Below are 55,922 nucleotides of genomic sequence, written 5' to 3' on the forward strand. Positions count from 1 at the left end.
GAGCGGACTTTGAAGACATGAAAATTACGTACAGAATCATCAGTGTTCCCATTGAAAGAAGAAGTACCTAAACCAGGCGCGCCATGCTACCTCACGAAATTCCGGGACTCCTGTCGCCGTAATTCGTTCACCTACGCTGAAAATCCTGGAAACGGAGCTTTAGCGAAGTGAAGATTTTTAGTCCGCGATAGCCGTAGGGCCGTTGTTTTGTCGGAGTCTGAGCGTTAGCGAAGGTGGAGACAAAATAAAAGGCCATCCGACACGGCGTCAAGTCATTTGGAGCCTATGTTCCGACCCCTTGTTGGGTCGGGACAAGGTGACGAGGACGAATCGGGGCCGCCGGAGGCATAAGTGGTCGCGTTAAGTTTTTGCTGCTTGCTTGGGCTGGGATGCCCAAAACAAGCTTTCGCAAAAATAGCGACTCCCCGACGCAGCGAATAGGAGATGCCCCAGCCGCCCTGCGTCCGCCACAGACTTGAGCACAAAGCAGCTCAGTCATGGCTACCACAAATGGCTCTACGGCTATTCGGGATAAAATTTTAGCCCTCCCTCGCGCGCTATCGCGCACTTCGGATTGGCAAATTTCCCTGCGCCTTCTGGAGACTATCAGCCCGTCCGGGGCTGACAGCGAAAGCAGCCTATAACCTACCTGAAGGTAGCACCACTCGAATATTTCCATCTTTTTGATTTTAATCACTTATAACAGCAAATAGACACTCTGTAGGCACCGTAAAAAAACAACAAATAATTTCAAACGCTGAAAATCATGGAAACGGAGCTTAGCGAAGTGGTGATTTTTAGTCCCTGATAGGCGACAGGGCAATTCGCTGATTCGACGTGTGCTAGCAGCACGCGAGAGGAGCAAGAATTGCATTCCGAATAGCCGTCCAGCCAGTGAGGTAGTAATGACGAAGCGGCTTTTGTGCGTACGCTGTCAGCCCCGGACGGGCTGATAGTCTCCAGAAGGCGCAGGGAAATTTGCCAATCCGAAGTGCGCGATAGCGCGCGAGGGAGGCTAAAATTTTATCCCGAATAGCCGTAGAGCCATTTGTGGTAGCCATGACTGAGCTGCTTTGTGCTCAGTCTGTGGCGGACGCAGGGCGGCTGGAGCATCTCCTATTCGCTGCGTAGGTGAACGAATTACGGCGACAGGAGTCCCGGAATTTCGTGAGGTAGCATGGCGCGCCTGTTTAGGCTTATCGGGTGGTGGGCATTCGATCTCCGCTTTGCCAAGTAATTCTCTGTATTGTACCTTCCATTTTTCTGCTTCTTTATGTAGTAGCATGCCACCTGCTTCATTGACGGCATCATTCATTTTTTCAAGTAGTCGTTTCATTTCAAGCGCCCACTCCTGTTTATCCTGCTCCCAGGCGCGCGTTAATTCCCTCAAATGATGTGCATTACAAAGCGAATGAGTACAATCATATTTATAGTAGGGCTTCCAATGATCATGACATAAAATCCCATGAAAATGGGGTAAAATACCAATGTCATTCATTGCCTCTGTGCCACGTTTGGCATGGGGAAAGAAGTGTGTCCACTGAACATTGGAGGCCCCATGTAGCCAATGGCGCTTACCATTAATATTAATGCCTGTTTCATCCGCATGAATGCACGCTGATTCGACTAAGTGTTCTTTACTGATAGTTTCAAACCCAGCCAACTTCTCATAGGCCAGTTCATTGAAATTATAGATAGAGCCTTCACTAATCGGCATACCTAATTGATCAGCGAAATACTCCTGTATTCGGTTGTAGGGCAATAACTGATATTGCGAAAGATAAACCACATGGGCTTTTATCCCATTACCATATTGCGCAGCCTTAGTAACCTCATCTGGAAAAGGAGCGATAAAACACTGACCCTTTTCCATTTATCAACCGTTGCGCCTGGTATTCTGTCACTACCCTTGAGATATCAATATCGAATACCTGGCGTGTTTCAAAGCCATCTGCCGTGTATCGCCCTTTTGGCAAGGTACGGCGATCAATGGTAATGATCTCGATTTCATCCGAGTCATCTATTTTTTGAAGTGTCGTGCCGACATGCGATTTTTGTCCGCCAGAAGGCTTATCTGATTTTTTTCGATTCCCTTTTTTACGGTTGGGATCACTTGCAGGTGGTTTACTGCTATTTTTGCTGTTCAGTGTCACTCGATTGAGTAATACCGTGACTAATAATAGAATCACTTCCAGTGCTGATTTTAGCGCAGGCGATATATCACGCTCAGTTTCAAGTAACTGTTTGGCATGACTGATTGCGGAATCAACATCGATGAAGTCTATTTTCAAAGGGTAACCTGTATTGCTTTAAGGACAGGCTTATTATCTCATGGGTTTTAAATCCCGAATTTTCCTTGTTTTAAGCGATTGTAAGGCGAATAAAAAAGTTCTTCGAGGTCGTAGATGTTTAAGGGGACATTTTGTGATGACTATAGCGATAGAAGCAATAAAGCGTGGATTAATCGACTGTTGGGCAGTTTACTAAAAATCACAAAAACCAGACTAAAACCCTGTCACTCGATGTTCAAGTTTTCAGCTATAACTGGGCTAAGAAAAGTAAATTTTTCCGGCTTTGTTTTATAGGTGATTGATTTACAATGATGTTGATGCTTTCTTTGTCAGTAAAATTATCAATAAAATCAATCAGTTAAAAAACTTGAACATCGAGTGTCAAGAACTTTTTTAATTATTCAGGCGCGCCATGCTACCTCACAACATTCTGGGACTCCTGTCACCAACATTCATTCGCCTACGCAGCGAATGGGAGATGCCCTGGTCGCCCTGCGTCCGTCTCAACTACTCAACTACGCACAAAACCCTGCTCAGTTAAGTCTACCTCAAATGGCTGGACGGCTATTCGGAATGCAATTCTTGCCTCCCTCGCGCGCTACTAGCGCACTTCGGATCAGCGAATTGCCCTGTCGCCTACCAGAGACTAAAAATCATCACTCCGCTTAGGCTCCGTTTCCCTGATTTTAAGCGTACGCTGAGTAGTTACTTTTAAATCACTGAAGTCGCATAGACGAACAAGTATGCTTGAGGCATTTGAACAGCAGAGCTATCATCTTCACTCTGAAACACTGCTGTCGCAAGGCATTGATTATCTTAAAGCATTCCCTGAACTTGACGAATACACCATCGCTGAAAATCAGGGAAACGGAGCCTAAGCGAAGTGATGATTTTTAGTCCGCGATAGCCGTAGGGCCGTTATTTTGTCGGAGTCTGAGCGTTAGCGAAGGTGGAGACAAAATAAAAAGCCATCCGACACGGCGTCAAGTCATTTGGAGCCTATGTTCCGACCCCTTGTTGGGTCGGGACGAGGTGACGAGGACGAATCGGGGCCGCCGGAAGCATAAGTGGTCGCGTTAAGTTTTTGCTGCTTGCTTGGGCTGGGATGCCCAAAACAAGCTTTCGCAAAAATAGCGACTCCCCAAAGAAGCAGCGGATGGACATTTTATTGATCATGCCTGCCATACTGAAAAAAACAGCAAGGGGAAAGTTTATGCGGCCGGGGGGGATTTACGCGTTGAATCTCAGAAGTGGGTTGCTCAGATTTCTTTGTCTGGTGACAAACGGAACTCAGAGGCATCAAGAAATACCTGTGTTACGAGATCATATTGAAAAGCAAAACAAGGGAAATAACAGCTCTCAGAAACATCTCTATGTCTACGATAAAGCCGTCACCGACTTTGTCTGGTGGGATCGGCAGAAACGACATGCTAATTACATGATTTCAATGCTAAAAGAAAATTCAATTGCGACTCTGGTTGAGTCTATCCCTTTTGACTCCCGCCATGAGATCAATACAGGGGTTGAAGCATACAGTGTGTACGAAAACAAGGGCATCAAATTTAACGTGGTGGATTACCGTGATCCAGAAACCGGAAAACTTCACCGGTTTGTGACAACCTTGCCAATGACTATTAACCCTGGAACCATTGCCATGCTGTATTTCAAGCGATGGACGATTGAAAAGACATTCAATAACACTAAAAGTAATTTCAAGGAAACTAAAGCTTGGTCTTCCAATACCCGCTCACTTGAAAATCAAATGCGCCTGACTGCAATGAGCTATAATTTAATGCGCGTGTTTGAAGAGATTTCAAAAATACAACAGCCAGAATTGATTCATCCATCGGATAAAAAATATAGCGAGGCTCTGGAGATTAGGCAGCAACAGGCCCAAAAACGAGATCGTTTTGTGAATCCATTATTTTTCCAGGCAAGAATATCTCGTATCAGCCCGTATACCATTCGGGCAGTTCAAAACGCAATAATAACAGGAATGTCTTTACAGTGCTTTATGAGCTCTCTTGTGGCGAGGTTAGTTTCACGGCCTCAATTGATAGGGGAACACTGATGATTACTTTAGGGCTTTAAAGCCGATATCGGTGCGGTAATAGACTTTATTCCAGCAGATTTTGGACGTTAACTGGTAGGCTTTTTCCTGTGCCTGCTGGATATTATCACCAAGTGCACAGGCACATAAAACGCGGCCACCTGCAGTAACAACATTGCCGTCGACTAAGCGGGTACCAGCATGAAAGACCTTGCTGTCACTGGTTTGTATTTTGGGTAAGCCGCTGATTATATCTCCTTTAGGGTATTTGTCTGGATAGCCTCCGGCGGCTAATACGACACCCAGGGCACTGCGTTCGTCCCATTCGGTACTGATATTGGCCAGGTGCTGAGCCAGCGCTGCTTCACATAGTTCCACCAGATCACTTTTCAGGCGCATCATAATCGGTTGTGTTTCCGGGTCGCCAAAGCGGCAGTTGTATTCCAGAACTTTTAGCTCACCATTCGGCTTAATCATTAAGCCGGCGTATAAAAAGCCGGTATAGGGCATACCATCATCGGCCATGCCTTTTAAGGTTGGGTTAATCACTTCATCCATCACCCGCTGATGAATTTCAGCAGTGACAATTGGGGCAGGGGAGTAGGCACCCATACCACCTGTGTTAGGCCCTTTATCGCCATTGTCGCGCGCTTTATGATCTTGCGAACTGGCCATGGGCAGAGCCTGCTTGCCATCGGCTATTACGATAAAGCTGGCTTCTTCTCCGCTGAGAAATTCTTCAATAACCACGCGGCTACCCGCTTCCCCAAAGCTATTGCCAGACAGCATATCTTCCACTGCCACAATCGCTTCAGCTTCGCTTTGGGCAACGATAACGCCTTTGCCTGCGGCTAAGCCATCGGCTTTAACCACGATGGGGGCGCCTTTGCTGCGGATATAGTCTATGGCTGCTTTGGTCTCTGTAAATGTCTGGTATTCTGCTGTAGGAATATTATGCCGTGCCATAAAGTCTTTGCAGAATTTTTTCGAGCCTTCAAGTTGTGCCGCTTTTGCACTAGGGCCAAAGCACTTTAATCCAGCTGCCTGAAAGGCATCGACTATGCCTGCAACCAGTGGTACTTCAGGGCCAATAATAGTTAAGCCGATTTTTTCCTGTTGCGCAAAGTTCAGTAAGCCAGTGATATCTTCAACTTGTAGGTCTATATTTGTAAGCCTGGATTCTAACGCTGTTCCAGCATTACCAGGGGCAACATATACCCTCGCGACTTTAGGAGATTGACTGGCTTTCCAGGCTAGGGCATGCTCACGACCGCCACCACCGACTATAAGAATTTTCATAAAGATACGAGAGGTTTTTAGATAAGAATTTCAACCTGTAGTGCGTGGCTTTAGCTCGCCATTCTTTAGTGATTAGCGGGCTAAAGCCACGCACTACAGGGTAATGATATGGCGTTATTTAATGTTTAAAATGGCGCATGCCGGTAAATACCATGGCGATATTATGCTCATTCGCGGCATCTATCACTTCATTATCGCGCATCGAACCACCTGGCTGAATCACTGCGGTAATACCCGCTTCGGCAGCAGCATCCAGGCCATCTCTAAAGGGGAAAAAAGCATCTGAAGCCATCACTGAGCCAGGTACTGTTAAGCCTTCATCAGCTGCTTTTATGCCTGCAATTCTAGCAGAATAAACTCGGCTCATTTGTCCGGCACCCACTCCGATCGTACGTCCACCTTTACAGTAGACGATAGCATTGGATTTAACAAATTTGGCGACTTTCCAGGCAAATAGTAAGTCGCTTAATTCCTGTTCGGTCGGCGCGCGCTTGCTGACGACTTTAACTTCAGCGGCGCTGATCATGCCGTGGTCCTTGTCCTGTACAAGCAAGCCGCCTGATACACGTTTATAGTCGAGGCCAGGTTCGTTGCCGCTATTCCATAAACCACATTCCAGCACCCGCACATTTTGTTTTGCAGAGAGCACTTGCAGTGCAGCAGGACTGATCGTCGGCGCAATAATGACTTCAACAAACTGACGCTTAATAATCTCGGTGGCAGTGGCTTCATCTAGCTCACGGTTAAAGGCAATGATGCCGCCAAAAGATGAAGTAGGGTCTGTAGCATAGGCCAGGTCATAAGCATCCAGAATGGAGTCTGCCTGTGCGACACCACAGGGATTTGCGTGTTTGACAATTACGCAAGTGGGCTTGTCTTCAAATGACTTAACGCACTCTAGTGCGGCATCGGTATCAGCGATATTATTATAGGACAGCTCTTTACCTTGCAGTTGCTTTGCCGCTGCAATCGTGCCTGATATGGGTGATTTTTCCTTGTAGAATGCTGCATTCTGATGCGGGTTTTCACCATAACGCATGCTTTGAATTTTGTTAAATTGTAGGTTCAGCGTTGCGGGAAATTCCTGCTGGTTTACTTTCGCTAAATAAAGTGAGATAGCTGTGTCGTAGTTTGCCGTGTGCTCAAAGCTTTTTAACGCAAGATTAAAACGGGTCTGCCGTGCTAACTGCCGGTCATTATCGCGTAGCTCATTTAAGATTGCTGCATAATCGGCTGGATCAACGACAATCGTGACATCCTTATGATTCTTAGCTGCACCACGTATCATGCTAGGTCCGCCTATATCGATATTTTCAATAGCGGTTGCTAAATCACAGTCAGGCCGGGCAACGGTTTCTTCAAAAGGGTAGAGATTGACAACTACCATATCAATGGGTTTGATACCGCTGTCTGCCATCACCTGATCGTCGACACCACGACGCCCCAGGATGCCTCCATGTATTTTTGGGTGCAAGGTTTTGACACGGCCACCCATCATCTCTGGAAAGCCAGTGTAGTCAGAGACTTCGGTAACATTAATGTTATTTTCGGCTAATAATCTGGCCGTGCCGCCGGTGGATAATAATTCAATACCGAGTTGGTCGAGTTCGCGGCAAAAATCAAGTACACCGGTTTTGTTAGAAACGCTGATTAACGCGCGATTAACTTTTTTTTTCATGAAAATCTCTAAAGATAAAGGGAGGTTAGGATAGGCCGTATAAGGCAAGCTTTTTGCGTAAAGTGCTACGGCTAATACCAAGAATTTGTGCGGTTTTAGTCTGGTTATAGCCTGAATACTGCAGCGTCGCTTCGAGTAGTGGCTTTTCAACTTCAGTGAGTACCAGTGCATGCAGGTTAGTCGTCTGATGACCATCCAGTGAAGCCAGGTATTGATTAACCGCTGTTTTTACCTGAGCAGACAAGGTGATGGGCGTTTGATTATTAGCAATGGTCATTGGTATCAATACTTTATTTCGATGCTTGCAGGTCTCAATGGCAGCGTATTATTGAACAGATCAAATGCTGAACTAACAAGTGATAGCTGATTCTCAGGGGAATTTGTCTGGTAAATCGGTTGTTTTATCGCGGCTGGTAGTGAGCCTAGATGATCGAAATACCAGCCGATATGTTTGCGACCTATTCTAACACCATTCAGTGCGCCATAAAACAGATATAGTTCTTGCAGATGATGCATTAATATATCTTTTATTTTAGCTATATCAGTTTGAACCATCTGTTCACCGGTTTGCAGATAATGCTGGATTTCCTGAAAAAACCAGGGTCGTCCCTGTGCAGCACGGCCAATCATAATGGCATCGGCCGAAGTATAATCCAGCACGTATTTCGCTTTTTCTACCGAGTCTATATCGCCGTTAGCGATGACCGGAATGGCAACAGCGCTTTTTACTGCTTTAATGGTGTCATACTCTGCAGCCCCCTTAAAAGCGCAAGCGCGGGTACGGCCATGAACGGTTAAAGCAGCTATGCCGGATTGCTCTGCTACCCGGGCTATGTTGACCGCATTTCGATTGTCTTTATCCCAGCCGGTACGAATTTTCAGGGTTACCGGGATATTAACTGCCTGAACGACCTGCTGCAGAATATCGCTGACTAGGTTTTCATCGCGTAATAATGCCGATCCTGCGGCTACCGAACAGACTTTTTTAGCTGGACAGCCCATATTTATATCGATAATTTGTGCGCCACGCTGCGCATTAAACTGTGCCGCTGCTGCCATTTGCTTGGGGTTGGTGCCTAGAATTTGTACTGAACGCAGGCCAGTTTCGCCAGTATGATCGGCTTTTAACAAGGTGCGCTTATGTTTACGTAGCGCAGGGTTTGACGCGACCATTTCCGACACAGCAAGCCCCGCACCATAGCGCTTACATAAATTTCTGAACGGGCGATCGGTAATACCTGCCATAGGAGCCAAAATAAGATTATTTTGTAATTGGTAGGGACCTATCTTCATCTTAGGGTAGGGGTATTTTTTACGCGGCTGATAATGATACTACAAAAGCAGTATGAAATACTGAGTTTTGTGTGCTTACGTAGGTTTTTTTATTGTTATGCTAGGTTAAAAGAACAGTCTAGTCTTGCTGTGCAAGGTACTTTTGATAATTTAATTCTACTATTTCTGGCGTGTAGTTGCGCTCCAGTCTGCGCAATGAGAAGTGAGCATGAGCCAGGTCCTGAAAATAGCTAATAAACAATAGATTAATCGTGGCACCTCCTATAGCGCCAATCACCGGAATAGACTGGGCAGCTAATTTCTCGGAAACCGGAATACTAAAGCGTGCTGCTATTTGATTGATGGCTTTGCTGACGATCGGCGCGCTTTCCTTGCTGATGACTGGCGTGCCTAGTTGTGCTGACGCATCGGCGAGTCCCTTGGCGAGGATTGAACGAATAGCATAGTATCCAGTTTCTGAGCCGTGCTTGGTCGTATCGCTTAAGGCAAACACCTCCAGGCAGGCCATTTTAGTATTGCCATGACTCAGGTTTTCACCATAGAAACGGGCAATATCGGCAATGGAGCGCAGCATTATGGTGGTTGAGATAGGCAGCTCTACAGTGATAGCACTGAGTCCAAAAGCGCCACCCAACGCACCACTTAAGCCGGCGAAAAATTTGTGGGTCTTAGTAAAGGGGATGCTGCTTTTACGGGAATTCAAGGTAAAAATAGCGCCTTCCAGGGATTTTTCCAAAGCGGTGCGGGTAATGTCATTTAATGACAGTGCAACCTGTGCGGGAAGAATCGCAATGGTTTTTTCTACGGCACCGCCTACCGTTTTAGTGATTTTTGAGCTAAAGCTGGGGTTTTCTAATACATCGGCTGCCTGATGTAAAACTATTAGATCTTTAGGCGTGAGTTTCATTGCAAATATTAAGGCATATTATGCAGAGAATGATCCATTTCCGTGCCTGTCTCTGGTTGTGGCTGATTTTCTATGCTCATTAATTCCATAGACTGCATATGGTGCATCATTTCTGTAAAGCCGGTGTCTGAAGCAAGAAATCTTAAGCCGTTATACATGGTATTTGCGCCCATAACGATCATTAGCACAGCTGCAACTTTAAGCATTAGGCCGCGCGCTCCGGTTCCCAGTTTACCAAAGGCGAAAGTTACCACAAGCATGGTAGGCAAAGTACCAACGCCTAAAGCCAGCATCATTAATCCGCCTTCGACAGGGCTGGGTGCGGAGGTCGCATTGATTGCCATGGCAAAGGTAAGCGGGCAGGGCATCAGTCCATTTAGCATGCCGCCCATGCTTGCTCCTAGTACAGAGCCGCGCCGGGCTGTAGACATAAAGATTTTATTGAGTACTTTGGTAGGCATATATTTCATCGAAAACTGCCACGGTGAAAGTCCCACGATACCCAGAGCCAGCACAATTACGAAGAAACCGATCAGCACTTGCAGAATACCCTGAATATGGCCCAGGATACCGGTCGAAACCAGTGCAACACCGAGCAGAGCCGCGCTAATGCCGACGATAAAATACATGCTAATGCGCGCAAAGTGGTAGGCGATATAGGGCCAGACACTTTTTTTCTCGGTTTTCATAAAGAAACCAGCAACTAGTGCGCCACACATTCCTGCACAATGGCCACTGCCAAAAAAACCGGTTAATAAAGCCAGCGTGTAAACCGTGTAATCCAGGTTAGCAAAAAATTCGCTCACATTATTTCCCGTTGATGCGTAGAGAGTTGACGATCACCGAGACTGAGCTTAATGCCATCGCAGCGGAAGCTATCATCGGGTTCAGCTTGCCAATTGCTGCAATTGGGATAGCGACAGTATTGTAGCCAAATGCCCAGAATAGGTTTTGTTTGATGATTTTCATGGTATAGGTGCTGAGTTCTACTGTTTCAGCAACCTTGGAAATATCACCATTCACCAGGGTTAGGTCAGCTGACTCAATGGCAATATCGGTTCCATGGCCGATGGCAAAGCCAACATTTGCTGCTGCCAGAGCAGGGGCATCATTAATGCCATCGCCTATCATGCCGACCAGGCCGCCTTCATCTTGCAGGGTGCGTATTTCCAGAAGTTTCTGTTCGGGAGTTGCATGAGCGATAATGTTTTTTATACCCACCAGTTCCGCGATATGTTCTGCTGTTTCAGTGGTGTCCCCGGTGACCATCAGGGTTTCGATATTGAGCTGATTCAGTGCCGCAATGGCTTGTTTGGCGGATTCTCTGGGTTGATCAGCAATACCAAATATTGCTGTGGCTTTACCATTAAATGCGGTAAACACCGGTGTTTTTCCCTTTAGCCCGAGATCATGTGCCAGAGGCAATAACTCAGCAATATCAATATTGTGCTCTTCCAGCCAGGCTTGATTACCAATTAGTACCTGGTAGCGGCCTACTTTTGTTTTTAAGCCACGACCGGCAGTGACCTTGAAATCTTTAACCGGTTTAAAGTCAAAACTATGTTCCGCCTGAGCATAGTTAACAATCGCTTGCGCCAGAAAGTGCTCGGAATTATGTTCGGCAGAGGCAATATGCGTAAGTAGCATTTCGTTATCCAGCTGGCTGATATTAATAAAATCAGTGACCACTGGCTTGCCTTCGGTAATCGTGCCGGTTTTATCAAAGATAATTGCGGTTAAATGGGTTGCTGTTTCCAGGCTTTCACCATTACGGATAAATACACCGCGCTTAGCTGACTGGCCGGTGCCGACCATAATGGCGGTCGGAGTAGCTAGCCCTAATGCACAGGGGCAAGCAATGAGTAATACGGTCACCGCACTGCTAAAAGCAAAGCTAAAAGGTGCGCCGGCAATAGTCCAGGATGCAAAGGTTAGCGCTGAAATCCCCATAACGCTGGGTACAAATACTGCAGAAATTTTATCGACCATTTTTTGTACAGGCAATTTGGATGCCTGAGCATGATCGACCATATGAATTATACCGGCAAGCACGGTATCCATACCTATGGCGGTTGCCTTTATGGTAAGCAGGCCCATGCCATTGACACAGCCGCCTACAACCTTATGTCCGGGTTCCTTAATAACTGGAATACTTTCGCCGGTGACCATGGCTTCATCAACCGTTGATATTCCTTCAATCACCTCGCCATCGGTGGGGATTTTTTCGCCAGGGCGCACTAACAAGGCATCACCTAGTTCTATATCATCAATACCGATGGTGATTTCCCTGCCGTCTTTTAGTAGAGTGGCGGTTTGGGGTTGTAAATCAACCAGTTTTCTAATTGCTTCTCCGGCTTTTCCCTTGGCGTTCTCTTCCATATAGCGCCCCAGCAGAACAAAGGAAATAATACTTGCTGCTGCTTCAAAATACAGATGCCCTCTGCCTCTTAACAGCGAGGGTATGCTATAGCCATAAGCCGAGCCAACACCGATAGCGATCAGACTATCCATATTGGCCTTGCCTATTTTTGCCAGTAGCCAGGCTTTGCTAAAAAATGTTCCACCTGCGGCAAAAACCACGGGTGTTGTGAGTGCAAATTGAATCCAGTGAAAAATACGCCCCGCAGGCATAGCCATGCCGATTGCAACAACCGGTGCGCTAAGGACGCTGGCCCAGATAAATCGTTTTTTAGCGCTGGCCAGGCGCTGGTGCTCCTTTCTTATAAGCTCCTGACGCTGAGATAGCGTGTCCATTAAATTGGCGTTATAACCCACTTTTTGGATAATTTCGGCCATCTCCTGGCGTGATAAGCGCCCATTTGCTGTGGCTATTGCCGAGGCAAAGTTGACGGTGGCGCTATGTACGCGCGGATCTCGTTTTAAGGACATCTCCAGTAATAGTGCGCAAGAAGCACAACTCATGCCTTCAATAGATAAGCTAATATCCTGTATGGGAATGCTGGTGTCTTCAACTATACCCTGGTTAGGCAGGCTGATTTTTTTATTGCCTATATTGCCTAGTACCATGTCTAGTATGGTCAGGAGATTTTCTTTAGGTAAGCTTTGATGATCAAAGTACAGCGTTACCGAGCCAATTTCCGGAATGGATTTAATGGTTTTTATTTCAGGGCGCTTTTTTAAAATAATTTCAAAAATATAAGTTCGTTCCGGATCTTTTTCCAGAATAGGAACTAAAATCCGGATACGGTTTTTTAGTTCATGAACGAGCTTAAAATTTTTGGGCTGAAATGCGGAAGTCATATAAAACGAGTGCGTTATTTACTTTTAGGGGTTTTTGATCGAATAAATAAAAACATCAGGTAAAAAATGGTCAGCCATTGATAACGATACTTCAGTGGCGCCAAGATCCATTTTTTGCTGATTAATTTCCAGTGTACCTTAATTAAAAACAACACGAGAACATCATTAAAAAAGGTAATCAGGGTTTTTTCGGGATTAGTGAGAATTTCGGTTTTTTTTTTCAGCCCTAGTTTTGCCAAAATACTGATCGCTTTCGCTGTTTCTTTGGTTTCAGTGTATTTATCTTTCGCCCAGTCGGTGCCTTTCCAGTTGGGAAATTTAAGTTTGCTTGATAAGCGACTGGTTTTTGCTGTATCAGGTTTAGGCTTGAAGAAACCTTTTTTCTCCAGGCCGGTGAGCAATTGGATAAGTTGCTGTACTAACTCTTGCCGCGTAAGATTTTCTTCGGTGTAACGTATCGAGAGTTTTTGTTTATTTCTGAATAAATTAACCCGATACACACCATCAAAATTATTGATTGCATTTGCAATGAAACTAGCGACTTCATCGCTACATAAACGTTCCGGGATCTGGAATCTTACATGACCGGATGATTTATAGCGTAGGGTAATTTCTTTTTGTATAGACATGGAGGTAGTAATACGAGAAATTGGAGTGATTGTGGAAAAGTTAAAGCAATATGAGACGGATGCTATGCTTCGGCATCGTTTGTATGGTAATCCCTAGTCATAGGGCGTGGCGTAGAAGCACCGCCCTATCTTCAGTTTCTGTAATAATCAGTTTTGCAAGGGAAGATTTATTCTTGATCTTCTTTAGATTCTGCAACCATATCTTCAAGGTTCTCTTTTTGCTGTAAGACAAAGTCCTTACCTTTGTCTCCCACTGAAGTGACTGAAGAAATGATTTCTTTTCTGTACTTGTGGGCATAGTAGCCTGCGACCACACCGATACCGATTAAAAGCAGAGGATGTTTCGTAATTTTACTCATAATAGTTTTTCCTGTTTGTGCGCCTGCTGACATAACAGCACCTTTAATTAATGTATTTGAAACTTCATGCCTGGCTAGTCCGTGGTGAGCAATATGTTGTGCATGCTTCATTGTGGAGACAGCCGCTTTTTTACCATGATTGTGAGCCATATTTTAAGTCCTGTAAAATGTGAATTAATAGTTATTTATCGGCTTCGACAGGGAGCAGATTATCTTCGTTAAGCATTTGATAGATGCCTTGACAGCCTTCACAGCAAAATTCTTTTTTGCCTTCTTTTGTTGGCAGGCTAAAGCCCTGAATTTCTACAGGGAGCCCGCATAAATCGCATGATTTTTTTTGGTCAGCCATAAGTATAAATTGTAATGGTGTTTAAAACTGAAAATCACAAAAAACCTTGCAAACAGCATAAAAATATAACTGTTATTTAGTAAGGTTGAGTTGCGCTTTGAGCGCAGACTATACCAGAATTTAAGCAAAAAAGTAGAGGTTTTTTGGGTAGTTTGCAGCAATTAGCTGCTAAATCGGAGGAGCGATTAATTACAATCGGCACCAGGAAGGCAAGTTTCTGTGCGAGTTAGACCATTTCCTGAGTTGTGGTTATTACAGACTTTAGCTGATGCTTTCATCAATGCAATGCGCATGGCGCCAGTAAGACTGGAGCCTATGCCAAAGCGTGCGGCTACAGCTGGAAGTACGATAAAGGACGCAAGGGCAAGACCTGTTCCAAGCATAATAGCGCCATTTGAAATCTGAGTGTCCTGTTGTAATGATTTTTTATTGCTCATATTTTTGTATGATTAACATCAGTGTTCCCATTGAAAGAAGAAGTACCTAAACAAAGCAGCCTATAACCTACCTGAAGGTAGCACCACTCGAATATTTCCATCTTTTTGATTTTAATCACTTATAACAGCAAATAGACACTCTGTAGGCACCGTAAAAAAACAACAAATAATTTCAAATAAAGCTTGCATTTACCGAAAAAATTTTTCTAAAAATTATAATACTCCCTATTGTCCAGACCAATTTATTAAATAGTTAAGATAGCCCTTCCCTTTTTATATTAATAATTTGTTATTATTGCGCCGCAGGCGTTTTGATACTACTCTTTGTCCACATGGAGTCCGCCTGCAGGGACTCTCACGTATAGACCGTTTTTTTTATAATAAACCTCCGCTGGCGTTCGATAGTCCAAGGACTGATGAATTCGCCTGTGATTGTAAAATTCAAAATAGTCTTTCAGCCCTAAATATGCTTCATTCACTGTCTGAAAGTCATTCAGATAGACCTTTTCATACTTGACTGATCGCCACAATCGTTCAACAAAAATATTATCCAATGCGCGGCATCTGCCATCCATGCTAACACGGATTCCTTTCTCCAATAAGGGCCCTGTAAATCGATTCGTTGTGAATTGACTTCCCTGGCCCGTATTAAAGATTTCACACTGTGATGAACTTAGTGTTTCATTAAGGGCTGCTATGCAAAAGTCTGCGTCCATTGTCGTACTTAACGCCCAATTAAGTACATATCGGCTATGCCAGTCAATAATGGCCATCAGATAGACAAAACCATGCTTCATGCGGATGTAGGTAATATCCGTACTCCAGACCTGATTGCATCGCTCGATCTGCAGGTTTCTCAGTAAATAAGGATAGATCTTATGCTCTGAGTTGCCATGACTTAGTCTTGGCTTTGGATATACCGCTTCCAGCCCCATCTGCCTTAGTAACCGTCTCACTCGCTTCGGATTGACCTGGTGCCCTTGAGATCTCAAATGCTCCGTCATTTTCAAGACACCGTAAAAGGGTGTTTCGGTATATTGTTTATCCAATTCATGCATCAGCATCAGGGTATAGTCATCTATGCCAACGGGTCGGTAATATAAACTTGACCTGTTGATGCTCAACAAGCAACACTGCTTTCTGATACTTAACTCTGAATGACCTGGCTCTATCCACATTTTTCGAGTCGCAAGTGGAAGAGTCATAGATTTTTTTTAGAAAATCATTCTCTACTTTCAGTTGCCCTATCTGCTTGTACAGATCGTCAACTAAAGCCTGCTGGTCATTATCCTGTTGTTTCCTTTTAGTCGAGAATGCTTCAGGAATAACCTCTAATACAGCTTTTTTCCAATTGTTGATTTGTGTTGCATGAATACCATATTTCGCGGTAATTTCAGCCGCTGAAAATCAGGGAAACGGAGCCTAAGCGAAGTGATGATTTTTAGTCCGCGATAGCCGTAGGGCCGTTATTTTGTCGGAGTCTGAGCGTTAGCGAAGGTGGAGACAAAATAAAAGGCCATCCGACACGGCGTCAAGTCATTTGGAGCCTATGTTCCGACCCCTTGTTGGGTCGGGACGAGGTGACGAGGACGAATCGGGGCCGCCGGAGGCATAAGTGGTCGCGTTAAGTTTTTGCTGCTTGCTTGGGCTGGGATGCCCAAAACAAGCTTTCGCAAAAATAGCGACTCCCCAATCTTGTCTTTTCCCCTTTTAGTACGTCTAATAACACTTTTACTTTGGTTTGCGTACTATGCTTCTTACGATTTATGGTCATTTCTTAATCCTCAGTTTTGAGGGCAAGATTCTATCTTAAATGCTGGTCTAGTTTTTGGGGATCATTATAGTTAGCAGAGCGTCATCCTTTGTGGGCTCGTTCATGCCCAGAGTTGAAGGATATCGACTTTATTCGCCTTGGGTTATTACGCTGTATCAGTGTAGTCGATAGTGGTCGCCATTTCCTCCAAACCAATGAACAGATTTATGGCCAGCTGCTTCCCCACTCAACGTATTTTAAATCACTGAAGTCGCATAGACGAACAAGTATGCTTGAGGCATTTGAACAGCAGAGCTACCATCTTCACGCTGAAACACTGCTATCGCAAGGCATTGATTATCTTACGCTGTCAGCCCCGGACGGGCTGATAGTCTCCAGAAGGCGCAGGGAAATTTGCCAATCCGAAGTGCGCGATAGCGCGCGAGGGAGGCTAAAATTTTATCCCGAATAGCCGTAGAGCCATTTGTGGTAGCCATGACTGAGCTGCTTTGTGCTCAGTCTGTGGCGGACGCAGGGCGGCTGGAGCATCTCCTATTCGCTGCGTAGGTGAACGAATTACGGCGACAGGAGTCCCGAATTTGTGAGGTAGCATGGGCGCCTGACCCATCTCGTCACTTTCTCTTTTAAGCCATGATCATCGGTTTAGCGATTTTTTGTCGAAAAATTCTCTTTAAAATCCATGGTGTTTTTTTTGAAAGTTTTGTAGTGCCATTTATATTATTTTTGTCGATAAATTCATTGTGACTTTTGTCAAAAAAATCATCATTATTTGAGTGTAATTTACATGCGACAAAAATACTCTAAAAAATCCAACGTTTTATACAAAAACACAAAATCTGTAGTGCCAACTGGCTACTTTTTAAAATTTCAACCAATTGATTTATAACAACTACATCATCAATAGTGACGAAGATGGGCTAAGCGCCCTAAATCTCTGCCAATCATACGCTGTCAGCCCCGGACGGGCTGATAGTCTCCAGAAGGCGCAGGGAAATTTGCCAATCCGAAGTGCGCGATAGCGCGCGAGGGAGGCTAAAATTTTATCCCGAATAGCCGTAGAGCCATTTGTGGTAGCCATGACTGAGCTGCTTTGTGCTCAGTCTGTGGCGGACGCAGGGCGGCTGGAGCATCTCCTATTCGCTGCGTAGGTGAACGAATTACGGCGACAGGAGTCCCGGAATTTCGTGAGGTAGCATGGCGCGCCTGCTTTATTAATTCACCTAACTCTTTCAGCTTATCACCAGGATCTGGAAACTCTAGCAATGACGTGATGAACTCAAGCAGTACATCCATTTGAGACTTGCGCTCATAAAGCTTCCAGTCCTCAAAGAAAACCTCAACCAGCCATCTCAACGTATAGGCTTGAATAATATCTTGTGTGCGCCAAGTCAGGTCTGTCGCCACTAAATAGCGATAGTCGTTTTCACCGTCATATTTTAAGGCAATGACAAAGCGTTTTTTACTGTGAGAACTCACCTTTAATCGTGCACTGCTGACAGTCACTTTAATCTCTTTTCCGCCACGTACACGTATTATCTGATCAATGCCTTTGTTAATCGAATTAAAGTACCTGAATTCGTATAATAAGTGCATAACCCTCTGCAAGTATTGGCTAGACTAACACCTGTTGAATTAAGACAAGACATAGGTGTAAAGTAAACAGCTACCAAACAATTTACAGAGGCTACAAATGAGCTATACACACCTATGTCCTGAAGAAAGATATTATATAGAAATTGAATTAAAAAAGGGAACTTCACAGAATAAAATAGCAGAAGCCTTAGAACGAAGCCAAAGCAATATTTCACGCGAGATTAAACGCAATACAGGTCAAAGAGGCTACAGGCATAAACAAGCAGAAGATTTTGCCCAAGAACGACACAAAAACAAGCCTAAAGAGGTTAAATTAACGGATGAAATAAAAGGCATTGTTAATGTTCGCATTGAGGATGACTGGAGTCCTGAGCAGATTGCAGGGCGGTTAAAACAAGAGGGTATAATTAGTCTTCATCATGAAACAATCTACCAGCATATTCTGGCGGACAAAAAGGCAGGGGGTGAACTATACAAGCATCTTCGGCATCAGAACAAAACCTATCGCAAGCGGTATGGGTCAGCCCATAATAGGACAGGAATCCCTAATAGAGTCGATATAGATGAGCGTCCTGAAGAGGTCAACAACCGTAAGCGTATAGGTGATTGGGAGGCAGATACAATCATTGGGAAAAATCACAAAGGGGCGATTGTAACGTTGGATGAGCGAGTCTCTAAATTACGGTTGGCCTTCCCTTTAGCGGGGAAAAAGGCTCAATATGTATTAGACGCAACTATTTTAATGCTTGATCCTATAAAAAGCTTTGTTAAAACAATTACTTTTTATAACGGGAAAGAGTTTACCCTGCATGAAAAAATAGCAGAAGCACTAGGTTGTGATACGTATTTTTCGACTCCATACAGCTCTTGGGAAAGAGGGCAAAATGAGAATGCTAATGGCTTATTAAGACAGTATTTCCCTAAAGTAATGGAGTTGATTGATGTTACGATAAAAGAGGTTTTTATAGCCGTTGATAAGCTAAATAGTCGCCCTAATAAAGTGTCTCAATTACAAAACACCTTATGAGGTATTTGAAGAGCTGACTGGGATAGATATGAAAAATTTATTGGGTTATGTACTTATGACTTGAATTCAGGTCTTTTAATAAGCCTAATGCAATCTCTGTTTTGGTCGGGTAGGCACTGTCACGTTCAGGCTTAATAGGCCGATCTTTTTTTGCTATACCGCTCTTTTTCAACCGTTTATCTTCTTTATCCCACTGCTTTAAGGCTGGATCCGGCATATAAAAGAAAAAACCGACAGGCACTGTAATGGATGAGGTAACTAGCAGCAATAATACTATCGTTTGTCCATTAACATACCCGCCGGAGCCTTTGTGTTTCTGCTTGTAAACCTTATACTCGATGTTCAAGTTTTTGATATTGAGAAGGTAAAATCAGGTATTCTGAGGTTGTTGTAATTTTATCGGTGTAATCCCATGTTAATGAATGCCCCAGCCACCTTTATCCAAAGCTATATTGACGATTTAAATGATGCGCTCAATCAGCTAAAACCCGGAGCCGCTTTGACACGGATTCAAGCCGCTTGGTTGGGCACTTGTTTAACGTGCATACTGCTAATGAACTCTGTTTGCTGGGCTAAGTTTGAGCGAGCAAGCCTTGGAGATTGCAAAGTAGCCGCATTATCCTGGGTGTTTCGTAAAGCAAGTATACCCTGGGACTGGTTGCTACGGGTGAGTGTGGTCTTAATTTTAAAACGTTATGGCATTACTGAAGGTGTGTTGGCCTTTGATGAATCAGACCGAGCACGATCTAAGTCTACAAAACGTATTTATAAGGTTTACAAGCAGAAACACAAAGGCTCCGGCGGGTATGTTAATGGACAAACGATAGTATTATTGCTGCTAGTTACCTCATCCATTACAGTGCCTGTCGGTTTTTTCTTTTATATGCCGGATCCAGCCTTAAAGCAGTGGGATAAAGAAGATAAACGGTTGAAAAAGAGCGGTATAGCAAAAAAAGATCGGCCTATTAAGCCTGAACGTGACAGTGCCTACCCGACCAAAACAGAGATTGCATTAGGCTTATTAAAAGAGTTTAAAGTTGCGCATAGCCTGATTAAAATTAAAGGCGTACTGGCTTGATGCGCTGTATGGTGAAAAAGCCTTTATGGACGAAGCCGCTAAAGAATCTGGAGGCTCGCAGGTGATTAGCCAATTACGTAAAAACCAAAATATTGAATATAGAGGTAGAATAAGGTCAGTCGAGAGCTACTTTAATTCGATTAACAAAGGCATTGATCAGATAATACGCGTACGTGGCGGCAAAGAGATTAAAGTGACTGTCAGCAGTGCACGATTAAAGGTGAGTTCTCACAGTAAAAAACGCTTTGTCATTGCCTTAAACTCGATGTTCAAGTTTTCAGCTATAACTGGGCTAAGAAAAGTAAATTTTTCCGGCTTTGTTTTATAAGTGATTGATTTACAATGATGTTGATGCTTTCTTTGTCAGTAAAATTATCAATAAAATCAATCAGTTAAAAAACTTGAACATCGAGTTAAAATATGACGGTGAAAACGACTATCGCTATTTAGTGGCGACAGACCTGACTTGGCGCACACAAGATATTATTCAAGCCTATACGTTGAGATGGCTGATTGAGGTTTTCTTTGAGGACTGGAAGCTTTATGAAGGATGGGGGCGTGAGGCCAAACAATTAGATGAAGAGGGATCAAGCCGTGGCCTGATTCTGAGTCTTTTGTTTGACCATTGCCTTCTCCTTCACCCAGAGCAAATAGCCCGCATTGAAAGCAAACTACCTGCGTATACCGTAGGAAGCTTACAGCGCAAGTCTCAAATGGATGTACTGCTTGAGTTCATCACGTCATTGCTAGAGTTTCCAGATCCTGGTGATAAGCTGAAAGAGTTAGGTGAATTAATAAAGGATGTGTTTCAACTGATGCCATCAGGAAAACATATGATTGGCAGAGATTTAGGGCGCTTAGAGCCAACACCATCATTAAAGTATTGTTCTGCTGGGTGAAGGTAAGAGTTTGATGGCAATGGGATGGAAAAACTTGAACATCGAGTTATAAATACGTTTTGTAGACTTAGATCGTGCTCGGTCTGATTCATCAAAGGCCAACACACCTTCAGTAATGCCATAACGTTTTAAAATTAAGACCACACTCACCCGTAGCAACCAGTCCCAGGGTATACTTGCTTTACGAAACACCCAGGATAATGCGGCTACTTTGCAATCTCCAAGGCTTGCTCGCTCAAACTTAGCCCAGCAAACAGAGTTCATTAGCAGTATGCACGTTAAACAAGTGCCCAACCAAGCGGCTTGAATCCGTGTCAAAGCGGCTCCGGGTTTTAGCTGATTGAGCGCATCATTTAAATCGTCAATATAGCTTTGGATAAAGGTGGCTGGGGCATTCATTAACATGGGCTTACACCGATAAAATTACAACAACCTCAGAATACCTGATTTTACCTTCTCAATATCAAAAACTTGAACATCCGCTTAAAATCAGGGAAACGGAGCCTAAGCGGAGTGATGATTTTTAGTCCCTGGTAGGCGACAGGGCAATTCGCTGATCCGAAGTGCGCTAGTAGCGCGCGAGGGAGGCAAGAATTGCATTCCGAATAGCCGTCCAGCCATTTGAGGTAGTCTTAACGGAGCAGGGTTTTGTGCGTAGTTGAGACGGACGCAGGGCGACCAGGGCATCTCCCGTTCGCTGCGTAGGCGAATGAATGTTGGTGACAGGAGTCCCAGAATTTCGTGAGGTAGCATGGCGCGCCTGGAGTTACAGGCTTTCAGAAACAGCACAAAAATAGCTTGTTAAATATTCTGTTTCCGAGATTGCCGGATGAATTGGGTGATCAGCTGCCTGCCCACCGGTAGCGACTATGGTTAAATTTCGATCTATATGTCGTGCTGAAGAGCGTAATATCTCGTGTAAATTCGCCTTGCTTAAATGGTAGGAGCAGGATGCTGACACTAAAATACCGTCTTTTGCTAATACTTGTAATGCAAGATGGTTAAGCCTGCGGTAGGCTTCATAACCAGTTTTAAAGTCTTTCTTGCGTTTGATTAAAGCCGGAGGATCTAAAATAACGATATCAAAGCGCCGCTTTTCCAGACGGGCTTGCTTTAAATAGTCAAACACATCGCTTTGTATAAATTGCATGTTGTCGCTTACTTGATTCAAATGTGCATTGTGTTCAGCTAATTTAATCGCACCAGCTGAGGCATCAACACAGGTCACCTGTTGAGCGTTGTGTAATGCAGCCGGAATTCCCCAGCCTCCGGTGTACGAAAATAAGTCTAATACAGTTTTATCTTTTGCTAGCGGGGCTAACAGAGCGCGGCTACTGCGATGATCATAAAACCAGCCGGTTTTTTGTCCTGCAACAATGTCAATTTTAAATTGTGCGTTATTTTCTTCAATAATTAGCTGCTCAGGTATTTCTCCATAAATGCAAACAGACTCTGTAGACAGGCCCTCTAACTCCCGTTGTGGGTTGTCATTTTTCAGTAAAATAGCTTGTGGTTGTAATAGCTCAATTAAAACTTTGACCAGTGGCTCTTTTTGCCGCTCTATTCCAGCTGTGGTTATTTGTACTGATAGAACATCCCCAAACCGGTCGATAACCAGACCAGGTAGGCCATCACTTTCACCAAAGATGAGCCGGTAAAATGATTTGTCATAAAAACGCTCACGTAAAGCTAGGGCGCGGCTAATACGAGCAGTGAACATTTTAGCGCCTAGTTTGGCACTTGGCTTTTTTGATAATAGCCGGGCACAGACAAGGGTGCCTGGATTTATATAGGCACTACCCATTATTTGGCCGTTACTTGCGACAATTTTAACCATATCGCCTGGGGCAAATTGATTTAAAGGACTGCGCTGGATATCCACCTCATTACTGAACACCCAAAGGTGCCCTTTGCGTAGGCGTTTATCTTCATTTTTCTTTAGAAATAATTCGGGGTGAGCCATAAGATGTTTTTGTAGTTAAGATCAGGTTGAGTATTATAACCAACCAGGAAATGGGTATGGAATAAATCCATAAATAGTGGAATTTCAAGAAATAAATTAAGTCTTAAACTTAAGGGTCAAGAAAGATTCATTTTCCTATTTTAACTCTATGCTATAGCCAGAAATATCCTGCTCGGGGACAGTAATATAGAAATCAATATCAGTAGTCGTCAAGCTATCAATGAGAGTCGTTGAATTTTTACTTAGCCCATCTTAGTCACTTTCATCTTTCTAAGCCATTGATTCATCGGTTTAAGCGATTTTTTGTCGAAAAATTCTCTTTAAAATCAATGGTGTTTTTTTTGAAAGTTTTGTAGTGCCATTTATATTATTTTTGTCGATAAATTCATTGGCTTTTGTCAAAAAAATCATTATTATTTGAGTGTAATTTACATGCGACAAAAATACTCTAAAAAATCCAACGTTTTATACAAAAACACAAAATCTGTAGTGCCAACTGGCTACTTTTTAAAATTTCAACCAATTGATTTATAACAACTACATCATCAATAGTGACGAAGATGGGTTAGGTATTCCTCGGGAGAGAATGTTCTTTGAGCAAACTGTCCGCCTTGTAAGTTATGCAGAGATATTTGAATATTTGCTAAGCGCTGGGCAAAGTCAGCATGGTTAATAAAGCTGATTTGTACGCGGTAGTTATTTGCGCTGAGCTTGTGTATTGCACTGCCGATAGTGGTATATTCGGCAAGATTACGGTATGTCGGTAGAGGATAGCGGGGAGTCGCTATTTTTGCGAAAGCTTGTTTTGGGCATCCCAGCCCAAGCAAGCGGCAAAAACTTAACGCGACCACTAATGCCTTCGGCGCCCCAGACGTCCTGCGTACGTGCCACTTCGCCATTACCATCGTAAACTCGGGGCTGGCTTCGTAACACTCCCTCAAATGACTGGACGGCGTTTCGGAATGCCTTTTATTTTGTCTACACCTACGCTAGCGCTACGATTCCGACAAAACAACGGCTCTACGCCTTCTGGGGACTACCAGCCCTCGCTTTCGCTCTCCATGGCTGGCAGCGAATGAAGTTTATTGCTGATTGCACTGAGCCAGGGTCTTACGCGTGGATTTTGTGCCAGGGGGTAGCCGGTAAAATAAATAATTTGATAAATAAGCAACACTATTGCTAGTAGGCTCCCAACTACCCAGAGCCTAGAATGAGGAGTTGAAGGTTTTTGCCAAGGGTATGCTTCGAGAATAATAGTCTCATCTTCTGCGGGAGCTTGATCAGATGCAGAGACGAGTGGGTTAAACTTGTATTTGCACTGTGTACAGCTAATCCGCAGGTGTTTTTTTTCAGTTGCCGGTTGCTGATTTTTTGCGGGTGCTTACACTTTGGGCAAAAAGTGTCCATACGCCTATTTTTTAACTCCGTCCAGGCGACACCAGTCATCTTGAATCACTGCATCACTGATTATGAATCTGGCTTGATAGCATTTGCAAACCTCATCCGCCTGTTCTTTGAGAACGCCGGATAACACCAGCTGCCCTTGAGGGCGTACCAGGTTGCTAATATTATCCGATAGCTCGATGAGTGGCTGGGCAAGAATATTAGCTAATACTACATCTGCTGCAAAAGATGTAAATTGCTCGGGTAAATAGGTTTTAATTTTAGCGCTGACCTCATTTTTTTGTGCATTGTCAAGTGTGGCTGTTAGAGCCTGAGGGTCTATATCAATTGCGTGTGCTTCTTTTGCACCCAGTAAAACAGCTGCAACGGCGAGGATGCCAGAGCCACAGCCAAAATCGATGACCGTTTTTCCGCTAACATCGTTTTTCGCCAGCCATTCTAAACACAGAGCCGTGGTTGGGTGGGTGCCAGAGCCAAAGGCCAGGCCAGGGTCGAGAATTAAGCTTACAGTTCCAGGTATGGATTGCTCCTGACCTGAAGGATAGACCCATAAACGTTCGCCAAATTGCATAGGCTGGAAGTGCTCCATCCATGCTCTCTCCCAGGTTTGATCTTGCAGAATTTCAGCATGCCAGTCCTGTAGGGCATGCTCGGCAAATTGCTGGAAAAGCAGAGTCTTGATGATCTCAGGCGTTGCATCAAGTTCATACAAGGCGATGGTTTTGGTTCGCCCCCAGATTTTAGTTTCGCCTATATTCGGCTCATAAACGGGTTCGGCATCAGCGTTCATAAATGTGACTGAGACCGCGCCCAGTTCGCTAAGAAAATCAGAGATATCAGCTGCAGTGTTTGCGTCACTGATCACAGAAATTTGATGCCAGGCCATAATAAAGTGATTAGGGTAGGGCGGACTTCAGTCCGCTAACATGGAAAGAAAATTCATATATTAAGTAGTTGTTAACTGACTATTTTCACCATGAAGCGCATGAAGTTAATGAAGAAGGATGAATAAAGCAATGCAGTAAATGTTGTCTTTCAAGTTCTTCATGCCCTTCATGGTGATAATTAAAGGGTATATAGAATGCTGAACTAAATAGGCGGATTAAAGTCCGCCATACAGTCCATCCAACAGCCTTACTTAGTTCATACCCAGTTTCTTTTCCAGGTAATGGATATTCTGACTGCCAGCTGCAAAAGCACTGTCGGCCATAATGTCCTGTTGTAATGGGATATTGGTTTTAATACCATCGATCACCATTTCGCTTAGTGCCGTACGCATACGCGCTATAGCGCTGGCTCTATCATCACCGTGAGCTATCAGTTTACCAATCATGGAATCATAATAAGGGGGTACTTTATAGCCGTTGTATATATGCGTTTCACAGCGAATTCCAGGGCCCCCAGGCATATGGAATAGATCAATAGTTCCTGGGCACGGCATAAAGGTAACCGGGTCTTCTGCATTTAGGCGACACTCAATCGCATGACCCCGTAAAACCACATCATCCTGAGTAAACGAAAGTGGCTCACCTGCGGCTATACGCAATTGTTCTTTGACGATATCAATTCCGGTAACCATTTCAGTCACAGGATGCTCAACCTGTACGCGGGTATTCATTTCGATAAAGAAAAACTCGCCTTTCTCAAATAAAAATTCAAATGTCCCCGCACCTAAATAACCGATGTCTCTACAGGCTTGCGCACAGCGCTCACCAATAAATTTACGTTGCTCTTCGGTAATGCCTGGTGCCGGGGCTTCTTCGACAACTTTTTGGTGGCGACGCTGCATAGAGCAGTCGCGCTCGCCAAGGTGAACCGCATTACCATGTGAATCAGCAAGAATCTGAATTTCAATATGGCGAGGGTCTTCCAGGAATTTTTCCATATAGACGGTAGAGTTGCCAAAAAATGAACCAGCTTCTGATTTGGTTAAGGCAATCGAGCTGATTAAGGCACCTTCGGTATGTACTGTGCGCATTCCACGCCCACCGCCACCGCCAGCCGCTTTAATGATAATCGGGTAACCGATTTCTTCTGCCATTTTTAGGTTAGTGGCGTTGTCGTCTCCTAACGGCTCGCCATTGCCGGGAACACAAGGTATACCGGATGCGATCATCGCTTTTTTAGCTTCGATCTTATCGCCCATAATGCGAATGGTATCTGCCTCAGGACCAACAAAAACAAAGCCGCTTTGCTTAACTTTTTCTGAAAACTCCGCGCTTTCGGCTAAAAAACCATAGCCTGGATGAATGGCTTCGGCATCGGTAACTTCAGCAGCGCTGATAATTGCAGGGATATTTAAGTAGCTGTCTGCCGAGGCTGCAGGGCCAATGCAAATGGCTTCATCGGCCAGGCGTACATGCTTTAAATCACGGTCGGCGCTGGAATAAACCGCCACCGTTTTAACGCCTAATTCACGACAGGCGCGCAAAATACGTAGCGCAATTTCACCGCGATTGGCAATAACAAGTTTATCGAACATAGTATGACCCCATTATTATTCTATGATGAAAAGTGCTTGATCATACTCAACGGGTTGTGCATTCTCGATTAGGATTTGCTTGATCACGCCAGTTTTATCAGCTTCAATCTGGTTAAGGATTTTCATTGCTTCGATAATGCAAAGCGTATCACCTTCTTTAATCGATTGTCCGACTTCTACAAAGGGAGCCGAGCCAGGTGATGCCGAGCGATAGAATGTACCGACCATAGGCGACTTAACCGCATGCCCTGATGGCTCGCTAGCTGCGGGCTCACTTGCCGCTGCTGCTGGTGCCGCGATCGCAGCAGGTGCGGCAGCAATGGCAACCGGAGCAGCTGGGGCGACTGCTGATGAGTAGCGGTTAATACGTACCGACTCTTCGCCTTCGGTAATTTCGATTTCAGCGATGTCGGATTCTTCAATAATTTCGATTAGTTTTTTTATTTTTCTAATATCCACGATTTATTTTCTCTCGAGTAGTGTCTGATGTGCAGCCTGTAGGGCCAGTTCGTATCCATTTGCTCCAAGCCCACAGATAACCCCTTCTGCAATATCAGAGAAGTAGGAGTGCTTACGAAACGGCTCCCGGGCGTGAACATTGGATAAATGGACTTCTATAAAAGGAATTTTTGTTGCTAATAAAGCATCACGAATCGCGACGCTGGTATGCGTAAATGCAGCAGGATTGATAATAATAAAATCCACCTGATCGGCAAAAGCCTGGTGAATCAATTCAACAATCTCATGCTCGGCATTATCTTGGTGAAAACTTAAGCTATGTCCTGCTTTGCTAGCGAAGGATTCAACGCTCGCTTGAATGTCAGCCAGGGTTTTATTGCCATACTGATCCGGCTCCCGAACACCGAGTAGGTTGAGGTTTGGACCATTGAGAACTGTAATTTTAGCCATTCTGTACGTTGTTTTTTATTATTTTACGTAAAGTTTCACCAATTTTCCCTAATTTGCAGGGTTTTGTCCAGATATATGTTTTTTAGCAACAGTTCACGACAAAACTACGGTTTTTTTACTACTTAATCGTGTGATGATTTAGGGCGTAGCGCTTAATAATGGCTTAATCAGCTCGCGTAAACGCTGTCCGGATAACTCGCCCTGCTGATAATAAATAATTTCGTAACTACTCAGCGTACGCTTAAAATCAGGGAAACGGAGCCTAACCCATCTTCGTCACTTTCATCTTTCTAAGCCATTGATTCATCGGTTTAAGCGATTTTTTGTCGAAAAATTCTCTTTAAAATCAATGGTGTTTTTTTTGAAAGTTTTGTAGTGCCATTTATATTATTTTTGTCGATAAATTCATTGACTTTTGTCAAAAAAATCATCATTATTTGAGTGTAATTTACATGCGACAAAAATACTCTAAAAAATCCAACGTTTTATACAAAAACACAAAATCTGTAGTGCCAACTGGCTACTTTTTAAAATTTCAACCAATTGATTTATAACAACTACATCATCAATAGTGACGAAGATGGGCTAAGCGGAGTGATGATTTTTAGTCTCTGGTAGGCGACAGGGCAATTCGCTGATCCGAAGTGCGCTAGTAGCGCGCGAGGGAGGCAAGAATTGCATTCCGAATAGCCGTCCAGCCATTTGAGGTAGACTTAACTGAGCAGGGTTTTGTGCGTAGTTGAGTAGTTGAGACGGAAGCAGGGCGACTAGGGCATCTCCCATTCGCTGCGTAGGCGAATGAATGTTGGTGACAGGAGTCCCAGAATGTTGTGAGGTAGCATGGCGCGCCTGAATAATTAAAAAAGTTCTTGACAGGGTTTTAGTCTGGTTTTTGTGATTTTTAGTAAACTGCCCAACAGTCGATTAATCCACGCTTTATTGCTTCTATCGCTATAGTCATCACAAAATGTCCCCTTAAACATCTACGACCTCGAAGGACTTTTTTATTCGCCTTACAATCGCTTAAAACAAGGAAAATTCGGGATTTAAAACCCATGAGATAATAAGCCTGTCCTTAAAGCAATACAGGTTACCTTTTGAAAATAGACTTCATCGATGTTGATTCCGCAATCAGTCATGCCAAACAGTTACTTGAAACTGAGCGTGATATATCGCCTGCGCTAAAATCAGCACTGGAAGTGATTCTATTATTAGTCACGGTATTACTCAATCGAGTGACACTGAACAGCAAAAATAGCAGTAAACCACCTGCAAGTGATCCCAACCGTAAAAAAGGGAATCGAAAAAAATCAGATAAGCCTTCTGGCGGACAAAAATCGCATGTCGGCACGACACTTCAAAAAATAGATGACTCGGATGAAATCGAGATCATTACCATTGATCGCCGTACCTTGCCAAAAGGGCGATACACGGCAGATGGCTTTGAAACACGCCAGGTATTCGATATTGATATCTCAAGGGTAGTGACAGAATACCAGGCGCAACGGTTGATAAATGGAAAAGGTCAGTGTTTTATCGCTCCTTTTCCAGATGAGGTTACTAAGGCTGCGCAATATGGTAATGGGATAAAAGCCCATGTGGTTTATCTTTCGCAATATCAGTTATTGCCCTACAACCGAATACAGGAGTATTTCGCTGATCAATTAGGTATGCCGATTAGTGAAGGCTCTATCTATAATTTCAATGAACTGGCCTATGAGAAGTTGGCTGGGTTTGAAACTATCAGTAAAGAACACTTAGTCGAATCAGCGTGCATTCATGCGGATGAAACAGGCATTAATATTAATGGTAAGCGCCATTGGCTACATGGGCCTCCAATGTTCAGTGGACACACTTCTTTCCCCATGCCAAACGTGGCACAGAGGCAATGAATGACATTGGTATTTTACCCCATTTTCATGGGATTTTATGTCATGATCATTGGAAGCCCTACTATAAATATGATTGTACTCATTCGCTTTGTAATGCACATCATTTGAGGGAATTAACGCGCGCCTGGGAGCAGGATAAACAGGAGTGGGCGCTTGAAATGAAACGACTACTTGAAAAAATGAATGATGCCGTCAATGAAGCAGGTGGCATGCTACTACATAAAGAAGCAGAAAAATGGAAGGTACAATACAGAGAATTACTTGGCAAAGCGGAGATCGAATGCCCACCACCCGATAAGCCTAAAGAAGTAAAACGGGAGCGAATAAAACGCAGTAAAGCTAGAAACTTACTGGAAAGGCTGATTAATTATGAAGAGGATGTCTTGCGCTTCATGACAAATACCTGGGTGCCATTTACCAATAATGCCGCAGAAAATTCGATTCGGATGACCAAGGTTCAACAGAAAATATCCGGCTGCTTTCGTAGTACCAAGGGTGCAGAGATATTTTGTCGTGTCAGAGGGTATTTATCAACGTGCCGTAAACAAGGTCTAAGTGCAACTCAGGCAATGACCTTGGTCTTTGAGGGAAAGTTACCTGAATTTTCTTTATAATTTCATTGAACTACTCAGCTTCGCTGAGTAGTTACATAATTTCTTGCTGCTGATTTACGATGGCGGTAAAAGGGATGGCGCTCATTGTGTTACCTAATCTTTGCGATAGTTTACCGCCTTCAGTCGTAGCAATTAGAATAGGGTAATTGATATTGATAAAACTTATATAGTCATTAACTAGCTCGGGCTCATCAATTGCTATGCCGATAAATTGCACATTCTGATCAGCATACTCAGCTTGTATCTGGATAAATTCGGGGATTTCCTGCAGGCAGGGAGGGCACCAGGTCGCCCAGAGATTTATCACTATTATCTTTCCCTGCCACTCTGAAATTGAGTGGACAACACCTGCAGTATCAGGCAGAGAAAATTCGGGTAAGGGAATAGCGTGCTGTGGCTGCTGGTTAAATTGCTGGGCAAACAGTGTGCTAATCAGCAGTAGGGAAAAAAACAGTAATGCAATAAATTGTTTAGGCATAAGCATTATTATGTGCAAATTTTTAGGGCGGACTTAAAACCAGTATTAAAGTTCTGACAAATGCTGCAAAAAGGTTTCTGCATCCTGGTAGCCGATGACGCGTGCAGCAGATTGCTCCTGCTGATCGAGGTTAAAAAACAATATCGCAGGGGGGCCTATTAAGTTAAAGGCTTTCAGTAGCGCTTTATCCTGATCATTATTTGCCGTGACATCAGCCTGTAACAAAACAAAGCGCGATAGCGCCTGTCTTACTTTAGGTTTGCTTAAAGTATAGGCCTCCATTTCTTTGCAGCTAATACACCAGTCGGCATAAAAATCCAGCATCACTAATTTTCCCTGTGAGCTTGCAGCTTGAAGTTGTTGATTGAGTTCTGCCAGAGATGCTACGCGCTTATATACCAAAGGTGGCTGCTGTTGCTGGCTGGATACGCTGTGTGCGAGACCCTTTAAGGGTTGTAAGGGGTTGTTACTGCCGGCGCTAAGGCCAATGAGAATAAGTAAACCATAGGTAAATAAGATAACGCCAAAGCCCTTCCATAACTTATGCCAGCCGCTATCGACTTCAGGCAAGGGGTCTAATACGCGCAGGTAAATAGCCGGAATAATGCACAGCATCGCCCAGAATAACATGGTGATTTCAGCGGCAAGAACGCGTTCGAGCATCCATACTGCGACCGCCAGCATAATAACCCCAAACACAGTTTTACTGGCATTAAGCCAGTGTCCGGCTTTTGGTAATAAACTTCCGGCTGATGCACCAATAATTAATAGTGGAATGCCCATGCCAAAGCCCATAACAAATAAAGCAGAGCCGCCTAAGATTACGTCTCCCGTCTGGCCAATATACATCAGTGCTGCCGCAAGAGGTGCAGCCACGCAAGGGCCGACTATCAGAGAAGAAAAAACCCCCATTAACGCGGCACCAATAAAAGAGCCATCCCGGTGCTTGTCACTGGCATTGTGCAGGCGCGACTGTATAGATTTTGGCAGTTCCAGGTTAAAAAAGCCAAACATGGAAAATGATAAAACAACAAAGATGCCACTAAACAAGTAAATGATCCAGGGAGCTTGAAAAGTTGCCTGCAGATTACTGCCAAATAAAGCGGCAAGTACGCCAAAAACGGTATAGGTAGCTGCAGAAGCCAGCACGAAACTTAGCGATAGAAAAAATGCTTTGCGATGAGTGATGTCTTTGCCCTGACCGACAATAATCCCGGATAAAATGGGGATCATGGGAAATACGCAAGGGGTAAAGGCTAATAATAAGCCAAAACCCAAAAAGCTTAGTAAGGTCAGTAAGAAAGAGTCCTGCTGTAAAGAGGCTACGATAAGGTCTTGTTCAGACGCTGCTTTTTCAATTACATCAGGGGAGCCGGAGATAGCTGCAGCTGAAATAGCAGGTAACAATATATTTACCGTTTTCTGCATCGGGGGGTAACAAACGCCACGCTCCGCACAACCTTGAAACTTGGCTGTCAGGGTTATTTCATGTTCAGCGGTATTGGTACGCGCTAAAGGCACATCAAAGACGAGGTCGCCATATAATAGCTCAACATCACCAAAAGCTTCATCGTATTTTTCCTTGCCGTGAGGAATATTATAAGCAAGGATGTCAGTGTCGGTGGTTGAACCTTTGGGTAACTGCAACTCAAATTTTTCCCGATACAGATAATAGCCATCAGCTATATGCCATTGTAATGTCAGTGTCTGGCCATCTTTTGCTGTGGCAAAGAATTGAAAGGCATCATCGGCGGGTAGTAATTGACTGGAAAATAGTGACAATCCCGAGCCTAGTGCTTTAGTTAACTGGTCTAAGGGGTTAAAAGACCCGCTGAATTTTGCAGAGGTCGTTTGCGCGGGTAAGTCAATATTTAGAACGACTCGCTGTGGAGGGTAGCAAAGCCCTAGGTCTGCACAGCCCTGATATTTGATCGATAGAGAAAATGGCAGAGCGGTTGTCGGGCGCTGAAGTATTAATAGGTTTTCTGTCGTATGCCGATAGATCTGCATATCACCAAAGTTTGGGTCGTGCTTTACTTTTCCGGCAGGTAAATCAGCTTGTTCAATACTGACTGCGTCTGTTTTTGAGCTAAAAGAAATTTTCTTGCGATATAAATAATAGCCATCAGCAATCTGCCAGGATACCTTAACATTGCCACTTTCTGTGGCAGTTGCGGAGACCTTAAATGCCAGCTCTGGCGGTAATAATTGATCTGGGTTTATGGCATAAACCCACTGGCTAACAAGAATAAAAAAGCAGGAAAAAGTAAATTTTAAATAGTGCATGGGGTTATAAATATGTGTAGTCAGTAGCTTATTCGATAGAGGTAATATTTTGATATATCGTTATCGCTACTACGCTGATACATTGCTCGGTATCTATCTGCATAGATGTGGTAGGAGCAAATGTATTTGTTATAAATGCTCGCTGGCCAGGAGAATCGAGCTTGAATTTACGCACGATATTAACACAGCACTTCAGTACAGCGCCTACTAAATGTAATTAACAACTTTCACATTAAGCGGTTAGATTTATCAAAGCTAATAATTAGTTAAATTTAATGGATTGCAGCACCTACACAAGTTTGTTTTCAATGATTTGTGTAGAGGTGTTAAACAAATAGCGTTAGTCGGGTTTAATAGTAGGTCGTAAAGTATAATTTGATTTTTTTAAAAAAGCCCTTATTGTAGATAGATCTGAAGTTTCCCAATAACTGAAGTTTCCCAATAATTATTTATGGTAAAATTGAAACTATGCTACAACTATATGAAAAAGATAGTCTTTTCATTCGTTTCAAATGCTATTGCCTAAGGGGAATTAAGTAGGGGTTTGCTATAACTCGATGTTCAAGTTTTTTAACTGATTGATTTTATTTATAATTTTACTGACAAAGAAAGCATCAACATCATTGTAAATCAATCACTTATAAAACAAAGCCGGAAAAATTTACTTTTCTTAGCCCAGTTATAGCTGAAAACTTGAACATCGAGTATAAACATGGCAAAACCACCTAAAATAAACCTCGATACACCAGCATTGTGTATTTCAGCTACTCAATAATTGGGAAACTTCAGTAGATAGATTATTGCACGATCGTAAGTTAGCTTTTAGTCACTGGACAAACAAGAGGTCACATCATGAACCCAGTACAACTCGTCTTTTTAGTCTTTTTAATTGTCCCGTTTATAGAAATTTATCTGCTCTTGCAAATAGGCGGTATTGTCGGGGTGTTTCCTACCATTTTGCTAGTAGTTAGTACTGCAATCATAGGTGCAAGTCTGTTAAGGCATCAGGGCCTGGCAACCCTGCTGCGGTTTCAGGGAAATTTACAGCGTGGAGAAATCCCCGCTTATGAAATGGTTGAAGGCCCAATATTGCTGGTAGGTGGCGCCTTATTATTAACCCCGGGGTTTTTTACCGATGTGATTGGCTTTGCCTGCTTAATTCCAGCTGCGCGTAGAAAAATTGCACAATACCTTATTGAAAAGCACTTAATACAAGCTGGCGTGGTTCCGGGGCAACAAAGACCTAAAGCCGAACCAGGTGTTATAGAAGGCGAGTATATAAAGAGAGGATGATGTTAAACTGAAGTTTCTTAGAAATTCATCAAGCAACCATTCGCAATAAAACGGCTACCACCGAATTTACAGGGGAGCTGCTGTATTTGGGGCAAACCCTTTCAAAATCCGGATCCAAAGCCGCTTCGGCAATGGTGCGGCGGATATCTGAAAAGGCGAAACTGGCTCGCCCCTTCACTTTGTGCCGACGTTCCGGATTGGTTTTTAAACGAACCGCGTAAATCCACGTCAGCGTTGTTGCCATCATACAGAAGTTCAAATGGTTGGTCACTGCCTGCGCATTTCGACACTGACTTTTATGGCTCCCTATGTCTTGCTTGAGCTCTTTGAGCCCGGATTCGATTTTCCATCGCGCACCATAATACTCAATAATCTGTGTGACGGATAAACTTAGATCGGTCGTAAACAAAGCAATCCACTGTGTGCGACGAAACACCCAGGCAACCTGAACGGGTCGTTTCAATGTTTTCAGCATGACAACGCGACTATAAGCCCTGACTTCACGCTGTTTTCCATAGAGATTCACGGTATACGATCGGGCCTTTTGTTGTACTGTTTTTGCCATGTCTGTGGCTGACCCCAGACGCTGCCCGTACTTTTTATTCCGCCCCCTCTGCTTGGGTTTTCTTTTTTCTGGACGATCGTACAGTACATTATTGCACCTTAACCTAGAGAGAATATTAAACCGGCTTCCGATAGCTTTGTAAACAGGCTTCCATAGGCCATTGTTACCAAACCAGCTATCAGTGACTGTCAATATCGGAGCGGTGGAAAAATGTTCTGCAATTGCAATTGCAATCAGCATTTGAGCCGCCTGAGCCATCTTGGTCTGGAAAGGAACGACATCACCTCTTATCGTGGCGGTTTCTTTTTTTGCCTGAATTGTTTTTAAGGGCAGATAAAATCGGAAATCTAAAAATAAGCACGCCCAGCGACCTTTGACCTGTTTCAGCAACCCTACCGATACAATATTTTATGCCCATGGATATTTGCTTTGATTCGGCCGCGTGGTCAAAAATGGCTTCACAGCCGAAGATATTTTTGCCTACTTTAGTGATAATGGAGTCATCCAGTGCAACCAATATGCGCCCATCTGTTTCAGGAGACGGAATCAGCTCCCAGATAGTTTTCCACAGCCCAGCCCACGGCAAAGTTGAAGAAGCCATGAAAGTGTAAAAGCGCTTATTCTTGATCTCAAACCCAAACAACGTATCAAGGCAACGCCAAAGATTAGAGGTCATTGATGACGTAAAAGGAACGATAATGGACAGGATCGTGTAAACGAACAGAGAGGCTCGTTCGCGGCCTAAAGTGGTTTCGGAAAAATGATCTTGAAGCGGGAGTAAAATATCGCGTAAAATGAACATGAATGAGGTCGTTTTATTTGTATAATCAATGTGTTATAAACTCTCGTTATACAGTAAAACTAGGCCTCATTTACGATTAACCTGTTGTTTTTAAAAGGAATTCAAGGCTTTTAGTCAACGGAATGCCATTAATATTAGTAATATCTAATATTTCAGAAAAATAAGCATTAGCTGATATTCTTATGCTTTAAAAACTAGGAAACTTCAGATATCCCAGTATACCTCCCAGTAATCTTGAGTTTTTACCCAGGGACGGACAATAAAGTCCACCGAGGATTCTCCCAGGGTATGTATCTTGATGACAGGTTCCGGTTTTTTTAGGATCAGATCATGTTGATCCAAAATATCTCGTAAAACCCTTTCTGCTTCGCTGATGCTATCGCCATAACCTATACCAAATACAAAATCTATGCGGCGCACTTTTTCTGCCGTCACATTGGTGATAATATCACCCCAAATTTTACTATTGGGGACAATCAGACGTTGATTATCAATGGTTAAAATAGTGGTCGAAACCAGGTTCATTTGTTTTACCTCCTGAATTCAAGTCATAAGTACATAACCCAATAAATTTTTCATATCTATCCCAGTCAGCTCTTCAAATACCTCATAAGGTGTTTTGTAATTGAGACACTTTTTAGGGCGACTATTTAGCTTATCAACGGCTATAAAAACCTCTTTTATCGTAACATCAATCAACTCCATTACTTTAGGGAAATACTGTCTTAATAAGCCATTAGCATTCTCATTTTGCCCTCTTTCCCAAGAGCTGTATGGAGTCGAAAAATACGTATCACAACCTAGTGCTTCTGCTATTTTTTCATGCAGGGTAAACTCTTTCCCGTTATCAAAAGTAATTGTTTTAACAAAGCTTTTTATAGGATCAAGCATTAAAATAGTTGCGTCTAATACATATTGAGCCTTTTTCCCCGCTAAAGGGAAGGCCAACCGTAATTTAGAGACTCGCTCATCCAACGTTACAATCGCCCCTTTGTGATTTTTCCCAATGATTGTATCTGCCTCCCAACCACCTATACGCTTACGGTTGTTGACCTCTTCAGGACGCTCATCTATATCGACTCTATTAGGGATTCCTGTCCTATTATGGGCTGACCCATACCGCTTGCGATAGGTTTTGTTCTGATGCCGAAGATGCTTGTATAGTTCACCCCCTGCCTTTTTGTCCGCCAGAATATGCTGGTAGATTGTTTCATGATGAAGACTAATTATACCTTCTTGTTTTAACCGCCCTGCAATCTGCTCAGGACTCCAGTCATCCTCAATGCGAACATTAACAATGCCTTTTATTTCATCCGTTAATTTAACCTCTTTAGGCTTGTTTTTGTGTCGTTCTTGGGCAAAATCTTCTGCTTGTTTATGCCTGTAGCCTCTTTGACCTGTATTGCGTTTAATCTCGCGTGAAATATTGCTTTGGCTTCGTTCTAAGGCTTCTGCTATTTTATTCTGTGAAGTTCCCTTTTTTAATTCAATTTCTATATAATATCTTTCGGTAGTGGGTTAAATCTGTGTTTTTGCATGAATATCCCTGCCAAATTCCACCTTATTTATTAACAGACCAATCACAATATCATGCATTTTCTCTAACTTAGAGAAGCAGATTGTTCGACGAGTTAATCGTTTTATCCATGCTCTAAAATTCAAGTTTTTACGTTCAATTTTTTGGGTGTTTTTCTTACCTATTTCATGTTTCTCAGCATCGAGATGACGTTCATAAGCGCCCCAGTCATCGGTGTAATAACGACTGATATTTAAAGGCAAAAGTAACGCTTTTAATTCTTTGAAAACAATGTCCTTACGCTTGCCAAAAACATAAGCGAGTACCGTGTTGGTTTTATGATCAACAGCATGCCATAGCCAGCGTTGATTGCTTTTATTTCCTACAAAAGACCACTGTTCATCCATTTCGGCTTCATCACAGCAGACCTGTTCTAGTCTGACTTCCAATGGTTTCCCTTGATCAAAGGTCTGAAAAAGAGGGTTCACTTGAACAAGACTGTTTTCTTTGTTTTTTAAAGTACGAGTCACCGTATTTTTATTGATTTTAAGAACCCTAGCCGTGTCTCGAGTGCCACTACTATTGATAGCCATTTCGACAACGTGTTCTTTGGTTCCAAATTCACATGCTTTATAACAATATTCCAACATGAAGGTGTTGGTTGAGCAAGCTGTGGTCTGGCAACGATATCGCTGCACACCACGATCGCTACTACCTGATTTCATCAGGTTGGAATTAGTACAGTTAGGGCAGGTGATTTCTTGATAATATTTCATGAGGGAATTATGCAATAAATCACTTTCTTATTCTATTGCTCTCATGCTAAACACAGGTTTAACCCACTACCATATCTTTCTTCAGGACATAGGTGTGTATAGCTCATTTGTAGCCTCTGTAAATTGTTTGGTAGCTGTTTACTTTACACCCGCTGAAAATCATGGAAACGGAGCTTAGCGAAGTGGTGATTTTTAGTCCCTGATAGGCGACAGGGCAATTCGCTGATTCGACGTGTGCTAGCAGCACGCGAGAGGAGCAAGAATTGCATTCCGAATAGCCGTCCAGCCAGTGAGGTAGTAATGACGAAGCGGCTTTTGTGCGTAGTCGTTGCGGACGCAGGGCGTTCAGGGCATCTCCCATCCGCTGCGTAGGTGAACGAATTATGGCGACAGGAGTCCCGGAATTTCGTGAGGTAGCATGGCGCGCCTGTATCAGGTTTTTAAGAATAGTCACTTCTGACTTAATAGTCTGTTCCTGAGCAGTAGTCAGTGGTTGGAGTTGTTTTAGTAAATGTCGGGATTCAGCGCTATTTTTATCTAGCTTTTGCTGAATTTTGACTAAGCGCCCAAGGTCTGCACGGATTTCCTTTTCAATATTGATAATCAGTGTGATAAATAATAGGCGATCAAAAGTAGGAATTTCAGCAGCCAAGTCTTTTAGTTCAGCAGAGCGTAAGGTAAGTGTATTAATATTATTTAAAAGCGCTACACTTTCTGCCTGAGGTGATTGTTGTTTATTTGAATTTGTTGGGTTTGCAGTTTCAGCAAGTGACGAAAGACTAATTATGCCATCAGTGTTCCCATTGAAAGAAGAAGTACCTAAACAAAGCAGCCTATAACCTACCTGAAGGTAGCACCACTCGAATATTTCCATCTTTTTGATTTTAATCACTTATAACAGCAAATAGACACTCTGTAGGCACCGTAAAAAAACAACAAATAATTTCAAATAAAGCTTGCAATTGCCGAAAAAAATTTTCTAAAAATTTCCGTTTTAATCACTTCATAAACGGATATCACCCATGCTTAAAGACCTACCACTCTCTGAACATATTCACCAACACTGCAATGAAAGTATGGAACGTGCCCTGTTAGCAGAGCATCATCCTTTGTGGGCTCGTTCATGCCCAGAGTTGAAGGATATCGACTTTATTCGCCTTGGGTTATTACGCTGTATCAGTGTAGTCGATAGTGGTCGCCATTTCCTCCAAACCAGTGAACAGATTTATGGCCAGCTGCTTCCCCACTCAACGTATTTTAAATCACTGAAGTCGCATAGACGAACAAGTATGCTTGAGGCATTTGAACAGCAGAGCTATCATCTTCACGCTGAAACACTGCTATCGCAAGGCATTGATTATCTTAAAGAATTCCCGGAACTTGACGAGTACACCATAGAAGCAGCGGATGGACATTTTATTGATCATGCCTGCCATACTGAAAAAAACAGCAAGGGGAAAGTTTATGCGGCCGGGGGGATTTACGCGTTGAATCTCAGAAGTGGGTTGCTCAGATTTCTTTGTCTGTTGACAAACGGAACTCAGAGACATCAAGAAATACCTGTGTTACGAGATCATATTGAAAAGCAAAACAAGGGAAATAACAGCTCTCAGAAACATCTCTATGTCTACGATAAAGCCGTCACCGACTTTGTCTGGTGGGATCGGCAGAAACGACATGCTAATTACATGATTTCAATGCTAAAAGAAAATTCAATTGCGACTCTGGTTGAGTCTATCCCTTTTGACTCCCGCCATGAGATCAATACAGGGGTTGAAGCATACAGTGTGTACGAAAACAAGGGCATCAAATTTAACGTGGTGGATTACCGTGATCCAGAAACCGGAAAACTTCACCGGTTTGTGACAACCTTGCCAATGACTATTAACCCTGGAACCATTGCCATGCTGTATTTCAAGCGATGGACGATTGAAAAGACATTCAATAACACTAGAACTCGATGTTCAAGTTTTTCCATCCCATTGCCATCAAACTCTTACCTTCACCCAGCAGAACAATACTTTAATGATGCTGTTGGCCCTAAGCGCCCTAAATCTCTGCCAATCATATGTTTTCCTGATGGCATCAGTTGAAACACATCCTTCGCTGAAAATCATGGAAACGGAGCTTAGCGAAGTGGTGATTTTTAGCCCCTGATAGGCGACAGGGCAATTCGCTGATTCGACGTGTGCTAGCAGCACGCGAGAGGAGCAAGAATTGCATTCCGAATAGCCGTCCAGCCAGTGAGGTAGTAATGACGAAGCGGCTTTTGTGCGTAGTCGTTGCGGACGCAGGGCGTTCAGGGCATCTCCCATCCGCTGCGTAGGTGAACGAATTATGGCGACAGGAGTCCCAGAATTTCGTGAGGTAGCATGGCGCGCCTGTATTAATTCACCTAACTCTTTCAGCTTATCACCAGGATCTGGAAACTCTAGCAATGACGTGATGAACTCAAGCAGTACATCCATTTGAGACTTGCGCTGTAAGCTTCCTACGGTATACGCAGGTAGTTTGCTTTCAATGCGGGCTATTTGCTCTGGGTGAAGGAGAAGGCAATGGTCAAACAAAAGACTCAGAATCAGGCCACGGCTTGACCCCTCTTCATCCGCTGAAAATCAGGGAAACGGAGCCTAAGCGAAGTGATGATTTTTAGTCCGCGATAGCCGTAGGGCCGTTATTTTGTCGGAGTCTGAGCGTTAGCGAAGGTGGAGACAAAATAAAAGGCCATCCGACACGGCGTCAAGTCATTTGGAGCCTATGTTCCGACCCCTTGTTGGGTCGGGACGAGGTGACGAGGACGAATCGGGGCCGCCGGAGGCATAAGTGGTCGCGTTAAGTTTTTGCTGCTTGCTTGGGCTGGGATGCCCAAAACAAGCTTTCGCAAAAATAGCGACTCCCCGATAATTGTTTGGCCTCACGCCCCCATCCTTCATAAAGCTTCCAGTCCTCAAAGAAAACCTCAATCAGCCATCTCAACGTATAGGCTTGAATAATATCTTGTGTGCGCCAAGTCAGGTCTGTCGCCACTAAATAGCGATAGTCGTTTTCACCGTCATATTTTAAGGCAATGACAAAGCGTTTTTTACTGTGAGAACTCACCTTTAATCGTGCACTGCTGACAGTCACTTTAATCTCTTTTCCGCCACGTACACGTATTATCTGATCAATGCCTTTGTTAATCGAATTAAAGTAGCTCTCGACTGACCTTATTCTACCTCTATATTCAATATTTTGGTTTTTACGTAATTGGCTAATCACCTGCGAGCCTCCAGATTCTTTAGCGGCTTCGTCCATAAAGGCTTTTTCACCATACAGCGCATCAGCCAGTAAGCCTTTAATTTTAATCAGGCTATGCGCAACTTTAAACTCTTTTAAATAAGCCTAATGCAATCTCTGTTTTGGTCGGGTAGGCACTGTCACGTTCAGGCTTAATAGGCCGATCTTTTTTTGCTATACCGCTCTTTTTCAACCGTTTATCTTCTTTATCCCACTGCTTTAAGGCTGGATCCGGCATATAAAAGAAAAAACCGACAGGCACTGTAATGGATGAGGTAACTAGCAGCAATAATACTATCGTTTGTCCATTAACATACCCGCCGGAGCCTTTGTGTTTCTGCTTGTAAACCTTATAAATACGTTTTGTAGACTTAGATCGTGCTCGGTCTGATTCATCAAAGGCCAACACACCTTCAGTAATGCCATAACGTTTTAAAATTAAGACCACACTCACCCGTAGCAACCAGTCCCAGGGTATACTTGCTTTACGAAACACCCAGGATAATGCGGCTACTTTGCAATCTCCAAGGCTTGCTCGCTCAAACTTAGCCCAGCAAACAGAGTTCATTAGCAGTATGCCCGTTAAACAAGTGCCCAACCAAGCGGCTTGAATCCGTGTCAAAGCGGCTCCGGGTTTTAGCTGATTGAGCGCATCATTTAAATCGTCAATATAGCTTTGGATAAAGGTGGCAGGGACATTCATTAACATGGGCTTACACCGATAAAATTACAGCAACCTCAGAATACCTGATTCTACCTTCTCAATATCAAAAACTTGAACATCGAGTAAAAGTAATTTCAAGGAAACTAAAGCTTGGTCTTCCAATACCCGCTCACTTGAAAATCAAATGCGCCTGACTGCAATGAGCTATAATTTAATGCGCGTGTTTGAAGAGATTTCAAAAACACAACAGCCAGAATTGATTCATCCATCGGATAAAAAATATAGCGAGGCTCTGGAGATTAGGCAGCAACAGGCTCAAAAACGAGATCGTTTTGTGAATCCATTATTTTTCCAGGCAAGAATATCTCGTATCAGCTCGTATACCATTCGGGCAGTTCAGAACGCAATAATAACAGGAATGTCTTTACAGTGCTTTATGAGCTCTCTTGTGGCGAGGTTAGTTTCACGGCCTCAATTGATAGGGGAACACTGATGAGTTATGCTGAAAGTTAAGGCTAATAGTAGCGACACAAAATTAGTATTAATTAATTTCATAAAAGTATGCAATCAAAAGGAAATGGGGGGTTCATCATAATGGTATCGTAACAATGCAACAAGAAACTTTGTCGGTCAGGCAGTTATCAATATTTAGGTAATGCAATAATCAGCGTTTTTTAACAAATTTGATGGCCGTGCAGACTGAAGTCTGTTTTACAAGGATAGGTTCTGGAAGTTATTTTAGTACGTGTTTACCTCTTCTCCTGAGATAATAAGCAGGAGCGCAATTGCTTTAGCTATTGGTGTTACTAGTGCAGCACTAGAAAAAAGCTAAAGCTTTTATACTCCAGTTTTATCCCACACTTTGAGAATTAGTTAAAATATTTTTCGATGAAATTTAATTTATTGAATAACGACGGTCATGCACGACGAGGGCGTCTAACTTTTGCCCGAGGCGTTGTTGAGACGCCTATCTTTATGCCGGTTGGCACCTATGGTTCGGTAAAGTCGCTGACCCCGCATGAGCTGACGGAGTTAGGCGCACAAATTATCCTCGGCAATACTTTTCATTTAATCCTGAGGCCTACTACCGAAGTGATTAAGGCGCATGGCGATTTGCATGACTTTATGTGTTGGCAAGGGCCTATTCTTACTGATTCAGGAGGATTTCAGGTGTTTAGCCTGGGTGAATTGCGCAAGATCACCGAAGCAGGGGTGACTTTTAAATCCCCTATAGATGGCAGCAAGATTTTTATGGGGCCTGAAGAGTCTATGCAGGCGCAGCGTGATCTGGGGTCGGATATCGTGATGATCTTTGATGAATGTACGCCCTATCCCGCGACAGTGCAGGAGGCGGCTGACTCGATGCGATTATCCTTGCGCTGGGCCGAGCGGAGTAAAAAAGCGCATGGTGATAATGCGTCTGCTTTATTTGGCATAGTTCAGGGGGGTATGTACGAACATTTACGCAATGAATCTATTGCAGGGCTGGTTGATATTGGCTTTGATGGTTATGCAGTTGGTGGGCTTTCTGTGGGTGAGCCCAAGCATGAGATGATGGCGATGCTGGATGTGGTGCATCCGCAACTACCAGTCGATAAGCCGCGATATTTAATGGGCGTGGGCACGCCTGAAGATTTAATTGAGGCGGTCAGGCGAGGCATAGATATGTTTGATTGTGTGATGCCTACACGTAACGCCCGCAATGGGCATATTTTCACGGCGAGCGGGGTGATTAAAATTCGCAATAGCCAATATCAGCTTGATACCCGGCCTATCGATGAGAGCTGTGCCTGTTACACATGTCAGAATTACTCTCGCGCTTATTTACGGCATTTAGATAAGTGTCACGAGATATTGGGAGCACGATTAAATACTATTCATAATCTGCATTATTATTTAAATCTAATGCAGGAGGTGCGTCAGGCTATAGAAAATAAAGTTTTTGATGCATACCTTAAGTCATTTTATCAACTGCGGGGCAAAGTTGTCCCGGGAATGTAAACTGGCGGAAAAATGGCTGAATGAAATCCTTAATGGTGACTGTGCAAAGTATATGTCATAATAGAGGGCTTTTATTTTAACTTATATGATATTGGGGAAGACATGAGTTTTTTTATTTCTGATGCGCTCGCAGAAGCGGCTCCGGCAGCAGCGCAACCTGGTTGGGAAGGGATGATGTTCCCCATAGGGATTCTAGTATTTTTTTACTTTTTATTTTTAAGGCCTCAGCACAAGCGGACTAAAGAGCATAAAAAAATGCTTGAACAGATGCAGGCAGGGGCAGAGGTCGTGACAGGCGGTGGTGTCTTAGGTAAAGTCGTTAGTCTGGATGAAAATTTTGTGCAAGTCGAAGTTGCGACAAATGTTGTTATTCAAGTGCAGCGTCATCAGATTAGCAGCTTAATGCCTAAAGGAACTTATAAGGTTCAAATGAAAAAAACCAAATCTTAAGTCGCAAACAGCGTTTAAGAGCGAACACAATAGGTGAGTGTGTCGCGGGAGTAGGTTGTTTTTAGCTTCCGGGTGCGCTCATTCTTCATTGGTGCAGACAGCGCCAGACATTGATTTATCTTGTTGGACTTATCATGCAAAACCATTTCCCTTTATGGAAAAACCTGTTGATTCTCACCGTTCTGGTTCTGGGAATTGTCTATTCATTGCCAAATCTTTATGGTGATGATCCATCGGTACAAATATCGGCGAGTAATTCTACCGATATTACAGAATTACAGTTAACACGAATTGAAGGTATATTAACCGATGCTGCGATTACAGCGAAAGCGATAGAAGTTGAAGGCAGTAAGGTTTTAGCGCGCTTTAATAATACCGATGAACAAATGCGTGCTGCAGATTTGTGGCGTAATCAGCTAGGTGGGCGATATATCGTTGCCTTAAATTTAGCCCCGGCGACACCTGAATGGCTAAGATCCATAGGTGCGGAGCCTATGTATTTGGGGCTGGATTTACGTGGCGGCGTGCATTTTCTATTAGAAGTCGATATGGTTGCCGCCATAAAACAGGCTGATGAACGTTACAATAACGATATTCGCCAGGCATTGCGTACCGCTAAGATCCGCTATAAGTCGGTAGCCTATGATAACGGTGCAGTGAAAGTTGTGCTACGTAATGAGCAGGACAAATTAGCGGCTATCGAAATGGTTGATGATGAATTTCGCAAGCTGGATATGCGGGTGGATGAAACTCAGCCGATCATCTATTTAAGTATTTCTGAGCATGAAGTAAAAGAAATCAAGAAATTTGCGCTGGCGCAAAATATTACTACCCTGCGTAATCGAGTCAACGAACTGGGTGTGTCTGAGCCGGTGATTCAGCAGCAAGGCGATAACCGCATCGTTGTGCAGTTGCCAGGGGTCCAGGATACCGCACAGGCTAAGGAGATTCTGGGCACAACTGCAACGCTGGAATATCGCAAGGTGGACACCAAACATGATGTGCAGCGTGCTGTTAATGGCCGTGTACCTGTGGGTTCCAGGCTTTATTATGAGCGGGATACTAAAGCGCCGGTGCTATTGAAGCGCCGTGTGATTATAACCGGAGACCAGATCGTTGATGCATCATCTGGCCTGGATCAGAATGGTTCGCCATCGGTGAATATTACGCTGAATGGCATTGGCGCCAAGAAAATGGGTAAGTTTACCAAAGATAATATTGGTCAGCCTATGGCGGTGGTGTTTATTGAACAAAAAACCACCACCAAAATGGTCAATGGTAAAAAGATACGCCATAAAGAAAAAATTGAAGAAGTCATCAGTATCGCAACGGTGCGTGATGCCTTCAGCAAGCGCTTTCAAACCACTGGCTTAGATAGCACGCAGGAAGCACGTAAATTATCGCTATTGTTAAGAGCGGGAGCTTTGGCCGCACCAGTCGATATCGTTGAAGAGCGTACAGTAGGCCCAAGCCTTGGGCAGGATAATATTAATAAAGGTATGTTGTCGGTACTGGTAGGCTTTGTCCTGGTGCTGATTTTTATGGTTGTGTATTATAAGGTTTTTGGCCTTATCGCTAATCTCGCACTGACCTTTAACCTGGTAGTGATCGTTGCCGTGCTATCGATGCTACAGGCAACCTTAACTTTGCCGGGTATTGCCGGAATAGTGCTAACCGTTGGTATGGCGGTTGATGCGAATGTACTGATTTTCGAGCGTATCAAGGAAGAGTTACGCAATAGAAACTCACCGCAGGCCAGTATTTTTCTGGGTTATGAAAAAGCCTTTGCAACAATTTTTGATGCGAATATCACCACGCTTTTAGTCGCGCTGGTGTTATTTGGTTTTGGCACAGGCCCGATTAAAGGCTTCGCGATTACTCTGGCTATCGGTATTTTAACCTCTATGTTTACCGCTATTTTAGGTTCCAGGATGGTCGTTAACTGGATATACGGCTCACGTCAGCATCTTGATAAGCTGTCTATTTAGAAAGGAGATATACGATGATTAAACAAATAGATTTTTTAGGTAAGCGCCGTCTGGCGGCATTTTTTTCCGGTTTTTTATTGCTTGCGGCCATTGTTTCTTTGGCGGCACAGGGCTTACAACTAGGCATTGATTTCACGGGTGGAACGCTGGTCGAAATTGGCTATAGCAAGTCGGTTGATCTTAAAAGCATGCGCGCTGCATTGGATAAGGCAGGCTTTGACGACGCGACAGTGCAGCACTTTGGCTCGACTCAAGAGGTGTTGATTCGCCTAAAGCCGCGCGACGGTTTAAGTAATGCGCAGTTGAGTACCGGAGTAGCAACTGCAGCAAGTGAGGCCATGGCTGAGCAAGGTGATCTACGCCGTGTTGAGTTTGTCGGGCCGCAAGTGGGTGATGAACTAACTGAAGATGGTGGGCTGGCATTACTGTACTCAATGTTTGGTATCCTGATTTATGTTGCCTGGCGCTTTGAGTATAAATTTGCCTTGGGATCGGTTGCAGCTTTGGCACACGATGTCTTGATTACGCTAGGGTTTTTCTCGATATTACAGATGGAATTTGATTTAACTGTTTTAGCGGCTGTTTTGGCGGTGATTGGTTATTCGTTAAACGACACCATTGTTGTGTACGATCGTATTCGGGAGAATTTTAGATTGCTACGTAAAGGTTCGGCTGAAGAGGTGATGAATACCTCGTTGAACCAGACCTTAAGTCGTACCATTATGACCTCGTTGACAACCCTGTTGGTATTAATCGCTTTAGCCGTATTGGGAGGAGAGATCATCCATAATTTTGCAATTGCATTAACTGTGGGTGTAGTAATCGGAACCTATTCATCTATTTTTGTTGCAAGCCCGCTGGTATTGGCGCAGGGAGTCAGCAAAGAAGACTTGATGGAGCCAGAAATTGAAGGCGATGATATCGATGCAATGCCTTAACAGATATTAATGTAGGGCGCGGCTTTAGCCCGCCTGTACATATAAAGGCGGGCTAAAGCCGCGCCCTACAAAGACAAATTTTTTTATTTTAATATTTAATTAACCTTAGGAGTTTTAAAAAAATGGCAGTAGAACGTACTTTTTCTATCGTAAAACCAGATGCAGTTGCTAAAAACCATATTGGTGAGATTTATGGCCGCTTTGAAAGCAATGGTTTACGCATTGTTGCAGCAAAGATGATGCAATTAACGAAAGAAAAAGCTGAAGGCTTTTACGCTGAGCACAGTGAGCGTCCTTTTTTCAATGACCTGGTTGCGTTTATGACATCTGGCCCGGTGATGGTTCAGGTGCTGGAAGGCGAAGGCGCAGTATTAAAAAATCGTGATCTAATGGGCGTAACAAGCCCGGCAGAAGCTGAAGCGGGTACTATCCGTGCAGATTTTGCGACTAGCATAGATGAAAATGCAGTACATGGTTCAGATGCAGTGGAGTCAGCAGCCAGAGAAATTGCATATTTCTTCTCTGATGAGGGACTTTGTGAGCGTATCCGCTAAACAGCAAAAAATAAATCTGCTCAATTTTGACAGAAAAGGCATGCAGGCCTTTTTTGTTGAAATTGGTGAAAAGCCTTTTCGCGCCACGCAGTTGATAAAATGGATTTATCAAGAAGGCGAGTATGATTTTGATCAAATGACGAATTTAAGTAAGCCCTTACGTGCTTACTTAAAAGAGCATTGCTGTATTATTGCGCCAGATATTATCTTTGAGCAGGTTGCCAGCGATGGCACTCGCAAATGGGTAGTGGAAATGGGCGGCGGCAATAAAGTCGAAGCAGTTTATATTCCAGAGGCCAATCGTGCAACGCTATGTGTGTCATCCCAGGTGGGTTGCGCATTAGCCTGCACATTTTGCTCTACAGCACAGCAGGGCTTTAATCGTAACCTTAGTACTGCGGAGATTATTGGCCAGTTGATTGCCGCCAATCAGCGCATGGGCGAGCAGGGACGCGTCACTAATGTCGTAATGATGGGCATGGGTGAGCCCTTATTGAATTTTGATAGTGTGGTGTCGGCGATGAACCTGATGACCGAGGACTTTGCCTTTGGCTTATCCAAGCGTCGGGTAACAATCAGCACTTCGGGCGTAGTTCCGGCTATGCACCGGCTAACAGAAGTGTGCGATGTCAGTATGGCAGTGTCATTACATGCACCTACTGATGCATTGCGCGATATTTTAGTGCCGATTAACCAGAAGTATCAGCTACAGGAACTGATGGCAGCCTGTCAGAAATATATTGCTACATCGCCTAGAGGGTTTATCACCTTTGAATATGTGATGTTAGAGGATGTGAATGATTCCCCGGCAGATGCCCGCGCACTGGTGAAATTGCTGAAAGGTATTCCCTCTAAAATGAACTTAATTCCGTTTAACCCATTTCCTGATACGAAATATACCTGTTCTACGCCGCAGGCAATTGAGCGGTTCAGGGATGTGTTATATAAAGCCGGGATAGTCACTACCGTGCGCAAAACACGGGGTGAAGATATCGATGCCGCTTGTGGGCAGCTAGTCGGTAAAGTTAAAGATAAAAGCAGACGCGCTGAAAAATTACAGCATATGGAGGCGATGCATGAGCATTAATAAGTTTTGGCCATTAATGGTGATCGGCTTATTCACGGCTTGTACGTCTACAGAAGAGCAGGAAAAAATTGTCTATGTTGAGCCTGAGCAAATGGTGCTGAATCGCTCTGCTCAGGATCGTGCGGCAACCTTAACTGAGCTCGGATACGCGTATTATAAATTAGAAAAATATAGCTATGCAGAGGAGTATCTGCTGCGTTCATTAGAACTGGATAAAAATAACGCCACGTCTTATCAGGTTTTTGCCTTGATCGAGCAGCGTGGCAAAAATCCATAAAAAGCACAATATTATTTTGATAAAGCGTTAAAACTGAAGCCTGATGACTTCGATATACTCACCGCCTATGCAGTTTTTTTATATGAAGAGCAGCGCCATAAAGAAGCCGTTATTGAGTTACAGAGAATTGTCAATGCCCCATTCTATAAGCGCAAGTGGGTAGCTTATAGCTATCTGGGTTTATATGATCTGCAAAAAAATCAGCAAAGGGCAGCGGAGATAAAATTTTATAAAGCTTTGCAGATGAACCCCGAATACTCGCTGGCTTTATATGAAACAGCTAAGATCCGCTATGCAAAAGGGGAGATGATGTCTGCCCGGGCTTATATAGAACGCTACTTTAGTGCAGAAGGAAAAACCTTGGCTGGCCTGGAGCTGGCGATTAAAATAGAAACGGCTCTGCAGAGCTATGACCTGGTTGAGGAATACCAGTTGCAGTTAACACGATCCTTTCCTTTTTCTGCAGCGGCAGAAAAAATAAAACATAATTATTAGAGCAGTAAAGATTTATTTATGGCAAAAAATATTCAGGGAATTCGTGGTATGCACGATGTCCTTCCTGAGCAAACCGCACGCTGGCAGTTTGTTGAGCAACATATAAGAGAGGTTTTAGGCGCATACGGGTATCAGGAAATACGCCTGCCGATTGTCGAAAAAACAGAATTGTTCAAGCGCTCGATTGGTGAAGTGACCGATATAGTCGAAAAGGAAATGTACACTTTCGATGATAGAAATGGCGACTCGCTGACTTTACGTCCGGAAGGCACAGCTGGGTGTGTGCGCGCCTGTTTAGAGCATGGCTTATTGCATAATCAGACGCACAGGTTATGGTATTTTGGCCAGATGTTTCGCTATGAACGCCCGCAGAAAGGGCGTTACCGTCAGTTTGTACAACTGGGCGTGGAAACCTACGGCATGGCTGATGCTGATATAGACGCGGAATTAATTTTACTGAGCCGCCGACTATGGCTGCGCCTAGGCATTAATGATAGCGTAGAATTACAGTTGAATTCGCTGGGAACAATTGCCGAGCGAGCAGTTTATCGCGAGCAGTTAGTCGCTTATTTTAATGCGCACCTGGAGCAGCTGGATGAAGATAGCCAGCGTCGCTTACAGAGTAACCCCTTGCGTATTCTGGATACCAAAAACCCGGGTATGCAGGCGCTAGTAGAGGCTGCGCCGAAGCTGATGGAATCTTTAGGCGAGGAGAGCATAGCGCATTTCAAGCGTCTGACAGATACTTTGGATGCACTGGGCATAGCGTATACCATCAACAAGCGTCTGGTTCGAGGCCTTGATTATTATAGTAAAACGGTGTTTGAATGGGTTACGACAGAGCTAGGCGCGCAAGGGACAATATGTGCTGGGGGTCGTTATGATGGGCTTATTGAACAACTGGGTGGCAAGCCAAATTATGCAGTCGGATTCGCTATGGGTATGGAGCGTATACTGGCATTACTGGAAAATCGCGAAGACCTGGATAATAAACAGGCTGTAGATGCGTATATGATCTTAGTGGGTGAGGGTGCGCAAAAAGCAGGCGTGTTGCTGGCTGAGGAAGTTAGGGATTGTTTGCCTGGGCTGAGGCTACAGATGCACTGTGGCAATGCAAGCTTTAAGAGCCAGTTTAAGAAAGCGGATAAAAGTGGCGCTGAGTACGCTTTGATTCTGGCTGAAGATGAAGTGCAAAACTCACAGGTCAGTATTAAATTTTTACGTACTGACCAGCCGCAGTGTACTGTGTCAACGGCTGAGCTGATAGAGATGTTAAAACAATAACCAACTATATTTAGAAAGGTAATAAAGTGGAAATTTACGAAACTGAAGAAGAACAGGTAGCAGCATTAAAAGACTGGTGGAAAGCGAATGGCTCATCCGTCATTACCGGTGTGATTAGTGCAATCATTATAGTGCTGGGCTGGAATTTATGGCAAAGCTATCAGCAGGATAAAATGAATCAGGCGTCTACCTTATATGAGCAAATGCTCAAGGCGGATGCTGCGATGAATCCAGAGTCAGTCGATAAAATTGCCAATAAGCTGAATACCAATTATAACTCGACTGCTTATTCGACTTATGCGCTTTTATTTGCAGCAAAAGCAAAAGTCGAGCAGCAGGATTTAGTCGCTGCGAAAGAGCAGCTACAATTAGCCGTGCTTGACAGCAATGATGCAGAGCTCACCCATGTTGCGCGGGCGCGTTTAATTAGAGTATTGCTGGATTTACAGGAATACGAGCAGGGTCTGGAAATTATTGCGGATATTGATCAATCTACACTAGGCGGCTTTGAGGCAATTTATGAAGAACTTAAAGGCGATTTATATGTTGCGATGGGCCGGATTGGAGAGGCGCGTACAGCATATCAGGCCGCTTTATCTGCAGGTCGTAGCTCACCCTTATTACAATTTAAGCTGGATGATTTAACCAGTTCTGATAATACCAACGAGCTAGCTAATTAGCCGCAGATATTTCATACATCTAGTAAGTGAAAACTGATTTATACATGCGAAGAATTCTAGCTTTAATATTTATTCTGGGCCTAAGCGGCTGTGCAACGCTGACTAATATGAGCGATGCGGTCGGTGATTTGTTTAAGGACTCGGATAATTCAGAACCTCCGGCAGAACTAACCGAATATGAACCAGAAGTAAAACTGGAAATTGTATGGGATGAATCTGATGGTGATGGTACTGATGAGTTAGCGCTTAATCTAGTGCCTGCCGTTGCTGAGGGGCGGGTTATTATTGCTGATCATGACGGCCTGATTCAGGCGAGAAGCCTGCTTGATGGTGAGCTGTTCTGGGAAGTGGAAACTGATTTGCCTATTTCATCGGGCCCAGTTATTGATGGAGATTTGCTGTTTGTCGGTACCAGTAAGGCAGATGTTCTGGCGCTAAGCATCAATAATGGCGAGGCTGTCTGGAAACACCGGGTATCCAGCGAGATTATGGCTTTACCGCTGGTGGTTGATGATCTGCTGATTGTCCGGTCTGCGGATGGTTTTGATATCGCGCTGGATAGGGCAAGAGGTACGCAGATCTGGTCTATAGAACACAGTATTCCTGCCCTGAGCGTAAGAGGGGAAGGGTCGCCAGTAGTTATCGGAGATATGCTAGTTATTGGTTATGCGAATGGAAAACTAATTGCCATGAATGCTCTGGATGGCGCGCATATCTGGGAAACCAGTGTGGCTATTCCTCGCGGGCGCTCAGAAATAGATAGGCTTACGGACCTGAACGGTACGCCTATCGTCAGCGATGATACCATTTTTGTCAGCAGTTATAAGAGTGGCATAAATGCAGTAACACCCGTTGATGGCGAAGTGTTATGGCGTAATGAAAGTATTTCAGCGTTTCAGGGGCTGAGTGCTGATTATAGTTATTTATATTTAAGCGATGCTAGCAGCGACGTGTGGCAGTTAGATCAGCGCAATGGAGCATCTTATTGGAAGCAAACCGATTTACACCAGCGCCGCTTATCTAAGCCTGCCGTCTATGATGAATATGTAGTGGTCGGGGATTTTGAGGGCTATTTGCACTGGCTGTCGAAAACCGATGGCCGCTTGCTGGGGCGTATAGAAATTACTGATGAGCCTATCGTCGCACAGCCTGTTGTGCAAGATGGTAGGGTTTACGTGTATACCACTGATGGAACAATAGCGGCAGTAAGAGTGCTCTTATTTTAGGCACATAGATAATCTACTGAAGTTTCCCAATTATTGAGTAGCTGAAATACACAATGCTGGTGTATCGAGGTTCATTTTAGGTGGTTTTGCCATGTTTATAGCAAACCCCTACTTAATTCCCCTTAGGCAATAGCATTTGAAACGAATGAAAAGACTATTTTTCATATAGTTGTAGCATAGTTTCAATTTTACCATAAATAATTATTGGGAAACTTCAGGTAATCTATTGTTTTGGTTACATTATTTAATTGCAGGCCACTAGGTTCTGTACTTTAATCGGGCTTGTATAGAGTTCGGTGCTTTACTCTACGGAATTTGTATGACATTACCCGTTATCGCCCTGGTTGGCCGACCTAATGTGGGCAAATCAACTTTATTTAATTATCTAACCCGTACTCGCGATGCCCTGGTTGCCGATTACCCCGGCTTAACACGCGACCGCAAATATGGTCGTGTAAGGCGCGGGGAAACGCCCTATCTACTAGTGGATACCGGGGGAATAACCGATAATGTCGATGGCATTGACTTGGTTGCCAAAAGACAGGTTGAACTGGCTTTGGAAGAAGCTGATGTAGTGTTGTTCCTGGTTGATGCGCGTGAAGGTTTGAACAGCGCGGATGAAGCCATTTCAGCCATGCTGAGAAAACTAGACAAGCCCGTTATTCTGGTGACTAACAAGATTGACGGCATCAATGCCGAGATTGCAGTTGCAGACTTTCATCGCCTGGGGATAGGTAACCCGGTTTCTATCGCTGCAACCCATGGGCGTGGGGTGAATGAATTACTGCATCGAGTCAGTTCTGAATTACCTGAAACCATAGAGCAAACAGAAGCCGAACTACAGGGCCAGGGTGTTGCTATCGCAATTGTTGGCAGGCCGAATGTGGGTAAGTCAACGCTGGTTAATCGCCTGCTGGGTGAAGAGCGGGTGGTGGTTTTTGATGAGCCGGGTACCACTAGAGATAGCGTCTATATTCCGTTTGAGCGTAACGACAAAAAATATACCCTGATTGATACTGCAGGTATGCGCCGCCGGGCAAAGGTGACACTGGTGGTAGAAAAATTTAGTATTATTAAAGCCCTGCAATCGGTAGAAAAGGCTAATGTAGTGATTTACTTGGTTGATGCCAGTGAAGGTATCACCGATCAGGATGCACATTTACTAGGCATGGTGCTAGATGCGGGGCGTGCACTTATTATCGGCTTTAATAAATGGGATGGGCTGGACTTTGATCAGCGCGAATTGATTAAGCGCCAGACTGAGGTCAAGCTCCCTTTTTTAAGCTTTGCCGAGAAGCACCCTATCTCTGCCTTGCATGGCAGCGGCGTGGGTAATCTATTCGATGTGGTACATAAATTATATGATGCGGCGATGGTGGATATGTCTACTTCGGTACTCACGCAGATATTAAAAGATGCGGTAGCAGGACATCAGCCGCCGATGATCAACGGGCGCAGAATTAAATTAAAATATGCGCACCAGAGTGGACGAAACCCACCAGTGGTTGTAGTACATGGTAATCAGACAGATTTATTGCCAGCGGCTTACGGGCGTTACTTAATTAATTATTTTCGTAATAAGCTACGCCTGGAAGGCACGCCAATAAAGATTGTCTTTAAATCTCCTAAAAACCCATTTAAAGCAGTTAAAAATAAATTAAGCGATCGACAGTTACATAAGAAAAAGCGCTTAATGGAACATTATAAAAAGAAGAAAATATCCTTAAAAAGAAAAAGCAGGGGTGCGTAGCGCAGAGCGGACTTTAGTCCGCTAGGAAAAAGAGGATTAACTTGAAAAGGCTGCTACATAAATAGTTTTTTTGCTTTATTAAAGTTTTAAGCTGAAGTTTCTTAGAAATTCATCAAGCAACCATTCGCAATAAAACGGCTACCACCGAATTTACAGGGGAGCTGCTGTATTTGGGGCAAACCCTTTCGAAATCCGGATCCAAAGCCGCTTCGGCAATGATGCGGCGGATATCTGAAAAGGCGAAACTGGCTCGCCCCTTCACTTTGTGCCGACGTTCCGGATTGGTTTTTAAACGATCCGCGTAAATCCACGTCAGCGTTGTTGCCATCATACAGAAGTTCAAATGGTTGGTCACTGCCTGCGCATTTCGACACTGACTTTTATGGCTCCCTATGTCTTGCTTGAGCTCTTTGAACCCAGATTCGATTTTCCATCGCGCACCATAATACTCAATAATCTGTGTGACGGATAAACTTAGATCGGTCGTAAACAAAGCAATCCACTGTGTGCGACGAAACACCCAAACAACCTGAACGGGTCGTTTCAATGTTTTCAGCATGACAACGCGACTATAAGCCCTGACTTCACGCTGTTTTCCATAGAGATTCACGGTATACGATCGGGCCTTCGCTGAAAATCCTGGAAACGGAGCTTTAGCGAAGTGAAGATTTTTAGTCCGCCGCTGAAAATCAGGGAAACGGAGCCTAAGCGAAGTGATGATTTTTAGTCCGCGATAGCCGTAGGGCCGTTATTTTGTCGGAGTCTGAGCGTTAGCGAAGGTGGAGACAAAATAAAAGGCCATCCGACACGGCGTCAAGTCATTTGGAGCCTATGTTCCGACCCCTTGTTGGGTCGGGACGAGGTGACGAGGACGAATCGGGGCCGCCGGAGGCATAAGTGGTCGCGTTAAGTTTTTGCTGCTTGCTTGGGCTGGGATGCCCAAAACAAGCTTTCGCAAAAATAGCGACTCCCCGATTGTTGTACTGTTTTTGCCATGTCCGGGGCTGACAGCGGAAGAAGCCATGAAAGTGTAAAAGCGCTTATTCTTGATCTCAAACCCAAACAACGTATCAAGGTAACGCCAAAGATTAGAGGTCATTGATGACGTAAAAGGAACGATAATGGACAGGATCGTGTAAACGAACAGAGAGGCTCGTTCGCGGCCTAAAGTGGTTTCGGAAAAATGATCTTGAAGCGGGAGTAAAATATCGCGTAAAATAAACATGAATGAGGTCGTTTTATTTGTATAATCAATGTGTTAGAAACTTTCATTATACACTAAAACTAGGCCTCATTCACGATTAACCTGTTGTTTTTAAAAAGAATTAAAGGCTTTTAGTCAACGGAA

The 55,922-nt window shown here is 43.8% G+C and carries 62 protein-coding genes and 7 pseudogenes; 27 read left to right on the plus strand and 42 right to left on the minus strand.

Going from position 1 to position 55,922, the window contains the following annotated elements; genetic code table 11:
- Positions 1-127: 127 nt before the first annotated feature.
- Both K6984_RS33900 and K6984_RS16345 read right to left on the minus strand, forming a co-directional pair.
- A complete protein-coding gene (locus tag K6984_RS33900) occupies positions 128-256 on the minus strand; it encodes a hypothetical protein (protein ID WP_263458727.1) in 129 nt (42 codons plus the stop codon).
- Positions 257-283: 27 nt separating this feature from the next.
- A complete protein-coding gene (locus K6984_RS16345) occupies positions 284-508 on the minus strand; it encodes a hypothetical protein (RefSeq protein WP_221896497.1) in 225 nt (74 codons plus the stop codon).
- Between K6984_RS16345 and K6984_RS16350 the strand changes: the two genes are divergently transcribed.
- A complete protein-coding gene (locus K6984_RS16350; protein ID WP_221895996.1) occupies positions 498-644 on the plus strand; it encodes a hypothetical protein in 147 nt (48 codons plus the stop codon). The two genes, K6984_RS16345 and K6984_RS16350, sit on opposite strands and share 11 nt — an antisense overlap.
- Before the next feature lie 198 nt (positions 645-842).
- On the opposite strand, the gene K6984_RS16355 is transcribed toward K6984_RS16350, so the two are convergent.
- Both K6984_RS16355 and tnpC (K6984_RS31250) read right to left on the minus strand, forming a co-directional pair.
- Complete coding sequence (locus K6984_RS16355; RefSeq protein ID WP_221896498.1) at positions 843-1,061, minus strand: hypothetical protein; 219 nt, start codon at positions 1,059-1,061, stop codon at positions 843-845.
- A 134-nt stretch (positions 1,062-1,195) separates the two neighbouring features.
- A pseudogene (gene tnpC, locus K6984_RS31250) lies at positions 1,196-2,291 on the minus strand (IS66 family transposase); the annotation flags it as partial.
- A gap of 471 nt (positions 2,292-2,762) precedes the next feature.
- On the opposite strand from tnpC (K6984_RS31250), the gene K6984_RS16370 reads away from it, so the two are divergent.
- Positions 2,763-2,960, plus strand: coding sequence for a hypothetical protein (locus K6984_RS16370; protein WP_221894617.1), 198 nt, complete (start codon positions 2,763-2,765; stop codon positions 2,958-2,960).
- Between the two features lie 74 nt (positions 2,961-3,034).
- Positions 3,035-3,169: a hypothetical protein gene (locus K6984_RS33905; RefSeq protein ID WP_263458781.1), complete on the plus strand. Its 135-nt coding sequence runs from the start codon at positions 3,035-3,037 to the stop codon at positions 3,167-3,169.
- Positions 3,170-3,290: 121 nt separating this feature from the next.
- Here the strand turns inward: K6984_RS33905 and K6984_RS33910 are convergent, their stop codons facing one another.
- Positions 3,291-3,419, minus strand: coding sequence for a hypothetical protein (locus K6984_RS33910; protein WP_263458691.1), 129 nt, complete (start codon positions 3,417-3,419; stop codon positions 3,291-3,293).
- 28 nt (positions 3,420-3,447) lie between these two features.
- On the opposite strand from K6984_RS33910, the gene K6984_RS16375 reads away from it, so the two are divergent.
- Positions 3,448-4,362, plus strand: a complete 915-nt coding sequence (locus tag K6984_RS16375) for a transposase (RefSeq protein ID WP_221896501.1) — start codon at positions 3,448-3,450, stop codon at positions 4,360-4,362.
- A gap of 3 nt (positions 4,363-4,365) precedes the next feature.
- Here K6984_RS16375 and purD read toward each other — a convergent pair whose 3' ends face one another.
- From purD to K6984_RS33915, 12 genes and pseudogenes are all read right to left on the minus strand, one after another.
- Positions 4,366-5,640 (minus strand): phosphoribosylamine--glycine ligase, encoded by a 1,275-nt coding sequence (gene purD, locus K6984_RS16380; RefSeq protein WP_221896502.1) that lies wholly within the window; start codon positions 5,638-5,640, stop codon positions 4,366-4,368.
- A gap of 118 nt (positions 5,641-5,758) precedes the next feature.
- Positions 5,759-7,318: a bifunctional phosphoribosylaminoimidazolecarboxamide formyltransferase/IMP cyclohydrolase gene (purH, locus tag K6984_RS16385; RefSeq protein WP_221896503.1), complete on the minus strand. Its 1,560-nt coding sequence runs from the start codon at positions 7,316-7,318 to the stop codon at positions 5,759-5,761.
- Positions 7,319-7,343: 25 nt separating this feature from the next.
- A complete protein-coding gene (locus K6984_RS16390) occupies positions 7,344-7,595 on the minus strand; it encodes a helix-turn-helix domain-containing protein (protein WP_221896592.1) in 252 nt (83 codons plus the stop codon).
- Positions 7,596-7,600: 5 nt separating this feature from the next.
- The gene (gene dusB / locus K6984_RS16395; protein WP_221896504.1) at positions 7,601-8,611 is read right to left on the minus strand and encodes a tRNA dihydrouridine synthase DusB; all 1,011 of its coding nucleotides are present in this window, start codon (positions 8,609-8,611) and stop codon (positions 7,601-7,603) included.
- A 118-nt stretch (positions 8,612-8,729) separates the two neighbouring features.
- Positions 8,730-9,518 (minus strand): EcsC family protein, encoded by a 789-nt coding sequence (locus tag K6984_RS16400; protein WP_221896505.1) that lies wholly within the window; start codon positions 9,516-9,518, stop codon positions 8,730-8,732.
- Between the two features lie 8 nt (positions 9,519-9,526).
- Complete coding sequence (locus tag K6984_RS16405; protein WP_230988134.1) at positions 9,527-10,324, minus strand: sulfite exporter TauE/SafE family protein; 798 nt, start codon at positions 10,322-10,324, stop codon at positions 9,527-9,529.
- 1 nt (position 10,325) lies between these two features.
- The gene (locus K6984_RS16410) at positions 10,326-12,779 is read right to left on the minus strand and encodes a heavy metal translocating P-type ATPase (protein WP_221896506.1); all 2,454 of its coding nucleotides are present in this window, start codon (positions 12,777-12,779) and stop codon (positions 10,326-10,328) included.
- A 14-nt stretch (positions 12,780-12,793) separates the two neighbouring features.
- Entirely contained in the window at positions 12,794-13,408 is a 615-nt protein-coding gene (locus K6984_RS16415; RefSeq protein WP_221896507.1) for a hypothetical protein, read from the minus strand.
- A gap of 167 nt (positions 13,409-13,575) precedes the next feature.
- Positions 13,576-13,878: a hypothetical protein gene (locus tag K6984_RS31255; protein ID WP_230988135.1), complete on the minus strand. Its 303-nt coding sequence runs from the start codon at positions 13,876-13,878 to the stop codon at positions 13,576-13,578.
- 70 nt (positions 13,879-13,948) lie between these two features.
- A complete protein-coding gene (locus K6984_RS16425; protein ID WP_221896508.1) occupies positions 13,949-14,116 on the minus strand; it encodes a heavy metal translocating P-type ATPase metal-binding domain-containing protein in 168 nt (55 codons plus the stop codon).
- 754 nt (positions 14,117-14,870) lie between these two features.
- A pseudogene (locus K6984_RS16430) lies at positions 14,871-15,948 on the minus strand (IS3 family transposase); the annotation flags it as partial.
- Positions 15,949-16,100: 152 nt separating this feature from the next.
- Positions 16,101-16,229 (minus strand): hypothetical protein, encoded by a 129-nt coding sequence (locus tag K6984_RS33915; protein ID WP_263458596.1) that lies wholly within the window; start codon positions 16,227-16,229, stop codon positions 16,101-16,103.
- A 186-nt stretch (positions 16,230-16,415) separates the two neighbouring features.
- Here K6984_RS33915 and K6984_RS16435 point away from each other — a divergent pair, with 186 nt between their 5' ends.
- Positions 16,416-16,778, plus strand: coding sequence for a hypothetical protein (locus tag K6984_RS16435; protein WP_221896510.1), 363 nt, complete (start codon positions 16,416-16,418; stop codon positions 16,776-16,778).
- Positions 16,779-17,216: 438 nt separating this feature from the next.
- Here K6984_RS16435 and K6984_RS16440 read toward each other — a convergent pair whose 3' ends face one another.
- Together K6984_RS16440 and K6984_RS16445 are read right to left on the minus strand one after the other, a co-directional pair.
- Positions 17,217-17,405 carry a hypothetical protein gene (locus tag K6984_RS16440; protein WP_221896511.1) on the minus strand — a complete coding sequence of 63 codons (189 nt, stop codon included), beginning with the start codon at positions 17,403-17,405 and terminating at the stop codon, positions 17,217-17,219.
- Positions 17,360-17,920 (minus strand): hypothetical protein, encoded by a 561-nt coding sequence (locus tag K6984_RS16445; protein ID WP_221896512.1) that lies wholly within the window; start codon positions 17,918-17,920, stop codon positions 17,360-17,362. The genes K6984_RS16440 and K6984_RS16445 overlap by 46 nt, the downstream gene beginning before the upstream one ends.
- 97 nt (positions 17,921-18,017) lie before the next feature.
- On the opposite strand from K6984_RS16445, the pseudogene K6984_RS16450 reads away from it, so the two are divergent.
- Positions 18,018-19,011, plus strand: a pseudogene (locus tag K6984_RS16450) (IS30 family transposase).
- Here the strand turns inward: K6984_RS16450 and K6984_RS16455 are convergent.
- The gene (locus K6984_RS16455; protein ID WP_221896514.1) at positions 18,985-19,293 is read right to left on the minus strand and encodes a hypothetical protein; all 309 of its coding nucleotides are present in this window, start codon (positions 19,291-19,293) and stop codon (positions 18,985-18,987) included. The pseudogene K6984_RS16450 and the gene K6984_RS16455 sit on opposite strands and share 27 nt — an antisense overlap.
- Positions 19,294-19,359: 66 nt before the next feature.
- On the opposite strand from K6984_RS16455, the gene K6984_RS16460 reads away from it, so the two are divergent.
- The 3 genes from K6984_RS16460 to K6984_RS16470 are packed head-to-tail and all read left to right on the plus strand — an operon-like array spanning position 19,360 to position 20,924.
- Positions 19,360-20,025: a transposase gene (locus K6984_RS16460; RefSeq protein WP_221895037.1), complete on the plus strand. Its 666-nt coding sequence runs from the start codon at positions 19,360-19,362 to the stop codon at positions 20,023-20,025.
- Positions 20,026-20,050: 25 nt separating this feature from the next.
- Positions 20,051-20,353, plus strand: coding sequence for a hypothetical protein (locus K6984_RS16465; protein WP_221896515.1), 303 nt, complete (start codon positions 20,051-20,053; stop codon positions 20,351-20,353).
- Positions 20,354-20,357: 4 nt separating this feature from the next.
- On the plus strand, positions 20,358-20,924 hold the full coding sequence (locus K6984_RS16470) for a hypothetical protein (protein WP_230988136.1): 567 nt from the start codon (positions 20,358-20,360) through the stop codon (positions 20,922-20,924).
- Here the strand turns inward: K6984_RS16470 and K6984_RS16475 are convergent.
- The 9 genes from K6984_RS16475 to K6984_RS16515 form a co-directional block, all read right to left on the minus strand.
- Complete coding sequence (locus K6984_RS16475) at positions 20,901-21,329, minus strand: hypothetical protein (protein WP_221896516.1); 429 nt, start codon at positions 21,327-21,329, stop codon at positions 20,901-20,903. The two genes, K6984_RS16470 and K6984_RS16475, sit on opposite strands and share 24 nt — an antisense overlap.
- 99 nt (positions 21,330-21,428) lie before the next feature.
- Positions 21,429-21,611 carry a hypothetical protein gene (locus K6984_RS16480; protein WP_221896517.1) on the minus strand — a complete coding sequence of 61 codons (183 nt, stop codon included), beginning with the start codon at positions 21,609-21,611 and terminating at the stop codon, positions 21,429-21,431.
- Between the two features lie 79 nt (positions 21,612-21,690).
- Positions 21,691-22,887: a class I SAM-dependent rRNA methyltransferase gene (locus K6984_RS16485; protein ID WP_221896518.1), complete on the minus strand. Its 1,197-nt coding sequence runs from the start codon at positions 22,885-22,887 to the stop codon at positions 21,691-21,693.
- 545 nt (positions 22,888-23,432) lie between these two features.
- Positions 23,433-23,714, minus strand: coding sequence for a DUF3426 domain-containing protein (locus K6984_RS36315; protein WP_221896519.1), 282 nt, complete (start codon positions 23,712-23,714; stop codon positions 23,433-23,435).
- Between the two features lie 584 nt (positions 23,715-24,298).
- A complete protein-coding gene (prmA, locus tag K6984_RS16495; protein WP_221896520.1) occupies positions 24,299-25,177 on the minus strand; it encodes a 50S ribosomal protein L11 methyltransferase in 879 nt (292 codons plus the stop codon).
- 252 nt (positions 25,178-25,429) lie between these two features.
- Complete coding sequence (accC, locus tag K6984_RS16500) at positions 25,430-26,773, minus strand: acetyl-CoA carboxylase biotin carboxylase subunit (RefSeq protein ID WP_221896521.1); 1,344 nt, start codon at positions 26,771-26,773, stop codon at positions 25,430-25,432.
- Positions 26,774-26,788: 15 nt separating this feature from the next.
- Complete coding sequence (accB, locus tag K6984_RS16505) at positions 26,789-27,232, minus strand: acetyl-CoA carboxylase biotin carboxyl carrier protein (protein WP_221896522.1); 444 nt, start codon at positions 27,230-27,232, stop codon at positions 26,789-26,791.
- Positions 27,233-27,235: 3 nt separating this feature from the next.
- A complete protein-coding gene (gene aroQ / locus K6984_RS16510; protein ID WP_221896523.1) occupies positions 27,236-27,682 on the minus strand; it encodes a type II 3-dehydroquinate dehydratase in 447 nt (148 codons plus the stop codon).
- A 585-nt stretch (positions 27,683-28,267) separates the two neighbouring features.
- Positions 28,268-28,465, minus strand: coding sequence for a hypothetical protein (locus tag K6984_RS16515; protein ID WP_221896524.1), 198 nt, complete (start codon positions 28,463-28,465; stop codon positions 28,268-28,270).
- A 314-nt stretch (positions 28,466-28,779) separates the two neighbouring features.
- Here K6984_RS16515 and tnpC (K6984_RS16520) point away from each other — a divergent pair.
- Positions 28,780-30,188, plus strand: a pseudogene (tnpC, locus tag K6984_RS16520) (IS66 family transposase).
- Between the two features lie 31 nt (positions 30,189-30,219).
- On the opposite strand, the gene K6984_RS16525 reads toward tnpC (K6984_RS16520), so the two are convergent.
- Both K6984_RS16525 and K6984_RS16530 read right to left on the minus strand, forming a co-directional pair.
- A complete protein-coding gene (locus tag K6984_RS16525; protein WP_221896525.1) occupies positions 30,220-30,666 on the minus strand; it encodes a TlpA family protein disulfide reductase in 447 nt (148 codons plus the stop codon).
- A 45-nt stretch (positions 30,667-30,711) separates the two neighbouring features.
- Positions 30,712-32,952 carry a protein-disulfide reductase DsbD gene (locus tag K6984_RS16530; RefSeq protein WP_221896526.1) on the minus strand — a complete coding sequence of 747 codons (2,241 nt, stop codon included), beginning with the start codon at positions 32,950-32,952 and terminating at the stop codon, positions 30,712-30,714.
- Positions 32,953-33,804: 852 nt separating this feature from the next.
- On the opposite strand from K6984_RS16530, the gene K6984_RS16535 reads away from it, so the two are divergent.
- Positions 33,805-34,245, plus strand: a complete 441-nt coding sequence (locus K6984_RS16535; RefSeq protein ID WP_221896527.1) for an FxsA family protein — start codon at positions 33,805-33,807, stop codon at positions 34,243-34,245.
- 28 nt (positions 34,246-34,273) lie between these two features.
- On the opposite strand, the pseudogene K6984_RS16540 reads toward K6984_RS16535, so the two are convergent.
- From K6984_RS16540 to K6984_RS16560, 5 genes and pseudogenes are all read right to left on the minus strand, one after another.
- A pseudogene (locus K6984_RS16540) lies at positions 34,274-35,612 on the minus strand (IS701 family transposase).
- A 207-nt stretch (positions 35,613-35,819) separates the two neighbouring features.
- Positions 35,820-36,146, minus strand: a pseudogene (locus tag K6984_RS16545) (mechanosensitive ion channel family protein); the annotation flags it as partial.
- 9 nt (positions 36,147-36,155) lie between these two features.
- On the minus strand, positions 36,156-37,109 hold the full coding sequence (locus tag K6984_RS16550) for an IS30 family transposase (RefSeq protein WP_221896596.1): 954 nt from the start codon (positions 37,107-37,109) through the stop codon (positions 36,156-36,158).
- 21 nt (positions 37,110-37,130) lie between these two features.
- The gene (locus K6984_RS16555) at positions 37,131-37,904 is read right to left on the minus strand and encodes an IS1 family transposase (protein ID WP_221894694.1); all 774 of its coding nucleotides are present in this window, start codon (positions 37,902-37,904) and stop codon (positions 37,131-37,133) included.
- Positions 37,905-38,007: 103 nt separating this feature from the next.
- Positions 38,008-38,265 carry a hypothetical protein gene (locus K6984_RS16560; protein ID WP_221896529.1) on the minus strand — a complete coding sequence of 86 codons (258 nt, stop codon included), beginning with the start codon at positions 38,263-38,265 and terminating at the stop codon, positions 38,008-38,010.
- On the opposite strand from K6984_RS16560, the gene K6984_RS16565 reads away from it, so the two are divergent.
- Complete coding sequence (locus K6984_RS16565; RefSeq protein WP_221896530.1) at positions 38,222-38,383, plus strand: hypothetical protein; 162 nt, start codon at positions 38,222-38,224, stop codon at positions 38,381-38,383. The genes K6984_RS16560 and K6984_RS16565 overlap by 44 nt on opposite strands.
- A gap of 543 nt (positions 38,384-38,926) precedes the next feature.
- Positions 38,927-39,997 carry a hypothetical protein gene (locus tag K6984_RS16570; RefSeq protein ID WP_221896531.1) on the plus strand — a complete coding sequence of 357 codons (1,071 nt, stop codon included), beginning with the start codon at positions 38,927-38,929 and terminating at the stop codon, positions 39,995-39,997.
- On the opposite strand, the gene K6984_RS16575 is transcribed toward K6984_RS16570, so the two are convergent.
- The gene (locus K6984_RS16575; protein WP_221896532.1) at positions 39,893-40,219 is read right to left on the minus strand and encodes a hypothetical protein; all 327 of its coding nucleotides are present in this window, start codon (positions 40,217-40,219) and stop codon (positions 39,893-39,895) included. The genes K6984_RS16570 and K6984_RS16575 overlap by 105 nt on opposite strands.
- On the opposite strand from K6984_RS16575, the gene K6984_RS16580 reads away from it, so the two are divergent.
- Positions 40,176-40,376, plus strand: a complete 201-nt coding sequence (locus K6984_RS16580; protein ID WP_221894923.1) for a hypothetical protein — start codon at positions 40,176-40,178, stop codon at positions 40,374-40,376. The genes K6984_RS16575 and K6984_RS16580 overlap by 44 nt on opposite strands.
- A gap of 283 nt (positions 40,377-40,659) precedes the next feature.
- Here the strand turns inward: K6984_RS16580 and K6984_RS33920 are convergent, their stop codons facing one another.
- The 3 genes from K6984_RS33920 to K6984_RS16590 are packed head-to-tail and all read right to left on the minus strand — an operon-like array spanning position 40,660 to position 41,889.
- On the minus strand, positions 40,660-40,788 hold the full coding sequence (locus tag K6984_RS33920) for a hypothetical protein (RefSeq protein ID WP_263458596.1): 129 nt from the start codon (positions 40,786-40,788) through the stop codon (positions 40,660-40,662).
- Positions 40,737-41,252, minus strand: coding sequence for a transposase (locus tag K6984_RS16585; RefSeq protein WP_338024537.1), 516 nt, complete (start codon positions 41,250-41,252; stop codon positions 40,737-40,739). The genes K6984_RS33920 and K6984_RS16585 overlap by 52 nt, the downstream gene beginning before the upstream one ends.
- A gap of 13 nt (positions 41,253-41,265) precedes the next feature.
- Positions 41,266-41,889 carry a transposase gene (locus K6984_RS16590; protein WP_221896533.1) on the minus strand — a complete coding sequence of 208 codons (624 nt, stop codon included), beginning with the start codon at positions 41,887-41,889 and terminating at the stop codon, positions 41,266-41,268.
- A gap of 139 nt (positions 41,890-42,028) precedes the next feature.
- Here K6984_RS16590 and K6984_RS16595 point away from each other — a divergent pair, with 139 nt between their 5' ends.
- The 13 genes from K6984_RS16595 to der all read left to right on the plus strand — a co-directional run bounded on the left by K6984_RS16595 (position 42,029) and on the right by der (position 54,574).
- A complete protein-coding gene (locus K6984_RS16595) occupies positions 42,029-42,337 on the plus strand; it encodes a hypothetical protein (protein WP_221894087.1) in 309 nt (102 codons plus the stop codon).
- Positions 42,338-42,732: 395 nt separating this feature from the next.
- Complete coding sequence (gene tgt, locus K6984_RS16600; RefSeq protein WP_221896534.1) at positions 42,733-43,845, plus strand: tRNA guanosine(34) transglycosylase Tgt; 1,113 nt, start codon at positions 42,733-42,735, stop codon at positions 43,843-43,845.
- Positions 43,846-43,947: 102 nt separating this feature from the next.
- Positions 43,948-44,295 (plus strand): preprotein translocase subunit YajC, encoded by a 348-nt coding sequence (yajC, locus tag K6984_RS16605; RefSeq protein WP_221896535.1) that lies wholly within the window; start codon positions 43,948-43,950, stop codon positions 44,293-44,295.
- Between the two features lie 134 nt (positions 44,296-44,429).
- Positions 44,430-46,283, plus strand: coding sequence for a protein translocase subunit SecD (secD, locus tag K6984_RS16610; RefSeq protein ID WP_221896598.1), 1,854 nt, complete (start codon positions 44,430-44,432; stop codon positions 46,281-46,283).
- A gap of 14 nt (positions 46,284-46,297) precedes the next feature.
- Positions 46,298-47,221 (plus strand): protein translocase subunit SecF, encoded by a 924-nt coding sequence (gene secF, locus K6984_RS16615; RefSeq protein ID WP_221896536.1) that lies wholly within the window; start codon positions 46,298-46,300, stop codon positions 47,219-47,221.
- A 122-nt stretch (positions 47,222-47,343) separates the two neighbouring features.
- Positions 47,344-47,775, plus strand: a complete 432-nt coding sequence (gene ndk / locus K6984_RS16620) for a nucleoside-diphosphate kinase (RefSeq protein ID WP_221896537.1) — start codon at positions 47,344-47,346, stop codon at positions 47,773-47,775.
- Entirely contained in the window at positions 47,747-48,862 is a 1,116-nt protein-coding gene (rlmN, locus tag K6984_RS16625; RefSeq protein WP_221896599.1) for a dual-specificity RNA methyltransferase RlmN, read from the plus strand. Before ndk ends, rlmN begins: the two co-directional genes overlap by 29 nt.
- The gene (locus tag K6984_RS16630) at positions 48,852-49,139 is read left to right on the plus strand and encodes a tetratricopeptide repeat protein (protein ID WP_221896538.1); all 288 of its coding nucleotides are present in this window, start codon (positions 48,852-48,854) and stop codon (positions 49,137-49,139) included. Before rlmN ends, K6984_RS16630 begins: the two co-directional genes overlap by 11 nt.
- A gap of 237 nt (positions 49,140-49,376) precedes the next feature.
- Entirely contained in the window at positions 49,377-49,634 is a 258-nt protein-coding gene (locus K6984_RS16635) for a hypothetical protein (protein WP_221896539.1), read from the plus strand.
- Positions 49,635-49,652: 18 nt separating this feature from the next.
- Positions 49,653-50,918 carry a histidine--tRNA ligase gene (gene hisS, locus K6984_RS16640; RefSeq protein WP_221896540.1) on the plus strand — a complete coding sequence of 422 codons (1,266 nt, stop codon included), beginning with the start codon at positions 49,653-49,655 and terminating at the stop codon, positions 50,916-50,918.
- Between the two features lie 26 nt (positions 50,919-50,944).
- Positions 50,945-51,598 (plus strand): YfgM family protein, encoded by a 654-nt coding sequence (locus K6984_RS16645; protein ID WP_221896541.1) that lies wholly within the window; start codon positions 50,945-50,947, stop codon positions 51,596-51,598.
- A gap of 44 nt (positions 51,599-51,642) precedes the next feature.
- Positions 51,643-52,824, plus strand: coding sequence for an outer membrane protein assembly factor BamB (gene bamB / locus K6984_RS16650; RefSeq protein WP_221896542.1), 1,182 nt, complete (start codon positions 51,643-51,645; stop codon positions 52,822-52,824).
- Positions 52,825-53,143: 319 nt separating this feature from the next.
- The gene (der, locus tag K6984_RS16655; protein WP_221896543.1) at positions 53,144-54,574 is read left to right on the plus strand and encodes a ribosome biogenesis GTPase Der; all 1,431 of its coding nucleotides are present in this window, start codon (positions 53,144-53,146) and stop codon (positions 54,572-54,574) included.
- 112 nt (positions 54,575-54,686) lie between these two features.
- Here the strand turns inward: der and K6984_RS16660 are convergent.
- Positions 54,687-55,202: pseudogene (locus K6984_RS16660) on the minus strand (transposase); the annotation flags it as partial.
- A gap of 201 nt (positions 55,203-55,403) precedes the next feature.
- Positions 55,404-55,532, minus strand: a complete 129-nt coding sequence (locus tag K6984_RS33925; protein ID WP_263458596.1) for a hypothetical protein — start codon at positions 55,530-55,532, stop codon at positions 55,404-55,406.
- Positions 55,533-55,922: the final 390 nt, after the last annotated feature.

It is taken from the genome of Bathymodiolus japonicus methanotrophic gill symbiont (genome assembly GCF_019721995.1).
In the GTDB taxonomy this organism is placed as follows: domain Bacteria; phylum Pseudomonadota; class Gammaproteobacteria; order Methylococcales; family Methylomonadaceae; genus Methyloprofundus.

Coding starts and splice junctions, on each gene's coding strand:
- K6984_RS33900 (WP_263458727.1), bottom strand. CDS start 256: ATGGCCTTTTATTTTGTCTCCACCTTCGCTAACGCTCAGACTCCGACA.
- K6984_RS16350 (WP_221895996.1), top strand. CDS start 498: ATGGCTACCACAAATGGCTCTACGGCTATTCGGGATAAAATTTTAGCC.
- K6984_RS16355 (WP_221896498.1), bottom strand. CDS start 1,061: ATGGCTACCACAAATGGCTCTACGGCTATTCGGGATAAAATTTTAGCC.
- K6984_RS16370 (WP_221894617.1), top strand. CDS start 2,763: ATGGGAGATGCCCTGGTCGCCCTGCGTCCGTCTCAACTACTCAACTAC.
- K6984_RS33905 (WP_263458781.1), top strand. CDS start 3,035: ATGCTTGAGGCATTTGAACAGCAGAGCTATCATCTTCACTCTGAAACA.
- K6984_RS16375 (WP_221896501.1), top strand. CDS start 3,448: ATGGACATTTTATTGATCATGCCTGCCATACTGAAAAAAACAGCAAGG.
- purD (WP_221896502.1), bottom strand. CDS start 5,640: ATGAAAATTCTTATAGTCGGTGGTGGCGGTCGTGAGCATGCCCTAGCC.
- purH (WP_221896503.1), bottom strand. CDS start 7,318: ATGAAAAAAAAAGTTAATCGCGCGTTAATCAGCGTTTCTAACAAAACC.
- K6984_RS16390 (WP_221896592.1), bottom strand. CDS start 7,595: ATGACCATTGCTAATAATCAAACGCCCATCACCTTGTCTGCTCAGGTA.
- dusB (WP_221896504.1), bottom strand. CDS start 8,611: ATGAAGATAGGTCCCTACCAATTACAAAATAATCTTATTTTGGCTCCT.
- K6984_RS16400 (WP_221896505.1), bottom strand. CDS start 9,518: ATGAAACTCACGCCTAAAGATCTAATAGTTTTACATCAGGCAGCCGAT.
- K6984_RS16410 (WP_221896506.1), bottom strand. CDS start 12,779: ATGACTTCCGCATTTCAGCCCAAAAATTTTAAGCTCGTTCATGAACTA.
- K6984_RS16415 (WP_221896507.1), bottom strand. CDS start 13,408: ATGTCTATACAAAAAGAAATTACCCTACGCTATAAATCATCCGGTCAT.
- K6984_RS31255 (WP_230988135.1), bottom strand. CDS start 13,878: ATGAAGCATGCACAACATATTGCTCACCACGGACTAGCCAGGCATGAA.
- K6984_RS16425 (WP_221896508.1), bottom strand. CDS start 14,116: ATGGCTGACCAAAAAAAATCATGCGATTTATGCGGGCTCCCTGTAGAA.
- K6984_RS16440 (WP_221896511.1), bottom strand. CDS start 17,405: ATGGCTACCACAAATGGCTCTACGGCTATTCGGGATAAAATTTTAGCC.
- K6984_RS16445 (WP_221896512.1), bottom strand. CDS start 17,920: ATGCACTTATTATACGAATTCAGGTACTTTAATTCGATTAACAAAGGC.
- K6984_RS16460 (WP_221895037.1), top strand. CDS start 19,360: ATGTTAATGAATGCCCCAGCCACCTTTATCCAAAGCTATATTGACGAT.
- K6984_RS16465 (WP_221896515.1), top strand. CDS start 20,051: ATGGACGAAGCCGCTAAAGAATCTGGAGGCTCGCAGGTGATTAGCCAA.
- K6984_RS16475 (WP_221896516.1), bottom strand. CDS start 21,329: ATGTTAATGAATGCCCCAGCCACCTTTATCCAAAGCTATATTGACGAT.
- K6984_RS16480 (WP_221896517.1), bottom strand. CDS start 21,611: ATGCCCTGGTCGCCCTGCGTCCGTCTCAACTACGCACAAAACCCTGCT.
- K6984_RS16485 (WP_221896518.1), bottom strand. CDS start 22,887: ATGGCTCACCCCGAATTATTTCTAAAGAAAAATGAAGATAAACGCCTA.
- prmA (WP_221896520.1), bottom strand. CDS start 25,177: ATGGCCTGGCATCAAATTTCTGTGATCAGTGACGCAAACACTGCAGCT.
- accC (WP_221896521.1), bottom strand. CDS start 26,773: ATGTTCGATAAACTTGTTATTGCCAATCGCGGTGAAATTGCGCTACGT.
- aroQ (WP_221896523.1), bottom strand. CDS start 27,682: ATGGCTAAAATTACAGTTCTCAATGGTCCAAACCTCAACCTACTCGGT.
- K6984_RS16515 (WP_221896524.1), bottom strand. CDS start 28,465: ATGGGAGATGCCCTAGTCGCCCTGCTTCCGTCTCAACTACTCAACTAC.
- K6984_RS16525 (WP_221896525.1), bottom strand. CDS start 30,666: ATGCCTAAACAATTTATTGCATTACTGTTTTTTTCCCTACTGCTGATT.
- K6984_RS16530 (WP_221896526.1), bottom strand. CDS start 32,952: ATGCACTATTTAAAATTTACTTTTTCCTGCTTTTTTATTCTTGTTAGC.
- K6984_RS16535 (WP_221896527.1), top strand. CDS start 33,805: ATGAACCCAGTACAACTCGTCTTTTTAGTCTTTTTAATTGTCCCGTTT.
- K6984_RS16555 (WP_221894694.1), bottom strand. CDS start 37,904: ATGAAATATTATCAAGAAATCACCTGCCCTAACTGTACTAATTCCAAC.
- K6984_RS16560 (WP_221896529.1), bottom strand. CDS start 38,265: ATGGGAGATGCCCTGAACGCCCTGCGTCCGCAACGACTACGCACAAAA.
- K6984_RS16570 (WP_221896531.1), top strand. CDS start 38,927: ATGCTTAAAGACCTACCACTCTCTGAACATATTCACCAACACTGCAAT.
- K6984_RS16575 (WP_221896532.1), bottom strand. CDS start 40,219: ATGGGAGATGCCCTGAACGCCCTGCGTCCGCAACGACTACGCACAAAA.
- K6984_RS16590 (WP_221896533.1), bottom strand. CDS start 41,889: ATGTTAATGAATGTCCCTGCCACCTTTATCCAAAGCTATATTGACGAT.
- K6984_RS16595 (WP_221894087.1), top strand. CDS start 42,029: ATGCGCCTGACTGCAATGAGCTATAATTTAATGCGCGTGTTTGAAGAG.
- tgt (WP_221896534.1), top strand. CDS start 42,733: ATGAAATTTAATTTATTGAATAACGACGGTCATGCACGACGAGGGCGT.
- yajC (WP_221896535.1), top strand. CDS start 43,948: ATGAGTTTTTTTATTTCTGATGCGCTCGCAGAAGCGGCTCCGGCAGCA.
- secD (WP_221896598.1), top strand. CDS start 44,430: ATGCAAAACCATTTCCCTTTATGGAAAAACCTGTTGATTCTCACCGTT.
- secF (WP_221896536.1), top strand. CDS start 46,298: ATGATTAAACAAATAGATTTTTTAGGTAAGCGCCGTCTGGCGGCATTT.
- ndk (WP_221896537.1), top strand. CDS start 47,344: ATGGCAGTAGAACGTACTTTTTCTATCGTAAAACCAGATGCAGTTGCT.
- rlmN (WP_221896599.1), top strand. CDS start 47,747: ATGAGGGACTTTGTGAGCGTATCCGCTAAACAGCAAAAAATAAATCTG.
- K6984_RS16630 (WP_221896538.1), top strand. CDS start 48,852: ATGAGCATTAATAAGTTTTGGCCATTAATGGTGATCGGCTTATTCACG.
- hisS (WP_221896540.1), top strand. CDS start 49,653: ATGGCAAAAAATATTCAGGGAATTCGTGGTATGCACGATGTCCTTCCT.
- bamB (WP_221896542.1), top strand. CDS start 51,643: ATGCGAAGAATTCTAGCTTTAATATTTATTCTGGGCCTAAGCGGCTGT.
- der (WP_221896543.1), top strand. CDS start 53,144: ATGACATTACCCGTTATCGCCCTGGTTGGCCGACCTAATGTGGGCAAA.